Raw genomic sequence first — 55,778 nt, forward strand, 5'->3', positions numbered from 1 at the left:
TGGGGCCAGGCGGCGGGCGTCTGCGGCTGGTGCTGCTGCGCCGGGGCCTGGGAGTCGTACGGGTAGTCGTACGCCGGCTGTCCCGTCTGCTCCTGGTGGTCGGTACGAGGCTCGTATGGCCCGTAGGGCTCATAGGGCCGGTGCGGATCGTACGAATTGTGGTGATACTGATCGCTCATGCTGGCGGGGTCACCCTCCTGCGAAGGGCGGGAGCACCTCGACCGTGCCGCCCTCGGCCAGTTGGACCGTCGAGTGGTCGCGCGTGCCGACGGGGTCGCCGTCCACGAGGAAGGAGCAGCGCGAGAGCACCCGCGCGAACTCCGGCTCGTCCTCGTGCCGCCACCGTGCCGCGTCCAGCGCGTCCGCGAGCGTCCGTGCCGCGTACGGCTCTTCGGCCGTACCGGCGGCGGCCTTGGCCGCGGCCCAGTACCGGATCGTGCCGGCCGGTGGTTCCGGCGGCGCCGGCTGCGCCGGCAGCCGTGCCGGCCGTGCCGGGTGTGTCGTCGCCACGGCGACCCCTCTTTTTCGGTTCCGTTCATTCCGGCTTATTGCCGCCCTCCATGATGACGGGTGCCGGACGGGTCACGGTCCCCAGCCGGTAAAGGAGGGGCCGTGTGGAGGGCTGCTCGCATAGGCTGCCTTTGTGTTGGTACGACTTCTCCGGGTCCATTTGCGGCCCTACTCGGGGGCCATCGCGACAGTCGTGCTGCTGCAACTGGTGCAGACGCTCGCGACGCTCTACCTGCCCACGCTCAACGCGGACATCATCGACAAAGGCGTCGTCAAGGGCGACACCGGCTACATCCTCCAGACCGGCGGGCTGATGCTCGCCGTGACCCTCGCCCAGGTCGTGTGCGCCGTCGGCGCCGTGTACTACGGCGCCCGCACGGCCATGGCGGTCGGCCGCGACCTGAGGGGCGCGGTCTTCGACCGGGTGCAGTCCTTCTCGGCGCGCGAGATGGGGCACTTCGGCGCACCCTCGCTGATCACCCGCACCACCAACGACGTCCAGCAGGTCCAGATGCTGGCCCTGATGACCTTCACGCTCATGGTGTCCGCGCCCATCATGTGCGTCGGCGGCATCGTGATGGCGCTCAACCAGGACGTCCCGCTCTCCGCGCTGCTGCTGGTGATCGTCCCGGCGCTGGCACTCATCGTGTCGCTGATCATCTGGCGGATGCGGCCGCTGTTCCGGGGAGTGCAGGAGCGCATCGACACCGTCAACCGGGTGCTGCGCGAGCAGATCACCGGCATCCGCGTCATCCGCGCCTTCGTCCGCGACACCCACGAGCGGAAACGATTCACGGGCGCCAACGACGACTTGATGGACGTCTCGCTGCGGGCCGGGCGGCTGATGTCGCTGATGTTCCCGTCCGTGATGCTGGTCGTGAACCTCTCCTCGATCGCCGTCGTGTGGTTCGGCGCCCACCGCATCGACGACGGAGGCATGCAGATCGGCGCCCTGACGGCGTTCCTCAGCTACCTCATGCAGATCCTGATGGCCATCATGATGGCCACCTTCATGTTCATGATGGTGCCGCGCGCCGAGGTCTGCGCGGAGCGCATCCAGGAGGTCCTGACCACCGACTCCAGCGTGGTGCCGCCGGCCGCGCCGGTCACCGAGCTGCGCGGGCGCGGCCATCTGGAGCTGCGCGGTGTCGCCTTCGGCTACCCGGGCGCCGAGGAGCCCGTCCTCAAGGACGTCTCGCTCGTCGCCCGGCCCGGCGAGGTCACGGCCGTCATCGGCTCCACGGGCAGCGGCAAGTCGACCCTGCTGGGCCTGATCCCGCGCCTGTTCGACGCCACCGCCGGCGCGGTCCTCGTCGACGGCGTGGACGTAAGGGACCTGGACCCGGTCGTCATGGCCGAGGCCGTGGGGCTCGTACCGCAGAAGCCGTACCTCTTCAGCGGCACCGTGGCCTCCAACCTGCGCTACGGGCGCCCCGACGCGAGTGACGAGGAGCTGTGGCAGGCGCTGGAGACCGCGCAGGCCCGCGACTTCGTCGAGGCGATGGACGGGCGGCTCGAGGCACCGGTGGCCCAGGGCGGGTCCAACGTCTCGGGCGGTCAGCGCCAGCGCCTGGCGATCGCCCGCGCTCTGGTCCGCAAGCCGGAGATCTATCTCTTCGACGACTCCTTCTCCGCGCTCGACTACGCCACCGACGCCCGACTGCGGGCCGCCCTCGCCCGGGAGACCGGCGACGCGACGGTCCTGATCGTCGCGCAGCGGGTGTCGACCATCCGCGACGCCGACCGCATCGTGGTCCTGGACGAGGGCCGGGTCGTCGGTACGGGTACCCACACCGAATTGATGGGGGCGAACGAGACGTACCGGGAGATCGTCCTCTCCCAGCTCACCGAGGAGGAGGCGGCGTGACGTCCCCCGACAAACCCGGCAGCCCCGCTGCCGGCACCGCAGCGGCCGAGGGCGCCGGTCCCGGCGAAGGCCGGGGCGCCACGCGCAGAGGCCCGGCGCCGGCGGCCGGCATCGGACGCTTCATGGGCGGACAGCCCACCGAGAAGTCCATGGACTTCGGCCGCTCCAGCCGCAGGCTGCTGGCCCAGCTGCGCCCGGAGCGGGCCGTCATCACCGTGGCGCTGGCCCTCGGCGTCGTCAGCGTCGCGCTGACCGTCATCGGCCCGAAGATCCTCGGCCACGCCACCGACCTGATCTTCGCCGGCGTCGTGGGCCACCGGATGCGGCCCGGCACGTCGAAGGCCGAGGCCCTCGAACACCTGCGGGCGCAGGGCGACGGCCGCATCGCCGACGTGCTGAGCGGCGTCGACTTCACCCCCGGGCAGGGGATCGACTTCGACGCGGTCGGCACGGTGCTGCTGTGGGTGCTGCTGATCTACGTCGGCGCCTCGCTGTTCGCGTTCATCCAGGCCCGCATCGCCACGAACGTCGTCCAGCGGGCCGTCTTCCGGCTGCGCGAGGAGGTCGAGGAGAAGCTCGGGCGGCTGCCGCTGAGCTACTTCGACAAGCAGCAGCGCGGCGAGGTCCTCTCCCGCGCCACCAACGACATCGACAACATCGCGCAGACGCTGCAGCAGACGCTGAGTCAGATCATGGCCTCGGTCCTGACGATCGTCGGCGTGCTGGCCGTGATGTTCTGGATCTCCTGGCTGCTGGCGCTGGTCGCGCTGATCACCGTGCCGGTGTCGATCATGGTCGCCGCCAAGGTCGGCAAGCGCGCACAGCCGCAGTTCGTCGCCCAGTGGAAGTCCACCGGAAAGCTCAACGGCCACATCGAGGAGATGTACACCGGCCACTCCCTGGTGAAGGTCTTCGGCCGGCAGAAGGAGTCCGCCGAGACCTTCCGCAAGGAGAACGAGGAGCTGTACACCGCGGGCTTCAAGGCCCAGTTCATATCCGGTCTGATCCAGCCCGCGATGATGTTCATCGGCAACCTCAACTACGTGCTCGTCGCCGTCGTCGGCGGTCTGCGCGTGGCGAGCGGCTCGCTGTCGATCGGTGACGTGCAGGCCTTCGTGCAGTACTCGCGCCAGTTCAGCCAGCCGCTCACCCAGGTGGCCTCCATGGCCAACCTGGTCCAGTCCGGCGTCGCCTCCGCCGAGCGCGTCTTCGAGCTGCTGGACGCCGAGGAGCAGTCCCCGGACGCCGAGGAGGCACCGCGGCCCGGCCATGTGAGCGGCCAGGTGTCCTTCGAGAAGGTCTCCTTCCGCTACGAACCGGACAAGCCCCTCATCGAGGACCTGTCCCTGACCGTGCGGCCGGGACAGACCGTCGCCATCGTCGGCCCCACCGGCGCGGGCAAGACCACGCTGGTCAATCTGCTGATGCGGTTCTACGAGGTGGCCGGCGGCCGCATCACGCTCGACGGCGTCGACATCGCGGCCATGCGCCGCGAGGACCTGCGCTCCCACATCGGCATGGTGCTCCAGGACACCTGGCTCTTCGGCGGCACCATCGCGGACAACATCGCCTACGGGGCGCCCGAGGGCACCTCGATGGACAAGATCGTCCAAGCGGCGAAGGCCACCCACGTGGACCGCTTCGTGCGCACCCTCCCCGACGGCTACGACACCGTCATCGACGAGGAGGGCTCCAACGTCAGCGTCGGCGAGAAGCAGCTGATCACCATCGCCCGGGCGTTCCTGGCCGAGCCGGAGATCCTGGTGCTCGACGAGGCCACGAGCTCCGTCGACACCCGCACCGAGGTGCTCATACAGCAGGCGATGGCCCAGCTGCGCACGGGCCGCACGAGCTTCGTCATCGCGCACCGGCTCTCCACGATCCGCGACGCGGACGTGATCCTGGTGATGGAATCCGGCCGCATCGTGGAGCAGGGCACCCACGAGTCGCTGCTGGCCGCGGACGGCGCGTACGCCCGGCTGTACGCGGCGCAGTTCGCCCAGCCGGTGGCGGTGGAAGAGGTCTAGCGGAACGGTACGGGCGCCCGGGGGCGTACCGGCGCGTGCTCCGGCGCGTGCCCCGGTGCGCCCCTCGTGCTGCACCGTATGGCCCATGCGCGTGCGGGGCCGGGGCCGTGTGCGGCGCGGCAGACTGGACCCGAAGGGGTGCTCACGCCGCATCCGCCCGCACGCGGTCCCGTGTCAAGAGCACAGTGCGATGACCACTCGAAGTGATCGACGAAACACAAGCTCGTGCAAAATCGTCCGTCCCTCCGAAAGTCATCTGGGTTATTCTGCTGGGCAGAGAGGATCCGGGCAGAGTAGCCCCCGGGTCCTTTTGTGCATTCGGACGACGAGCAGTGCCCCACCGTCCTCGCAGGGACCGAGGAGGAACCGACGCAATGGGCGAGCGAAGCGCACGAGACAAGAGCAAGAGCCGGACACGGCGCACGACGACCGAGGCGGGAGGCGGCCGATGAGCTCCTTGCTGCTCCTGACCAATGCCCTCCAGCCGTCGACCGAGGTGCTGCCCGCGCTCGGCCTGCTGCTGCACAGCGTCCGGGTGGCCCCCGCGGAGGGCCCGGCCCTCGTGGACACCCCCGGCGCCGACGTCATACTGATCGACGGCCGCCGTGACCTGCCCCACGTACGCAGCCTGTGCCAGCTCCTGCGCTCCACCGGCCCCGGCTGTCCGCTGATCCTCGTCGTCACCGAGGGCGGCCTGGCCGCCGTCACCGCCGACTGGGGCGTCGACGACGTGCTCCTGGACACCGCGGGCCCGGCCGAGGTCGAGGCCCGGCTGCGGCTGGCCATGGGCCGCCAGCAGATCTCCATGGACGACAGCCCCATGGAGATCCGCACCGGCGACCTCTCCGTGGACGAGGCGACCTACAGCGCCAAGCTCAAGGGCCGGGTCCTCGACCTGACCTTCAAGGAATTCGAGCTCCTGAAGTACCTCGCCCAGCACCCCGGCCGCGTCTTCACCCGGGCGCAGCTGCTGCAGGAGGTCTGGGGCTACGACTACTTCGGCGGTACGCGCACCGTGGACGTCCACGTACGACGGCTGCGCGCCAAGCTCGGCCCCGAGCACGAGTCCCTCATCGGCACGGTCCGCAATGTCGGGTACCGCTTCGTGCTGCCGGAGAAGACCGAGCGCCCCGCGGAGGAGGCCAAGCCCAAGGAGACGGCCGAGCCGAGCGCGAAGCAGGGCCGCCCGGCGCGGAAGGAGCAGCCGCGGACTGTCGAAACCGAGACCGTTCGCCCGGTGAAACGGTAGGTGGACCCGCGTAGACTGCCGCGCGTGGCCAAGGTGACGCGGGACGATGTGGCGAGGCTTGCGGGGACGTCGACCGCGGTCGTCAGCTACGTCATCAACAATGGACCGCGCCCGGTGGCACCGGCGACGCGGGAGCGAGTGCTGGCCGCGATCAAGGAGCTGGGGTACCGGCCGGACCGGGTCGCCCAGGCGATGGCGTCACGACGGACGGACCTCATAGGCCTGATCGTCCCGGACGCGCGCCAGCCCTTCTTCGCGGAGATGGCGCACGCGGTCGAGCAGGCGGCGGCCGAGCGCGGGAAGATGGTCCTCGTCGGGAACTCCGACTATCTCGACGAGCGCGAAGTGCACTACCTTCGGGCCTTCTTGGGCATGCGGGTCTCCGGCCTGATCCTGATCAGCCAGGGCCCCAGCGAGACCGCGGCCATGGAGATCGACGCCTGGGACGCCCGCATCGTCCTGATGCACCGCAGGCCCGACGCCATAGACGACGTGGCCGTCGTCACGGACGACATCGGCGGCGCCCAGCTCGCCACCCGCCACCTCCTGGAGCACGGCCACCCCTACGTGGCCTGCCTCGGCGGCACGGAGGTCACGCCCACCGTGGGCGACCCCGTCACCGACCACGTGGAGGGCTGGCGCCGCGCGATGCGCGAGGCCGGCAAGTCCCTCGAGGGCCGGCTCTTCCAGGCCCCGTACAACCGCTACGACGCGTACAAGGTCGCCCTCGAGCTGCTCGCCGGCCCCGACCGGCCGCCGGCCCTGATGTGCGCCACCGACGACCAGGCCATCGGCGTCCTGCGGGCCGCCCGCGAGCTGCGCATCGACGTGCCCGGCGAGCTGGCCGTGGCCGCCTTCGACGACGTGAAGGAGGCGGCCCTCACGGACCCGCCCCTGACGACCGTCGCCTCCGACCGCCAGGCCATGGCCCGCTCCGCGGTGGATCTCGTCCTGGACGACGGCCTGCGGGTCGCCGGCTCGCGGCGGGAGCGGCTGAAGCAGTTCCCGTCGAGACTGGTGGTCCGCCGCTCCTGCGGCTGCTGACTTACCGCTTTGTCCTCAATCGCCGGACGGGCTGATTTTCAGCCCGTCCGGCGTTTGAGGACAAGAAACGGTGAAAGGGCGGGGCCGGGGCACACTTCCCGCCTTTACGCGGACCGAACGAGGTTCTGCACCCCTTCTCAGTGCGTACTCAGACTGTTCTCATCTGCACGGAGCACAGTCATACCCATGACGGAAAACGAGCCCCAGTACCCGGCCCGCCCGGCCTACAGCCCCTACGCCCACTTCGAGGAGCAGGCGCAGGCGCCGGCCCCCGCGCCGGCCCCCGGGCACCGGGCCGAGGGCCGGCCCCGGGCCAAGCGCCCGGTGGCGCTGCTCGCCGCCGTCGCCCTCGTGGCGGCCGTCGCCGGCGGCGGCGCCGCGGCGGTCGTCGGCGAGCTGGCCGGCGGATCGCACGGCACCAGCCAGTCCACCCCCGTCCAGAACGCCTCCGCCAAGGGCACCGGCGTCGCGGCGGTGGCGAGCGCGGTCAGCCCCAGCATCGTGGAGATCAAGGCAGGCACCTCCTCCGGCCAGTCCACCGGTTCCGGCGTGATCGTCACCGGCGACGGCGAAGTGATCACCAACAACCACGTCGTCGCCGGCGCCGACACCGTCCGCGTCATCCTCAGCAACGGCACCACCAAGACCGCCAAGGTCATCGGCACGGACCCCGACAAGGACCTCGCCCTCATCAAGATCCAGGACGCCAAGGGCCTGAAGGCCGCCACCCTCGGCGACTCCGGCAAGGTGCGGGTCGGCGACCAGGTCGTCGCCATCGGCTCGCCCGAGGGCCTGACCGGCACCGTCACCAGCGGCATCGTCTCCGCCCTCAACCGCGACGTCACCGTCTCCAAGGAGCAGGGCCGCGCCCAGCAGGAGCGCGGCGTACCGCAGTGGCCGTTCGAGTTCGGCGGCAACCAGTACAACGGCGACACGGGCTCGTCCAAGACCACGTACAAGGCCATCCAGACCGACGCCTCCCTCAACCCCGGCAACTCCGGCGGCGCGCTCATCAACATGAGCGGCGAGATCATCGGCATCAACTCGGCCATGAAGCCGGCCGGTTCGGCGGGCGCGGCCGACTCGGCGGGCAGCATCGGCCTCGGCTTCGCCATCCCGGTCAACACGGTCAAGGCCGACCTGGCCAAGCTGCGCGCGGGCGGCGGCAGTGGCAGCTGAGCCCGGCGCACGGGAGGGCGTGCGAGGCTGAGAACGTCCGCCGTCACCGATGTACACCCGTGAGGTAAGCAGATGAGCCCCGCCGAGCACGGCGACCAGCCCGCCCGCATCCTGATCGTGGACGACGAGCCCGCCGTCCGCGAGGCGCTGCGCCGCAGCCTCGTCTTCGAGGGCTACGGCACGGAGCTGGCCGTCGACGGCCTGGACGCCGTGGAGAAGGTCGCGGCGTACGACCCGGAGCTGATCGTGCTCGACGTACTGATGCCGCGCATGGACGGCCTCACCGCCGCCCGGCGGCTGCGCGCCTCCGGCGTGACCGTACCGATCCTGATGCTGACCGCCCGCGACACCGTGGGGGACCGGGTGACCGGCCTCGACGCCGGTGCCGACGACTATCTGGTCAAGCCCTTCGAGCTGGACGAGCTGCTGGCCCGCATCCGCGCACTGCTGCGACGCAGCTCCTACGCGACGGCGGCCACCGAGGCCCCCTCCGACACCCAGGCCCTGTCCTACGCCGACCTGCGCATGGACCTCGCGACGCGCGAGGTGACGCGCGGCGGCCGCCGGGTGGAGCTGACGCGCACGGAGTTCACGCTGCTGGAGCTGTTCATGGCGCACCCGAGGCAGGTGCTGACGAGGGAACAGATCCTGAAGTCCGTATGGGGGTTTGAATTCGAGCCTTCGTCCAACTCGCTGGACGTCTACGTGATGTACCTGCGCCGCAAGACCGAGGCGGGCGGCGAGCCCAGGCTGGTGCACACGGTGCGCGGCGTGGGGTACGTCCTACGGGCCGAGGGCGGCGCCGAGTGATCACCAGATTCCGCCGGCTGCCGCTGCGCTCGCGGCTGGCGCTGCTGACGGCGGCGGCCGTCGCGGTGGCCGTGGCGCTCGCGGCGGGGGCGTGCTGGCTGGTCACCAAGCAGCAGCTGAGCCACCAGCGGGACACGACCCTCACCAGTCAGCGCGTCGACGACAGGTCCGTCCAGGGGCTCGTCCAGACCTGCGGCACCAACCCCTCCGGGCTGCCGCCGGCCCCCGGCTCGTACACCATCCAGGTCGTCACGGCCGGCGGCCTGGTCTGCACGACGCCGGGCAAGGCCGCGATCCGGGTGACCGAGGACGACCTGGCGGTCGCGACGGGGCGCGTGGACGACGTGGTGCTGCACGACAGCCGGGCCACGGACGGGCAGGAGATGCGCGTCGCGACCTACCGCAGCGAGCGGCTGCCGAACACGGCCGTCTCCATCGCCCAGCCGGTGAGCGAGATCGACAAACCGCTCAACGCCCTGGCGCTGGTGCTCGTGATCACCGCCGGGGTGGGAGTGCTGGGCGCGGCGACGGCCGGCCTGTGGATCGCACGGGCGGCGCTGCGGCCGGTGGACCGGCTCACGGGCGCGGTGGAGCACATCGCCCGGACCGAGGACCTGGCGGTGCGCATCCCCGTGGAGGGCGACGACGAGATCGCCCGCCTCTCGAGCTCGTTCAACTCCATGACGGCCGCCCTCGCCTCGTCCCGCGACCGTCAGCAGCAGCTCATCGCGGACGCGGGACACGAGCTGCGCACCCCGCTGACGTCGTTGCGCACCAACATCGACCTGCTGGTGCGCAGCGAGGAAACGGGCCGGGCGATCCCGCCGGAGGACCGCAAGGAGCTGCTGGCGAGCGTCCGGGCGCAGATGGCGGAGCTGGCCGCGCTGATCGGCGATCTGCAGGAGCTCTCGCGCCCCGACGGTCCGGGCGCGGGCGGCCCGCTGCAGGTGGTCGCGCTGCACGAGGCGGTCGAACGGGCGGTGGGCCGGGCACGGCTGAGGGCCGCCGGGGCCGGTCTGTCGATCGATGCGGAGATCGACAAGTGGTACGTACGGGCCGAGCCTGCCGCGCTGGAACGGGCCGTGGTGAACCTGCTCGACAATGCCGTGAAATTCAGCCCGCCGGGTGGTGTGATCGAGGTCCGTCTGGTGAAGGGCGAGCTGACCGTACGCGATCACGGACCGGGCATCCCGGCCGATGAACTTCCGCATGTGTTCGACCGTTTCTGGCGCTCGCCGACCGCCCGCAGCCTGCCCGGGAGCGGCCTGGGCCTGTCGATCGTCGCCCAGACCGTCCAGCAGGCGGGCGGCGAGGTGGCCGTGCACGCGGCCGAGGGCGGCGGCGCGGTGGCGTGCGTCCGGTTGCCGGGCGCGGCGACGGAACCTCCGGCTCTTGCCTGACGCCGGGCGCCTGACGTCTATCGCTTCACGCCGTCCCGGCCGACCGCGAGATCGGTGGCCGACAGCTCCACCCGGATGCCGTCCCGCTGGACCGTGACCTCGCTCAGGTGCAGGTCGCGGGCCTGTGGGGGGAGGCGGAAGGAGAGGGAGAGGCGGTCGGCGAGGGCGGGCGGCTGGAGCTGGGTGAGGGCGGTGAGCAGCTTGGGGTCGATCCCGAGCTTCTCCAGCAGCCAGGGGTGCTCCAGGACGACGTCGACGAGATTGATCCTCGTCAGCTCCTCCACGAAGCGCGGCGCCCCGGTGATCTCCCGCAGCCGCTCCTCGCTGCGCAGGGCCGTGGCCAGGTCCTCCTCGCTCACCCCGAGCCGGGCGGCGACGGCCGGCACGGACAGCAGCTCCTTCACCCGGGCAGCGTCGCGGGCGATCCGCTCGGCCGTCTCGCGGTGCAGGGTCAGGCTCCGGCCGGTACCGGACCCGGCATCGGACCCGGAGCCCGGTCCGGGGCGGTACGTCGCGACGCGGGGGATGTCCAGGCTCACGCCGTCGATCTCCGTGGACACCGCCCGGTCGCCGTCGCGGCGCAGCTGGGCCTGGCCCCGCAGCCGCAGCTCCTGCCCGGCGAGCGAGAGCCGGCCGTCGGCGCCGATGGCGTTGCCGCCGCGATCGCTGAAGCGCACCTGGGAGGCGCCCAGTTCGCGGTTCAGGTCCTCGAACGAGAGCAGCACGCTGCCGCCGAGGTCGCCGACGACGGCACCCTTGATGCCCATCGGCAGACTGCCGGTGAGCCGCACGTCGCGGGCGCTCGCCCGCACCTTCGCGAGCGACACCCGGTCGGCGGCCACGTCGGGCACCGTGATGTCCACTTCCTTCAGGCGCTTGGCCAGCACCTGGGTGAGGAACGGGAAGCCGTGGATGTCCACTTGGGGCTCGGCGGCCAGGTGCATGCTCCGCTGCAGCTGCTGCTGCGCCTTCTTCTCCGCGTACATCACGGCGCAGCGGTCCGCCAGCACGAGGAACGCCACACCGGCGACCAGGACGAACAGCCACTTCGCGGCACGGCGGTACGTGCGCAGGGGGCTGGGCGGCCGCCGCCGGCCTCTGCCGCGCTGCCTGCGACGACGACCGCGGCGCCGGTGGTCGGGCGGCGACCAGGGTTCGTCGTCGCCCGCGGCTAAGAGCGGCGGCTCCGCCGGTTCGTCGTAGGCCTGGCCGGGCCCGAGGGGATCGGGGTCGGCGAGCGCGGCCAGTTCCTCGTAGGGGTTGGGGGGACGGGGTATGCGCGTGGGGGTTCGCATCGCCACATCCCACCATGCGTGCCGCCCCCGTACGCAAGGGCTACCGCGAGTACCCGACAAATTCCTGACGCGTGGTTCGAACGGGAGTCTTAGCATCGATACGCGCAAGAGGCGGGACGGTTTTCGGCCGTTGTGCCGGGGATTTTCATGTCGGCCGAGGCCGCGCTCTAGCGTGGTGCCCATGAAACGCGCTCGGGGGAGTCGCGACGATCACGCGACGTGTGCGGTACGGATGTGGCGAGTGGTGAGACGGGGACGCGCCCCGCTACCAGCGGATGGCGGTGAAGTCGACGGGCCGGGGCTGTAGCCGCCGGGTGCGTTCGGCCAACTGCCGCAGCCGCTCGCTCATCTCCTGAGCGGGCAGCCGCTTGCGGTCGCCGTGGCCCGGCAGGACCCACTCGAAGCGCAACCCGCCGGCGGCGGTACGGGCCAGGGAGGCGCCGAGCTCCACGATGGAGTACCAGGTGACGCTGTCCGCCACCTCGAGGTCGCCGGTCGTGCGCGACCAGTAGAAGCTGTCACCGGCGAAGCAGTACCGCTCGTCGGCGACGTACAGCACGCTGCCGCGCGTATGCCCCGGCAGCGGGTAGGCGATCACCCCTTCGCCGATCTCGGCCGGATCCGTCCCGCGCAGCACGCGGTCGGCGTCCGGGGCGGCGTCGAGATCGCCCTCGTGAATCCACAGCCGCGCGCCGAAGCGGTCCGCGTACCGGCGCCCGTGGGCGACGTGGTCCCGGTGCGTGAGCAGGACGTCGGTGACGGCGCCCAGTGCCTCGTACCGTGCGGCGAGTGCGGTGCTCCACCGGGGGGTGTCGATCATCATGAGGGTGCCGGAGGGGCGGCGGAGGAGGTAGGAGTTCGCGGCGGCGGTGTGCGGTGAATTGTGCCCGCACAGCCAGAGGTCGGTGTCCAGGGGGAGGGGGAAGGGGTCGAGGTCGGGGTCGAGCCGGTGGTGGGTGTGGCGGATGGAACGGGTGTGGCAGGCGTAGGCGGCGGCGTGCAACTGCCGCACCTCGGCCTCGTCGCGGGGCTGCCGGACCACTTCGGCGCGTCCGTCGACCTCGCGGATGAGGTCGGGGGCGAGTTGGCGGGCGACGTCGCAGTTGGTGCAGCGGGAATCGACGTACCAGTGGGCTAACTGGGGGGTTTCCATAGGGCAGTGGTACCCCGGGCGGTTCGGAAAGGGGAAGGGGTGGCGGACCTTGTGATTTCGCCGCGAATCGTATCGAAGGGGGGTGGGGGCGGGGTCCGGAATACCCCGAATGGTGCGGTAATGCGTCCCGCGCGGGCGGCGCAGGACGCGGGTGGGTGGCTCGCTTCGACGTCGGGCGTCACGCCGCCATGCCGAGTGAGCCGGACCTGGGGCTCACCTCGCACCACAACAGCTTTCCGGCCACGCCCGGCAGCGACTGCCGCAACGCCCAGCTGCCCCAGCTTTCCGCGCACAGCCGCACGATCGACAACCCGCCGCCACTGTCCCCGATGTTCGCGGTTCCGGGTGTGAAGTGCTTACCCCTGCGGCCAGGGCGCGCGAACTCGGCCGGGATCTCGGGGCTCGTGTCCCACACGCTGATACGGATCCGGCCGTCGCCGGCTTCCTTCAGTCGGACCTCGGCCGGTCCCTCGGTGGACAGGTAGGAGTTCGTGACGAACTCGCTGACTACGAGCTCGGCGACGTCGGCCAGTTCGCCCATGTCGTGGCTTTCGAGCACGCCGCGCAAGGTCAGCCGGGCGATCCGGGCGGATCGGGGGTCATGCGGAAGGATGAGCGAGTAGGACCAGCGGTTCTCCGGCGATACGGTTGCCATGGGTGGCTCCTTGCGGGGAGGTTGTCGCGTTGCCGCGCACCGACGGTGTCAATGCCACGCCCTTGCCGGGTGGGCAGGGCGGGGTGCGCTTCCGTGGTGCGGCGGGCCGCGTGGGGAGTGGCTTGCCTCGACGGTAGGCCCATCGGCCGTATACCTAACAGCGGTTCGCGCGTAGGGCTATGAAATCCCGCTCGTGTGGGTGACGGAGCCGTGCCCTGCGGCGGCCCTACAGTGGGGCCCATGCCACCCAGCCTTCCCCCAACACTCAGGCAGCGCCGCCTGGGCGCGGAGCTGCGCAAGCTCCGCGAGCGAGCGGGCCTGTCGTCAACTGCCGCCGCTGCGCGTTTCGGCTTCCAGCAGGCGCGAATGAGCATGATCGAGGCCGGCCGTCACGCGGTGAGCGCCGACCGGGTGCGGGCTATGGCCCGCAGCTACGCCTGCGCGGACGACGCGTTCACCGATGCCTTGGCCGACATGACGGGCGGGCGCACGCGCGGTTGGTGGGACGAGTACCGCGAGTACTTGCCCGCGAGCTTCGCCGACTTGGCTGAGTTGGAGCACCATGCGCATGGCGTGCGGGTTGGGCTGGTCATTCACATTCCAGGTCTGCTCCAAACACTCGACCACGCCCGTGCGGTGATCAGAGAGGCGCCCCTTCAGCTGCGCGCTTACGAGGTGGAACACCGGCTGTCTCACCGGATGAAGCGGCAAGCAGTCCTGCATGGCAGCAGTCCGTTGCCCTATACAGCGATCATCCACGAAGCCGCGCTGCGTATGCAGTTCGGCGGTTCAGCCACCGTGCGGGGGCAGCTGGAACATCTCATCGCCATGAGCGAGTTGGCTAATGTGGCGATCCGCGTGATTCCGTTCGGGCGGGGGGCGTTCCCTGGGACGGGTCAGTCGATCGATTATGTCTGTGGGCCCGTGCCGCAGCTCGACACCGTTCAGCTCGATGTCGCTTGGGGCTGCCAATTTATCGATGCCGAGGCCGAGCTAGCCAGGTACGGAGCCGTCGTGGAACAGATGGAGGCAAGCGCGCTCGATTTGACCGAGTCGCGGGACTTCATCCACGGCCTGCTTCGGAGTATGTGAAGGTGAGACCGGTGACCTCGTACCAGTGGTGGAAGTCCTCCTACAGCGCCAATTCGTCAAACTGCGTGAACGTAGCTGCCGCCGACGACGGAACGGTGCGCCTGCGCGAAAGCGACGACCCGGACACGATCTTGACGCTTACGCCTGCGGCGCTGCACGGCCTGATACGCGCTGCCAAAGCGGGGAGGCTCTCGTGATCGTCTGGCAGAAGTCGAGCTACTGCAGCGAAGGCAACGCCTGCTTAGGGATGGGCGCGCTGGTGCAGGAGTGGCAAAAGTCGTCGCACAGCGCAAGCTCGTCGAACTGCGTTAACGTCGCTGCGCTGGGCGACGGAACCGTCCGCTTACGCGAAAGCGACGACCCCGACACCATCCTGGCCGTCCCTCCCACCGCCCTGCGCGCGTTCCTGCGCACCGTCAAGGCGGGCCTGGGCGGGGGTCGGCGCACCGCCTAATGGCAGATGAACCGCTTCACGTTGTTCCGTACCTCCGTGATGGGGCTGCTGCATCCCATGGGGCACGGGGCCGGCATGGCGGCGGCATTGATCTTCCGCTCAGGCGGGTGATCGCACGCTGAGCAGTACCAGCAGGGCGGTTGGCCCGGTGTCGTGTCCCACCACATCGGGTTGTGGCAGCGGTTGCAGCGAACGAGGGGCGCGGACTGGCCGCTGTGCGGGGCTACCGGCATACCGCCATCGTCCCCGGACAGCCGGCGCGCCCTCGGCAATTCGGCCCCGTTTCCACCCGTACAGGTGTGGTGGCGCACCGCCCCCGGAGCCGCGTAGCGGCGTAGCGGTAGTCCGGGGGCGGAGCGCGGTGCCGTCAGACGACGGGTTCGAGGGCGTTCGGCAGCTCGACGAGGGTGACGCCGCCGGGGCCGGTCAGGTCGATGACCCCGTTCGAGTCCGCGCCGATCAACCCCAGAACGTTGGCGTGGACATCGGCGTGCGCCGGGGCCGCCAGTGCGGCGGCACCTGCGGTGAGGAGGACGGCGGTGGCGACGGTGACCAGGGCGCGCTGCACAGTCTTCATGGGGCTCTCCTGTCGATCACGCGTGGTGGGCGTGCCAGTCCTTTCCGGCAGGCCATCCGCCAAACGGCGGTCGCTCGCCGCACCGTGGTGCGCGCCCCGCGTGCGCGCCGGGGCTCAGCCGCCGCTCGTGGCGGACTCGGCCTGCTCCAGCCAGGTCAGGTACCAGCGCGCGAACCTCATCGGCTCGCCCTTGTCGTCCAGGAGCGGGGCCATGTCCACGCCGTCGGCACGGCCGTCCGACCAGATCCGCCCGCGCTCCGGGCCGCTCACGATGAGCCACTCGCGCAGAGCGCAACCGAGGTGTGCGATCACCACCGCGCCCGGCGTCCGGTCCTCCGACCACAGCAGGGGCTCCCACTCCTCGGCCCAGGCGTCGTAGGCGGTCTCGTACGCGCTCGGGTCGTCGAAGTCGTCCTCCTCCGGCCAGGCCGCCTCCAGCTCCGCCAGACGGCCGGCGTGCGGACCCTTCACCGGGAACGGCTCGGCGAGCCGCGACAGCTCGGTGAGGCAGGCCCCGTCACCCTCCCAGCGCCAACGGCCGTCGACCCGGCGTACGCCGAAGATCGCGTAACCGCCCGCCCCGACGTGCCGCAGGAACCCGCGGTACTCGTCGGGCAGCGCCACGCCGATCTGGGCCTCCAGTTCGGACAGTTCGTCCTCCGACAGCGGGTCGCCCAGGAAGTGCCCACCGGCGAGCGCGAGCACGCGCTCGCGCACTCCGGCCCATATCTGATCGTTCATGGGCCGAACCCTAGGCGGGGGGTGTGACAGGCGCCCGATCCCCCCGAATTGCCGCGCCGCGAATTCGTAGAAGACTGGAAGTGACGGCCCGAGCGGTTGGAGGCTCGGCATGTCCTCACGGCCGGAGCGGCACTGCACGACTGGGCATTCTTTGCTCCCGGTGCCGCACGTCAAGCTCACGGGGGCCTTGGCGCTGGTCGCGCTCGTGCTGTTGCTCGCCGCGGTGCGGGCGGTGGGGCGGCCGCATTGGCGGTGGCAGGCCGGCGAGGACATTCCGGTGTTGCCCGACCGGCTCGTCGAGTGGGTGATGCAGTGCGTCGCCGGAGCCGGGCAGCTGCTGACGGTCGGCGGGGGCGGTGCGTCGGCCGGTGCGCGGGTGGGGTGCCTGTTGCTTCTGCTCGCCTTCTTCGCGTTCCTGCGCCGGTGGATGCTGGCCCGGAACGCCTACCATCCCGGCCCCGTGGACGTACGGCGGCTCGTCGCGTCCGACCCGGAGGTGGAGCAGCAAGTCGAGGGGCTGACCGCGCAGTTGCGCAAGCATCTGTCGGAGACCAACCTCTACCCCCCGACCGCGCTGCCCGCGGAGGAGCCCGCGGACAATTTCCTCGACCTGCTGGGCGACGTCGATCTGGAGCCGAACAGGCTGGGTACGAGTCTGCTGAGGTTCTTCAGCCGACTGCGGCCCAAGATCGCCTACCGGGTCTCCGGCGTGCTGCGCGATCGACCGGTCGAGCCGCGATTCGGGGTGACGATCACGGTCACGTCGTATGCCATCAGAGGCAGTCGTACGGAGACGATCTGGGCCACGACCTGGGAAGAGGTGGTCCAGGCCGCCGGTAACTGGGTGATGGCCGCGCTCGTGCCGGTGACGAGGGCCAGCCGGCTCCCGCCCTGGCGGGGATGGCGCGGCCGGGACCTGCACCCCGATCTGTTCGCCGCGTATCAAGAGGGCAGACGGCTCGGCCAGGAGCGGAAGTTCGACGACGCGCTCGACTGCTATTACGCGGCGCTGCGACTCGATCCGATGAATCTCTACCTGCGGACGCAGATAGCCGGTATCCAGGAGAAGCTCTGGCTGCATCTGGACGCCCTCGAGACCTATTACGGCGCCATGCTGCTGGACGGGCACACCTGCCTGCAGCGGGAGAAGCACCTCAAGAGGCGGTTCTTCCGGCGCAGGTACCGGTGGTGGCACAACGGGCTCTTCGAGGCCCGGTACCGCTACGCCGTCGTGCTCGGCATCGGGGAGCAGACGGCCGACGAATGGTGCGAGAAGTTCTTCGAGACGAGCGCGCACCAGCGGCGGCAGAGCGACCGCAAGGAGATCCGCGAAGCGCTGACGCCCGCCTTCGTCGACCGGTACTGGCGGGCCTTCATCGGCTGCCACCCTTCCGACGTGCAGGACGGCGGCCCCTTCGGGAAGGGGGATGAAGCCAGGATCAGGGCCTGGCTCCGGAAGCAGCTGGCGGACGAACCCGACAGGGAGATCGTCCGGGTCATACTCCAGCGCGCCTGCCTGGAGGAGATGGAGCAGCTCGCGAGGGACTACCCCCGGCTGAGCCATCTCCTGCCGAGCACCCGGCTGAGCGGGCCTCTCACCTGGCCTTCCCTGCGGCTCAATCGCGACGTATGGGCCCCCATCCGGCTGGCCTGGGCCCAGCGGGACCTGGCCGAGGCGAAGAAGGGGAAGTACTCGATCAGCGGGCTGCCCTCACCCGGGCCCTGGCTGGAACAGTCACCGGAAGAGCTGGACGAGCGGGTGCGGAGGGTGATGGACCGGCCCTTGCTCTACCCCCTGAAGCGCTGGGCCAGGGACTGCCGGCTGTGGAGGCGCCGCCCCTGGCAGGAGAGCTACAACGCGGCGTGCGTCTATGCGGTGGCGATGAACTGCCGGGACGGACAGAAGGACCGCGAGCGGAAGGACCGCGAAGCGTTGGCGGCGTACGCCGTGATGGAGCTGGAGGACGCGGCGAGGACCGACCGGAGCGGCTATCAGCCGCTCATGCGGTCCTGGCTGCTCATCGAGGACCCCGACCTGGAGGCGCTGCGCAGGCAGGAGCGGTTCATCCGCTTCGAGCGGGAGATCTATCCGCACGCGTTGCCGGATCACCACCGTCCGAAACGGCCGTTGCGTGCCGAGGTGATGGCCTATGACCAGCGGCTTCTGACCGGTGCCGCCAAGGTGATGGAGCACACCTGGCGTGCGAGGCAGCTGCAGCTGCCCGCCGACGCCCATGTGCTGGCCCACTGGTTCGCCAGCGACAAGGAATTGTGGGAGTGCGTCTATCGCGTCGCCAAGGACCAGGGGTACGTATGGCGCGACCGCGCCAAGCTGCTGAAGACCGTCAGAGCGGTCGCCGACCCCACCCTGTTGGCCGAGTGCGGGCTGCCGTCCAGCCTGCCCGACCTCGACGAACTCCTCGACGACGCGGCGTGGTTCGTCCTCGGGGGCGCCGAGAAGCGGGTGAAGACCTTGGACGAGGTCATCGTGCGACGTCTGTAGACGGTGAGCGGGAACCTGAGGCGGACGCCCACGAGCGTCCCCATGGAGACCTCGCCCATCCACCGCAGCGACCAGTGGCTCGCCGGCGTCCGGCAGCGGGGCGCTTCGGCCCACTCCGGTGCGCAAGGAGCCATCCGGCAGGCGTGCGCGGACTACGAGGCCGTTTGGCGGGCGCTGGGCGAGGAGCTCGACCTGGACGGGGACCGCAAGGCCTTCCCGAAGGCGCTGGCCCGGCTCCGGGAGCCCAGGCCCACCCCGCTGGGCCTCGTCGCCGCCTGACGCCGAAGCGGCGCCGCCGAAACCGGCGGCGCCGCCCCGTGCCCGTACGGCGACCGTTACTTCACGATCGTGATCCGGTCACCCTTCGGCGGCGCCAGCGGCGCCTCCTTCGTCGAGTGCGCCTGCAGGTACGCCACGAAGACGTCCAGGTCGGAGGAGCCCACGCGCTTGTTGGTGCCGTCCTTGAAGGCGGGGAAGCCGTCGCCGCCGCCCATGAGGAACTCGTTGCCCGCGACGCGGTAGGTCTTGCCCGCCTCGATCGGCGTGCCGTTGAGCTTGACCGAGGACGCGACGATGCGGTCGGCGCCCTTCTTCGTCAGGTCCAGGGTGTAGGTCAGGCCCTTGCTGACCTGCAGGATCTTCGGCTGGGCCTCGTTCGGGCCGCTGACCTGCTGCTGCAGGGCCGCCAGGAGCTGGGCGCCGGTGAGGTCCTTGGTCTGCATCATGTTGGTGAAGGGCTGGACGGTGAACGCCTCGCCGTAGGTCACCACGCCGTCGCCCTCGGCGCCGGAGGCCTTGAAGGCCAGGTCCGAGCGGACGCCGCCGGGGTTCATGAAGGCGATCTGGGCGCCGCCCTTGTCAGGGGCCGAGGTGCCCTCGAGCTGGGCGTCCGTGATGACGTCGCCGAGCGGCTGCTCGTACGCCTCCGAGCCGCGGCCGTTGATGTCGGCGGAGATGTAGCCGACCGGCTTGTTGGCGACCGGGGCCGCCAGGGTCTTCCAGCGGTCGATGAGCTTGGTCATGTCCGCGGCCTTGGGCTGCTCGCGGTCCACGACGTGGTTCTTCGCGCGCGGGCTCTTGACCGTCGTCCGGACGATGTCCTTGGTGCGGCGGTCGTACGTCAGCGTCGTGTCGGTGTACAGGCGGCCGAAGGAGGCGGCCGAGGTCACCGTGCGCGGGGTGCCCGACGGGTCGGGGATGGTGCAGGCGTAGGCCTGGTGGGTGTGGCCGGTGACGAAGGCGTCGACCTTCGGGGTGACCTTCTTGGCGATGTCGACGATCGCGCCGGAGATGCCCGCGCCCGCGCCGGGGGTGTCGCAGTCGTAGTTGTACGAACCGGACGCCGGCAGGCCGCCCTCGTGGATGAGGGTGACGATCGACTTCACGCCCTGGCGGTCGAGTTCCTTGGCGTACTTGTCGATGGTCTCGACCTCGTCGCGGAACTTCAGGCCCTTGACGCCCTCGGCCGTGACGACGTCCGGGGTGCCCTCGAGCGTGAGACCGATGATGCCGATCTTGACGCCCTTGTGCTTCCAGATCGTGTACGGCTTGAGGATCGGCCGGCCGGTCTTCTCGTCGGTGACGTTCGCCGCGAGGTAGGGGAAGTCGGCGCCCTGGAAGGTCTTGCCCTTCTCGAAGCAGCCCTCCTTCGGGTGGCAGCCGCCGCGCTGCATGCGCAGCAGCTCGGCGCGGCCCTCGTCGAACTCGTGGTTGCCGACCGAGGTGGCGTCCAGCTTGATCTTGTTGAGCGCCTCGATGGTCGGCTCGTCGTGGAAGAGGCCGGTCATCAGCGGGCTGGCGCCGATCATGTCGCCGGCGGCCGCGGTGATGGAGTACTCGTGGCCCTTGCGGGCCGTGCGCAGCGAGTTGGCGAGGTACTCCACGCCGCCGGCCGGTATGACCTTCTTCGTGCCGTCGGCCTGGGTCTCCGTCACGGTGCCGGAGGAGCCCTGCGGCGGCTCGAGGTTGCCGTGCAGGTCGTTGAACGAGAGCAGCTGGACGTCCACGGTGCGGCCCTGGTCGCGGGCGCCGGCCGGGGTCGCGGAGACGGCGAGGGTCCCGGCGGTGGCGGCGAGCACGGCGGCGGTGGCGGTCAGCCGCGTGAGGGCGAGGCGCTTGCGTCGAGGCAGCGTCTTCGCGGGCATGCGTTCCCCTTATTGAGAAGGTGCTTGGGGGTTTATCGGTCGGGCGCAGCATACGGTCGACGCGCGTAGCCCGGCAGGTGGGCCGAGGTGACGAATTGGTACCGCTCGGCCGTACGGCATGCGTCGTCGGCAACGAAAGGATCACGCCACTTGACGGGAAAGTGGCGGCTGTGGCCTATTGAGGGCGAACTTACTAAGGCAAGGCTTTCCTTCCTCCCTGGAGGATGGGGCTTTGCCTGTGGCGTTCGGCCTGTGGGGGGCCGGCCTTGCTCGACCACGCCCCGCCCGCACAGCAGCCCGTAACGCCGCGCAGAAGGAACCCCCGCACGTGACCGTCCCCGCCGCCCCCACCTCCCCCGCCCCCGTGGTCAGCAGATCCGTGCTGGTCGCCGTCGCGGCGGCGGGCGTGTGCGCGGTCTGGGCGGCGGCCGTCTGGACGGCCGTCCACCTGCGGGCGGACCCCCTCCTCCACGACGTCGCGCTCTTCGTGCACCTGGCCTGCCTGCTCGTCGGCTTCGGCGCCGTGCTGACCGTCGACTGGCTGGGCCTGCTGTGGCTGCTCGGCAAGCGCCCCCTGCCGGAGGTCCTCCGGACGGCCGACGCCGTTCACCTGCCCATCTGGCTGGGCCTGGCCGGGCTCGTGGGCAGCGGCGCCCTGCTCCACCCCGCCCCCGGCTCCCCGCTCACGCAGGTCAAGCTCGGCCTCGTCCTCCTGGTCGCCCTCAACGGCATCCACGCCTGGACCCTCCAACCCCGCCTGACCGGCGCCGGCACCGTTTCCCGGGGCGTGCTCGTCCGCTCGGCCGTCACCGTCCTCGTCTCCCAGGTGGGTTGGTGGGGCGCCACGGCCATCGGCTTCCTGAACAGCAGGCGCTGAACAGCAGACGCTGAACGTCGGATGCCGACCGGTAGGCGCCCGACCCCGACGAGGCCACCCCCGGGTCGTAGGCTCGCACCATGAGCGACGTGGTGAGTGACGTGAGCGGACAGCGGCGGATCGCGGTGCTGGAGGAACTGGCGCCGGAACAGGTGCGCGACGTGCTGCGGCTGATCGGGGAGGCCGCGGCCGTGGACGGTCAGCCGGCCGTCTCGGAGCAGGGGCGTCTGCAGCTCAAGGGCCGGCGCGAGGGCGTGCGGCACGTCCTGCTGAGCGACGCGGACAAGGTGCTGGTGGGCTATGGCCAACTGGAGGACAGCGACCCGGTGGAGGCCCCGGCGGGGGAACTCGTGGTCCACCCCGACCACCGGGGGCGCGGGCACGGGCGGGCGCTGGGTGTCGCCCTGTTGACCGAATCCGGCAAGCGGCTGCGCGTGTGGGCGCACGGCGGCCACCCCGCCGCCCGGCACCTGGCCCAGGTCCTGGGGCTGAGCCTGTTCCGCGAACTGCGGCAGATGCGGCGCACGCTGCACGACCTGGACCTGCCCGAGCCCGTACTGCCCGAGGGCGTGACTGTCCGCACGTTCCGTTCCGGCGAGGACGACGCGGCCTGGCTCGCGGTGAACGCGGCGGCCTTCGCGCACCACCCCGAGCAGGGCTCGCTGACCCAGCGCGACCTGGACGACCGCAAGGCCGAGGCCTGGTTCGACCCGAAGGGCTTCTTCCTGGCCGAGCGGGCGGGGGAGATCATCGGCTTCCACTGGACGAAGATCCACGCCGACGAGGGCCTCGGCGAGGTGTACGTGCTGGGCGTACGGCCCGGGGCGCAGGGCGGCGGCCTGGGCAAGGCGCTGACCGCGGTGGGGCTGCGGCACCTCGCGGCGCAGGCGCTGCCGACGGCGATGCTCTACGTGGACGCGGACAACCTGCCGGCCGTGGCGGTGTACGAGCGGCTCGGGTTCGCCACGCACGAGACGGACCTGATGTACCGGACCGAGAGCTGACGCCTATTCGGTGGATCTACTGGAGATCTCCAGTGGATCTCCAGTAGATCTCCTCGTCCTGCCCCTCGTCGGTTGACAGCGCCAAGATCGCCTCATCACCCTTTCACTAGTCAATTAGTGGAAGGGGGAGGTGCGTGGTCGAGTTCCGCATCGACCGGCGCAGTGGTGTCGCCACCTATCTGCAGATCGTCCGGCAGGTCGAACAGGCCCTGCGGCTCGGTCTGCTCGGGCCCGGCGACAAGCTGCCCACGGCCAAAGAGGTCGTCGCGGCCACCGCCATCAATCCCAACACCGTCCTGAAGGCCTACCGCGAGCTCGACCGCGCGGGCCTGGTCGAGGCGCGCCCCGGACTGGGGACGTTCGTACGGCGCTCGCTGGCGCGGCCCGGAGCCGCCGCCGGTTCGCCGCTGCGCGCCGAACTGGCCGACTGGATGGACCGGGCCCGCGCCGCCGGACTCGGCCGGGAGGACGTGGCCGCGCTGGTCGCCTCCCTCCTCGACGAGATCCGCTTCGACGACCGCGATGACGACCGCGATGACGACCGCGATGACCGCCGCGATGGGGATCCTGCGGCCCGGGAACGGCACCGCACGAGCGAGGGGACCGCATGACCGACCTGACCTATCTCCCCGACCGGACCGCCCTGGAGGCCGTCGGCCTGGGGGTGAAGCACCGGCGCGGCTGGGCGCTGCGCGACTGTTCGTTCCGGCTCCCCGCCGGGCGGGTGTGCGCGCTCGTGGGGCCCAACGGCGCGGGCAAGTCCACCCTGCTGGCGCTGGCCGCCGGGCTGCGCCGGCCCACCCGGGGCCGGCTGGGCGTCCTCGGCGGCGGGCCGGGCGACCCGGGCGTGCGCCCCCGCGTCGCCTACCTCGCCCAGGACAAGCCGCTGTACCCGAACCTCACCGTGGCCGACACCCTGCGGATGGGCCGCGAGCTCAACCCCGGCCGCTGGGACCAGGCCGCCGCGGAGCGGCTCGTACGGAGCGGAAACCTTTCGGCAGACGCACGCGTCGGCTCCCTCTCCGGCGGTCAGCGCACCCGCGTGGCGCTCGCCCTCGCCTTCGGCAAGCGGCCCGAACTGCTGCTGCTGGACGAGCCGATGGGCGACCTCGACCCCCTCGTGCGCCACGAGATGGCGGCCGCCCTGATGACGGAGGCGGCCGAGCACTCCACGACCGTCGTCATGGCCTCCCACGTCCTGGCCGAGCTCGACGGCGTCTGCGACTACATGCTGCTGATAGCCGACGGCCGGGTGCGCCTGGCGGGCGAGGTCGAGGACCTCCTCTCCGCGCACCGCCTGGTCATGGGCCGGTACGAGGAGGCCGGCACGCCACGGGAGTTCGCGCCCCACACCATCGTCGAGGCGCGCACCACCGGACGCCAGCTCACCGCCCTCATACGGCCCGACGGCCCGGTACGGGGCCACTGGGAGACCGCCGAGCCGTCCCTGGAGGAACTGGTCCTCGCCCACCTCCGCGCGTCCGGCGCCCCCGCGCTCGTCGCGCCCAGCGCCGAGCCGCGCGAGGGCTCCCCGAAGGCGGCGGCATGACGACCACGATGAGCACGACGGTGACCGAAGCGCGGGAGGCACGACGCGGCTTCAGGCCGCGCGGCATGGTCTGGCTGGTGCTGCGCCAGCACCGCGTCACGGCGTGGGCCGCGCTGGGGCTGCTGACCGCCTTCCTCGCGGCGCTGGTGGTGCTGCGCTCCGAGATGACCGACTACGTCCGCGCGCACGACCTGAAGGACGCGTGCACGCTGACTGCGGACTGCAGGCCCTCGGAGAAGACCCTCGACTTCTTCCGCGCCAACCTCGCCGATCCGCTGCACTACGGCGGCATCGTCATCGAGTTCCTGCCGATGGTCGTCGCGGCGTTCGTCGCGGGGCCCCTGATCGCGCGCGAGCTGGAGAGCGGGACGTACAAGCTGGCGTGGACGCAGTCCGTCTCGCCGGTGCGCTGGCTCGCGGTGAAGCTCGCCGTACCAGGCGCGGCGGTCCTGGCCGGCGTCTCGCTGCTGGCGGCCGTCTACACCTGGACGTGGCGGCGGCTGCCCGCGCAGATGGCGCCGGGACAGTGGTGGTTCCGGTCGTACGAGATGATCGGGCCCGTTCCCGTCGCGCAGTGCCTGCTCGGGGTGGCCGTCGGAGCCGTCGCCGGCCTGCTGCTGCGGCGCACGGTGGCCGCCATGGGCGCGGCCGCCCTCGCCACGTCCCTGGTAACGGGGATGGTGCTCGAACCCCTGCGGCAGAAGCTGACCGGCCCGGCCACGGAGTTGTCCAGGGAGATGCCGGGGCTGATCAGCGGCGCCGACGACTGGATCGTCGAGCGCGGCATGATCGGTGAGGGCGGCGGGCGCATCCCCGAGCCGGACTGCGGCGTGGGCGTCAGCCCCGAGGACTGCGTCACCCAGCACCACGCCACCGGCTGGTACCTGGACTACCACCCCGCCTCCCACCTGTGGCCGATGCAGTGGGTGGAGACCGGGATCGCCGTGGCGCTGGCCGCGCTGGTGGGCGCCCTCGCCTTCCGGCTGGTGCGGCGGCAGTGCCCGTGAGCGGGCCCCGGCGGTCTTGGGGGCGACCCCCGAGCGTCACGTGCCCGTTACCCGTGATTCAACCTCGGTTGCGAGCCTTGCCCAATGCAGCCCGCCGCGCCCCGAGCAACCGATCGAAGGCTACGCGCCGCCCCCGCGTCCCGTTCCGACGCGCCTGTATCGCGCCCGGCGCGGAACAATGGAGGCATGAGCCAGTCGTCCGGCGCCGGTGCCCAGGCACGCGACACCTCCGATTCGGTGGGGTTCATCGCAGCCCACCGGCCGAAGGCGGCTGTCGTGGCGGGCGTGCCTGACCTCACCGAGGGCCTGGGCGCCTACGACGGCGAGATCGCCGTGGACGGGGAGGCGCTGCCGGAGGGGCGCTTCCTGGACCGCGAGCGCAGCTGGCTGGCGTTCAACGAGCGGGTGCTGGAGCTGGCCGAGGACCCGGCCACACCCCTGCTCGAACGAGCGAACTTCCTGGCGATCTTCGCCAGCAACCTCGACGAGTTCTTCATGGTCCGCGTCGCCGGCCTCAAGCGCCGCATCGCCACCGGCGTCGCCACCCGCTCCGCCTCCGGGCTCCAGCCCCGCGAGGTCCTGGAGCTGATCTGGACCCGCTCCCGCGAGCTCATGGCCCGGCACGCGGCCTGCTACCAGCAGGACGTCGCCCCCGAGCTCGCCGAGGAGGGCATCCACCTGATCCGCTGGCCGGAGCTCACGGAGAAGGAGCAGGGGCGGCTCTTCACCCTCTTCCGGCAGCAGATCTTCCCCGTGCTGACGCCGCTGGCCGTCGACCCCGCGCACCCCTTCCCGTACATCTCCGGGCTCTCCCTCAACCTCGCCGTCGTCGTGCGCAACCCCGTCAGCGGCCACGACCACTTCGCGCGCGTGAAGGTGCCGCCGCTGCTGCCGCGCTTCCTGGAGGCGTCCCCGCAGCGCTACGTCCCGCTGGAGGACGTCATCGCGGCCCACCTGGAGGAGCTGTTCCCCGGCATGGAGGTGCTCGCGCACCACATGTTCCGGGTGACGCGCAACGAGGACTTGGAGGTCGAGGAGGACGACGCGGAGAACCTGCTCCAGGCGCTGGAGAAGGAGCTCATGCGCCGCCGCTTCGGCCCGCCGGTGCGGCTGGAGGTCGAGGAGACCATCGACCCGTACGTCCTGGACCTGCTCGTGCGCGAGCTGAAGATCTCCGACGCCGAGGTCTATCCGCTGCCCGGCCCGCTCGACCTCACCGCCCTCTTCGCCATCGGGGCGCTGGACCGGCCGGAGCTGAAGTACCCAAAATTCGTGGCGGGGACCCATCGTGATCTCGCCGAGGTCGAGTCGGCCTCCGCCCCCGACGTCTTCGCGGCGCTGCGGGAGCGGGACGTCCTGCTGCACCACCCGTACGACTCGTTCTCCACCTCCGTGCAGGCCTTCCTGGAGCAGGCCGCCGCCGACCCGGACGTCCTGGCGATCAAACAGACGCTGTACCGCACCTCCGGCGACTCCCCGATCGTGGACGCGCTCATCGACGCGGCCGAGTCCGGCAAGCAGGTGCTCGTCCTCGTCGAGATCAAGGCGCGCTTCGACGAACAGGCCAACATCAAGTGGGCCCGCAAGCTCGAGGAGGCCGGCTGCCACGTCGTCTACGGGCTGGTGGGCCTCAAGACGCACTGCAAGCTGTCGCTGGTGGTGCGGCAGGAGGGCGAGACGCTGCGCCGCTACGCGCACGTGGGCACCGGCAACTACCACCCCAAGACGGCGCGCCTGTACGAGGACTTCGGGCTGCTGACCGCCGACCCGCAGGTGGGCGCCGACCTCTCCGACCTGTTCAACCGGCTCTCCGGCTACTCGCGGCGCGAGAGCTACCGGCGGCTGCTGGTCGCCCCCAGATCGCTGCGCGACGGGCTGATCTCGCGCATCGCCAAGGAGGCCGCGCACCACCGGGCGGGCCGTCCCGCCTCCATCCGCATCAAGGTCAACTCGATGGTCGACGAGGCCGTCATCGACGCCCTGTACCGCGCGGCGCAGGCCGGGGTGCCGGTGGACATATGGGTGCGCGGCATCTGTGCGCTGCGCCCCGGCGTGGTGGGCCTGTCGGAGAACATCCGCGTGCGCAGCGTCCTCGGGCGGTTCCTGGAGCACTCGCGGGTCTTCGCGTTCGGCAACGGCGGCGAGCCCGAAGTGTGGCTCGGCAGCGCCGACATGATGCACCGCAACCTCGACCGGCGCATAGAGGCGCTGGTGCGCGTCACCGATCCCGGGCACCGGGCCTCGCTCAGCAGGCTGCTGGAGCTCGGGGTGTCCGACCGCACCGCGTCCTGGCACCTCGGCCCGGACGGCAATTGGACGCGGCAGGCCACGGACGCCGAGGGGCAGCCGCTGCGGAACGTGCAGGAGATGCTCATAGACGCCCGGAGGCGCCGGCGTGGCTCAGCGACCCCATGACCCTCCGGTTACGGTCACCGCGCCCGGGGGGCAGGAAACGATGACGACGAAACGGTCCGGGGCGCCCGCGGTGGCGGGCCCGCACGCCCCGGAGGGCGGCGCCATGACGGCGGCGAACGTCCTCGCCGGCTATCTGCAGGCCCATGCCACGGAGTTCCTGCGGAGCCTGCGGCTGCACGCGGAGAGCGGCTCCGACGCCGAGGACGCGGGCGAGGCGGTCCGGCTGCTGCGGCGCTCGGCGCGCCGGATCGCCGGGGCGCTGCACGTGTACCGGCCGCTGACGGATGTCGCGTGGACGGATCCGTTGCGCGGCGAACTGGTGTGGCTGACCGATGTGCTGGGGCGCGAGTATGCGTACGCCGCCCGCCTGGCGCGGTTGCGGGGGGCGCTGCACCGGCTGTCGGGGGCGGACGGCGTGGACGTCACGGGGGGTGTGCCGGGTGCGGCCGCCGGGGGAGGGCTGACGGTCGGTGCGGCGCGGGCCGGTGCGCTGCTGGACCGGCAGCTGACCCTGGCCCGTACCCGCGCGCACTCGGCGGCGCTGCAGGCCCTGGGCACCTCGCGCTTCCACGCGGTGGCGGACGCGGTCGCCGTGCTGGCCTCCGAGGTGCCGCTGGACCCCGCCGCGCACGACCTGCCGGCCCGGGAGGCGCTGCCCTGCCTGGCGGAGCAGACGCACCGGCGGCTGATGGACGCGGTGGACGCCCTGCCGCTGGCGGTGGCGGGGCTGCCGTACAACGCCGAGGCGCTGGCCTGCGGCCTCGCCGCGACGCCGGCCGCCGACGCCCCGCCCGCGGAGGGGCGGCAGGACGCGCCCTGGCACCACGTGCGCCGGCTGGTGCGGCTGCGGCGGTACGCGCAGGAGGTGCTCGACGAGCAGCACCAGGACGAGGTGGAGCCCTCGCTGTCGGTGCGGCTGCTGGGCGCGGGCCAGGCCCTGGACCGGCACCGCGAGGCCGCCGAGGCGGCGGCCGCCGCCGCTGCCGCCGCCCGTACGCCCCGCATCGCCCCGGCCACGGCCTACGCGCTCGGGGTGCTGCACGCCGACCAGCGGCACGAGGTGGAGGCGGCGCGCTACGCCTTCGGGCGGATCTGGCAGCGGCTGACGGTGGCGACGCCGTGAACGGCGCCGGGACGGGGACCGTGCTGGCGGCGGGGTGCGTGCTGTGGCGCAGGTGCGGGCGGGTCGAGATAGCGCTCGTCCACCGACCGAAATACGACGACTGGTCGCTGCCGAAGGGCAAGCTCAAGCGCGGCGAGAGCCCGAGGGCGGGGGCGGTGCGCGAGGTGCTGGAGGAGACGGGCATGCGCTGCGAGCTGGGCGAGGCGCTGCCGACCGCGCGCTATGTGGTGGAGGGGCGCCCCAAGGAGGTCCACTACTGGGCGGCGGAGGCGCTCGGGGGCTCCTTCGAGCCCAGCCGCGAGGTGGACCGGCTCCTGTGGCTGCCGCCTGCGGAGGCGCGGGTGTGGCTCACGCATGACCGGGACCGGCCGCTGGTGGACGCGTTTGTGGCGGCGCTGGGCTGAGGCGGATCTTTCCCCTACCCGCCCTTTCACCGTTTCTTGTCCTCAATCGCCGGACGGGCTGAATTTCAGCCCGTCTGGGGGCACCTCCCAGCGGTAGCTGGGGGAGATTGAGGACCGGGGTCCGGGGCGGAGCCCCGTGGGCTTAGCCGGTCGGGGCCAGTGCGTCCCAGCGGAGCGTCAGTTCGCCCTGCCGCCAGCGGCGCGGCCCGTCCGTCACGGGCCAGGCCTCAGACAGCGAAGCCGCCGTCCGGATCCACCGCTGCCGCGCACTGAGCGCACCGTAGGGCGCGAACGCCGCCCACGCCCGGTCGAAGTCCCGCAGGAACGCGTGCACAGGCTCCCCCGGCACGTTCCGGTGGATGAGCGCCTTCGGAAGGCGCTCGGCGAGGTCGGACGGCGTGCCCAGCGAGCCCAGCCGGGCCGCGAACGTGATCGTGCGCGGCCCCTCCGGGCCGAGCGCGACCCAGACGTGGCGGCGGCCGATCTCGTCGCACGTGCCCTCGACGAGCAGCCCGTCCGGGGCGAGCCGGCCGCACAGCCGGTCCCAGACCTCCTCGACCTGGCCCTCGTCGTACTGCCGCAGGACGTTCGCGGCCCGGATCAGCAGCGGGCGGCGGCCCCCCGGCAGCGGCACCTCGAAGCCGCCGTGCGCGAAGGACAGGCCCTGGCGTTCGTACGGCCGGGCCGCCGCGACCCGTGCCGGGTCGATCTCGATGCCCACGACCTGCGCGTCGGCCCGTACCGTCCGCAGCCGCTCCAGCAGCTCGACGGCCGTCCACGGCGCCGCGCCGTAGCCGAGGTCCACGGCGACCGGGTCCGCGCTGCGCCGCAGGGCGCCCGCGTGGGCGGCGGCGATCCAGCGGTCCATGCGGCGCAACCGGTTCGGGTTGGTGGTGCCGCGCGTCGCCGAACCGATCGGGCGGTGGGGCGGGGTGGTACGGGCGGCCATGGGCATAGAGCCTAAGCCCGCCCGCGGGCGTCCCACTCCCGCGTGTCGGCGACGTTGGCCCCCGCCTGCCGGCCGGCCTCCGCCGGGTCGCGCTCGCGCAGGGCGGCCAGCAGCGTCTCGTGGCCCACCGGGTCCGCGCCCTGGAAGCCGGGCGTCGACCAGGTGTCGGCCATGGCCGAGCGCAGGGGGCCGGCGAGGTCGCGGTAGAGCTCGGCCAGCAGGGGGTTGCCGGAGGCGTCGGCGACGCCGGCGTGGAAGTCCCAGTCGGCGGCGACCCACGCCTCGAAGTCCCCCGCCCGCCAGGCCGCCGCCCGCCGCTCCAGGCACGCCGCGAGCGCGTCGAGCGCCGCGTCGTCGGCCCGCACCGCGGCCAGGCGCGCGGCCTGCGCGTCCAGCGCCTCGCGCACCTCGAGCAGCTGGCCGAGGCCGCTGCCGCCGTAGAGGCGGCTCACCGCGCCGGACAGCTCGCTGGTCGCGTGGACGTAGGTGCCGTCGCCGCGCCGCACCTCCAGGAGGCCGGTGTGGGCGAGCGCGCGCACCGCCTCGCGCAGCGTGCCGCGCGCCACGCCCAGCTGGCGCATCAGCTCCGGCTCGGGCGGGATGCGGGTGCCCACGGGCCACTCGCCGGAGGCGATACGGGCCCGGATCCGGTCGATGACCTCGTCGGACAGCGCGGGACGGCGCACCGGTTCCAGAGTCATGCCGACACCGTACCCGCCCGGCCGGCATGGACATCAAACGTCAGACGTCTTACGTTTGATGTCATGACCGCCGACACTGCCACGACGACGCACGCGACCGCCGCGGTGAGCAGGCCCGCCCGCACCCGGGCGGGCCTGCTCACCGTGTTCGCCGTAGTCCTCGTCGCCCTCAACCTGCGCCTGGGCATCAGCAGCGCCTCGGCCCTGCTCGACGCCCTGCGCCTCTCGCCCGGCCTCCCGGCCACCGGCGCCGCGCTGCTGACCGCCCTGCCCACCCTCTGCTTCGCCGCCGCCGGCGCCGGCACGGGAGCCCTCGCGCGGCGGTTCGGCGCCGAACGGACCGTCCTGCTGGCGCTCCTCGCGCTGACCGCCGGGCTCGCCGTGCGGGCCGTGCCGCACACGGGGGCGCTGCTCGCCGGCACGGTGCTCGGCATGTCCGGGCTCGCCCTGTGCAACGTCCTGCTGCCCACGCTCGTACGGACCCACTTCCCCCACCGCACCGGCCTGCTCACCGGCCTCTACACCACCGCCCTGGCCCTGGGGGCGGCCCTGACCTCCGCCGTGGCCGTTCCGGTGGCCGACGCGGTGGGCTCGCCCTCGCTCGGGCTCGCCGTCTGGGCCCTGCCCGCGCTCGTGGCGACGGCGGTGTGGGCGGGCGTACGCGCCCCCTCGCGCCCCGGCGCCCCCGGGCCCGCCGAGCGGATCCCGCTGCGGTCCGTGGCCCGCACCCGGACGGGCGTCCTGGTCACCGCCTACTTCGGGCTCCAGGCCCTCAACGCCTACGCCGTCGTCGGCTGGCTGCCCTCGCTCCTGTCCGGCCAGGGCATGTCGGAGTCCGGCGCGGGCGCCGTGCTGGCGCTCACCCAGGCCGTGGGCATCCCCATGTCGTTCGTCATGCTGGCCTCGACCAAGGGGGCGGGGAGCCCGGACCGGTTGCGCGGCGCGTTCGTCGCCGTGTCGCTGGCGATGCTCGCGGGGTTCGGCGGACTGCTGGTGGCACCCGTGGCGCTGGCCTGGGTGTGGGCGGTGCTGGTGGGGCTGGGGCTGTGCTCGTTCCCCCTGGTGCTCGCCGTGATCGCGCAGAGCGGCGGCAGTCCGGCGGAGACCACCGCCCTGTCCACGCTGGCGCAGTCGGCCGGCTACCTCCTGGCCGCGCTCGGCCCCCTGGCCGTCGGGCTCCTGCACGGCGCCACCGGCGGTTGGGCCGCCCCCATGACCGCGCTCCTGGTCACGGCCGGCGCGCAGCTCGCCGTCGGAGCCGCGCTGACCAGGCGGTAAGGCCGGAGAAGAGGGCTGGGTCACTGTTTGGCAAAGTGGGAAGGGGAGCCCGCCTCCGCGTTGTTCACACTGGTTGACAGGTGGTGAGCGCCCCCAGGGACGGACCCTCGGCAGACGGAGGACATACGGTGAGCCAGTACGCATCCAGGCTCGGCGCCCGCCGCGGCCGGACGCTCGGCACGTTCCCCAAGCCCCAGCTGCGCCGCCTCGGCACCGCCCGCCGCCCCCGCCGGGTGGCGATGCTGAGCGTGCACACCTCCCCCCTGCACCAGCCCGGCACGGGCGACGCGGGCGGCATGAACGTCTACATCGTCGAGCTCGCCAAGCGACTGGCCGACATCAACATCGAGGTCGAGATCTTCACCCGCGCCACCACCGGCGCCCTCCCGCCCACCGTCGAGCTGGCCCCCGGCGTGCTCGTCCGGCACATCGACGCCGGCCCCTACGAGGGCCTGGCCAAGGAGGAGCTGCCCGCGCAGCTGTGCGCCTTCACGCACGGCGTGATGCAGGCGTGGGCCGGCCACCGGCCCGGCCACTACGACCTCGTCCACTCCCACTACTGGCTCTCCGGCCACGTCGGCTGGCTCGCCGCCGAACGCTGGGGGGTGCCGCTGGTCCACGCCATGCACACCATGGCCAAGGTCAAGAACGCCGCCCTCGCCGCGGGCGACACGCCCGAGCCCGCCGCCCGCGTGATCGGCGAGACGCAGATCGTCCGGGCCGCCGACCGGCTCATCGCCAACACCGACGGCGAGGCACAGGAACTGGTCCACCACTACGAGGCCGACCCCGCCAAGGTCGCCGTCGTCCACCCGGGCGTCAACCTCGACCGCTTCCGGCCCGCCGACGGCCGGGCCGCGGCCCGCGAACGCCTGGGCCTGCCGGCCGACGCCCTGGTCCCGCTGTTCGCCGGCCGCATCCAGCCCCTCAAGGCCCCCGACATCCTCCTGCGCGCCGTCGCCGAGCTCCTGGACCAGCAGCCCGCCCTGCGCTCGCGCATCGTGGTGCCCGTCGTCGGCGGCCCCAGCGGCAGCGGCATGGCCAAGCCCGAGGGCTTGCAGAAGCTGGCCGCCCGCCTGGGCATCGCCGACGTCGTCCGCTTCCGCCCGCCGGTCGGCCAGGACCAGCTCGCCGACTGGTACCGGGCCGCGTCGGTGCTGGTCATGCCGTCCTACAGCGAGTCCTTCGGCCTGGTGGCCATCGAGGCGCAGGCCTGCGGCACGCCCGTCGTCGCGGCGTCCGTCGGCGGCCTGCCCGTGGCCGTGCGCGACGAGGTCAGCGGCTTCCTGATAGACGGTCACGACCCGGCCGGCTACGCCGCGGCGCTGCGCCGCTTCGCGCAGGAGCCGCAGCTCGCGGACCGCATGGGCGCGGCCGCCGCCCGGCACGCCCAGTCCTTCGGCTGGGGCGCGGCCGCCGCCGCGACCGCCGAGGTGTACACCGCGGCGATCGGCGAGCGCCGTCGTCGCCTACGCTCGGCACATGTCTGACGCGAAGACCACCGTCGAGCGGACGCTCGACGAGGCGGGCCTCGAATGGGAGAGCCCGTCCGACGGCACGTACGTCGTGAAGCTCCCCGGCACGCGCAAGCTGTCGACCACCGTCTCCCTGGTCGTCGGCAACCACTCCCTGTCGGTCAACGCCTTCGTCGTACGGTGCCCCGACGAGAACCACGAGGCGGTGCACCGCTGGCTGCTGGAGCGCAACACCAAGCTCTACGGCCTGGCCTACGCCGTCGACCGGCTCGGTGACGTCTACCTCGTGGGCCGGCTGCCGCTGGCCGCCGTGACGCCGCAGGAGGTGGACCGGATCCTCGGCACGGTGCTGGAGCACGCGGACGGCAGCTTCAACACGCTGCTGGAGATGGGCTTCGCGAGCGCCATCCGCAAGGAGTACGCGTGGCGCACCTCGCGCGGCGAATCGACGCGCAACCTCGACGCGTTCACGCGTCTGACGCGCGAGGAGTGACCAGGGCCCGGCCCCTCACGCCGCCGCCGGCTCCGTCTCCTTGGGGGCCGGCCCCGGGGCCACCGCCCCCTCGGCGGCCTCCGTCGGAAGCCCCCGCATCAGCAGCCAGTACCCCGCCGCCGCCACGGTCCCCACCACCGCGCAGATCCCCCACAGCACGTCCGCCCCGAAGCGGTCGATCACCGCTCCGCCCACCAGCGGGGCCACCAGCGCGGCCACGGACCACGACATGGTGTACATCCCCTGGTACCGGCCACGGCCGTGCGACGGCGACAGGCGCACCACGAGTCCCATCTGGGTGGGGGAGTTGACGACCTCGGCCAGGGTCCAGACGACGACGGTCAGCATGTAGACGCCGATCGACCCGGCGAACGCGGTGAGCCCGAAGCCGTAGCCCGCGAGCAGCGCGGAGATCGTCAGCAGCGCCCGCGGGTCGCGGCGCTCGAGGAGACGGGTGACGGGGATCTGCACGGCCACGATCAGCACGCCGTTGACCGCGATGACGGTGCCGTAGTCGCCCGGCGAGAAGCCGTCGGCTCCCATGGCCACCGGCAGGGCCACCGAGTGCTGCATGAAGATGAAGGCCATCAGGAACGACAGTCCGACGACGGCCATGAAGCGCCGGTCGTGCAGCACGGTCCACAGGCTGACGGCGGGCTCGCCCCCGGCCCCGGCACCCGCCGCGTCCGTCGGCTCCGGCCGGGACTCGGGCAGCTTCCAGAAGACCAGCAGGGCGCAGACGAGGGTCAGTACGCCCTCGCCGAGGAAGCCGATCAGGTAGCTGTGCTCGGCGATCAGGCCGGCCGCGAGCGAGGAGAAGGCGAAGCCGACGTTGATCGCCCAGTAGTTGAGGGCGAAGGCGCGGACGCGGTCCTCGGCGGGCACGATGTCGGCCATCATCGCCTGCACGGCCGGCCGCGAGGCGTTGGCGGCCATGCCCGCGACGAACGCGACGGCGGCGATGGTCGCGGGCTGCTGCATGAAGCCCAGGAGCGCCACCGAGAGGGCGGTCGAGACCTGGGCGATCAGCAGCGTGGGCCGCCGCCCGAGCCGGTCGGCCATGACGCCGGCACCGAGGGAGGAGATCACTCCGCCGAGCCCGTGCAGGGCCGCGACCAGACCCGCGTAGGAGGCCGAGTAGCCGCGGTCGAGGGTGAGGTAGAGGGCCAGGAACGTGGCGACGAAGGAACCCAGCCGGTTGATCAGCGTCGAGGTCCACAGCCACCAGAACTCCCGTGGCAGCCCCGAGACGCTCTGCCTCGCGGCTGTGCGGATGCTGGCGATCGACATGCTGTGTCCCCCGTGTGTAAGTACCCAATCCGTGATGCGCAACTTACTTGGCTGATCTTGTGCATGCCAATCAATTGACGGTCGCCGTCAAACGTCCCGGGCGCGAGCCGCTCGGGCGGTCGATTACGCTCATGGGCATGGCCGACGCACCGTACAAGCTGATCCTCCTCCGCCACGGCGAGAGCGAATGGAACGCGAAGAACCTGTTCACCGGCTGGGTGGACGTCAACCTCAACGAGAAGGGCGAGAAGGAGGCAGTCCGCGGCGGTGAGCTGCTCAAGGACGCCGGCCTGCTCCCCGACGTGGTCCACACCTCCCTGCAGAAGCGCGCGATCCGCACCGCGCAGCTCGCACTGGAGGCCGCCGACCGCCACTGGATCCCGGTCCACCGCTCCTGGCGGCTGAACGAGCGCCACTACGGCGCCCTCCAGGGCAAGGACAAGGCCCAGACCCTGGCCGAGTTCGGCGAGGAGCAGTTCATGCTCTGGCGCCGCTCGTACGACACCCCGCCGCCGGCGCTCGAGGACGGCACCGAGTTCTCGCAGAGCGACGACCCGCGCTACGCCTCGATCCCGAGCGAGCTGCGCCCGCGCACCGAGTGCCTCAAGGACGTCGTCGTCCGCATGCTGCCGTACTGGTACGACGGCATCGTCCCTGACCTGCTGGCCGGCCGCACGGTCCTGGTCGCCGCGCACGGCAACTCCCTGCGCGCCCTGGTCAAGCACCTCGACGGCATCTCCGACGCCGACATCGCGGGCCTGAACATCCCCACCGGCATCCCGCTCGCCTACGAGCTCGACGCCGACTTCCGCCCGGTCAAGCCGGGTGGCACCTACCTCGACCCGGAGGCCGCGAAGGCCGCCATCGAGGCCGTGAAGAACCAGGGCAAGAAGAAGTAGCCCCCCTCACGTGCGCAGAAAGTCGGCCCCCGTCCGGTAACTACCGGACGGGGGCCGACTTTCTGCGTGTGAGTGACATGCGGGACGTGTCAGCTGCAACTGCCGCCGCATTGGCAGGAGCCGCCGCTCTGGCAGCCGCACGAGCACCCGGGACCACACTGACAGCCGCTCATTCGGTTTCCTCCTAGAGGGGTGTCTGCCTTCCCACCCAGTCAAGGACCGCCCGGGCCGACCGTCAATGCCCCTCGCGTACGTATGTACGGGCGCACGGAGGCGCACGGAAGCACTCGGGACGCGGGTTCGCTGGGGGCGCCGGCGCTACGGAGCCTCCGGCGTGCCCTGCCGCCCCTCCGACTGGGTCAGCTCGTCCGCGTGCTCGCCCGTCACCAGATAGACCACGCGCTTGGCCACCGAGACCGCGTGGTCGGCGAAGCGCTCGTAGTAGCGGCCCAGCAGCGTCACGTCGACGGCCGTCTCGATGCCGTGCTGCCAGCGGTCGTCCATCAGGTGCTGGAACAGCGCCCGGTGCAGCAGGTCCATCGCGTCGTCGTCCTGCTCCAGCTGCAGCGCGAGGTCCACGTCCTTGGTGATGATCACCTCGGCGGCCTTCGCCATCAGCCGCTGCGCCAGCTGGCCCATCTCCAGGATCGTGGCGTGCAGGTCGCCCGGCACCGCCGTCTCCGGGTAGCGCAGCCGGGCCAGCTTGGCCACGTGCTGGGCGAGGTCGCCGGAGCGCTCCAGGTCGGCGCTCATGCGCAGCGACGTGACGACGATCCGCAGGTCGGTGGCCACCGGCTGCTGCCGGGCCAGCAGGGCGATCGCCCGCGCCTCCAGGTCCCGCTGCAGATCGTCGACCTTGGTGTCCGCCGCGATCACGGACTCCGCCAGCTTGAGGTCCGCGTCCAGGATCGCCGTGGTGGCGCGCCCGATCGCGGAGCCCACGAGCCGGGCCATCTCGACGAGGCCCTCGCCGATCGAATCCAGCTCCTCGTGGTACGCGTCCCGCATTGCCTGACCTTCTCTCGCCTTGAGTACTACCGGTGGCCGGGGGGTCTCCGCCCGTTCACACTGCCACGTTCCGGCCGGAACGCGACGGCCGCCGACCGCCGGAGTGAACCACCACCGACGTCAAGGTGAACTCTCGGCAACGTATGTTCGAGACGGCCCCCATTTGGCTGTGGCCGTGTCGGCGCCCCCGCATAACCTGGACTCATGAACGTGGACGCGGCCGTCGCCGCAGCGGCAGCGATCGCCGGAGTGTGCACCGGCGTGATCGCCATGCTGGCGTTCCGCTGGAGCGAGCGCGACCAGGCCCGGCCCACCCGCAGCTCCCTGCACACCGACGCCGTGCTGCCGCCCGGCGTGGACACCGTCCTGTCGGTGCTGCGCTCCTCCGCCGTCGTCCTCGACGAGGCCGACGCCGTCGTCAAGGCCAGCTCGGCCGCGTACGCCCTCGGGCTCGTGCGCGGCGGCAAGCTCGCCGTCGAGCCCATGCTGCAGATGGCCCGCGACACCCGCCGCGACGGCGAGATACGCCAGGTCGAGCTCGACCTGCCCCGGCGCGGCACCGGCCGCGGCGACGCGCTCGCGGTCTCGGCCCGGGTCGCCCCGCTCGGCTCCCGGCTCGTGCTGCTGCTGGTGGAGGACCTCACCGAGGCCCGCCGCATCGAGGCCGTCCGCCGTGACTTCGTCGCCAACGTCAGCCATGAGCTCAAGACGCCGGTCGGCGCCCTGTCCCTGCTCTCCGAGGCCGTCATGGACGCCTCCCAGGACCCCGAGGCGGTCACCCGCTTCGCGGGCCGGATGCAGATCGAGGCGACCCGGCTGACCAATCTGGTGCAGGAGCTCATCGACCTGTCCCGGGTGCAGAACGACGACCCGCTGGAGGACGCAGAGCCGGTGCCCGTCGGCGAGCTCGTCGCCGAGGCCATCGACCGCTGCCGCCATCAGGCCGGCACCAAACAGATCACCATGGCCGCCGGCGGCACCGCCGACCTGCACGTCTGGGGCAACCGCGGCCAGCTCGCGGCCGCCCTCGGCAACCTCGTCGAGAACGCCGTCAACTACAGCCCCGCCCGTACGCGCGTCGGCATCGCGGCCCGCCGCGTCTCCGCACCCGGCGGCGACCTCATCGAGCTGGCCGTCACCGACCAGGGCATCGGCATCTCCGAGAAGGACCGCGAGCGCGTCTTCGAGCGCTTCTACCGCGTCGACCCCGCGCGCTCCCGCGCCACCGGCGGTACGGGCCTGGGCCTGTCCATCGTCAAACACGTGGTCGCCTCGCACGGCGGCGAGGTCAGCGTCTGGAGCGCCGAAGGCCAGGGCTCCACCTTCACCCTGCGGCTGCCGGAGGCCGGTGCCGTCCGCGACCGCGAGCGCGACCTTCGCGAACGCAACCGCCCGCTGCTCGGACCCGGCGACCCCGGGGCCGACGAGGGCGAGGGCGAACTCGACGACGAGGTGTACGCCGCCCCCGCACTCCCCGACAACCCCGCTCCCGCCGGGCCCTCCCGGCGGGCCCTCCCGTGACCCTCGTCGCCGTGGACGAGACCGCCGCCCGTATCCCCACCGCGCTGTGTACCCCAAAGACCCGACCGGAGGTCATCCCGTGACCCGAGTGCTCGTCGTCGAGGACGAAGAATCCTTCAGCGACGCGTTGTCCTACATGCTCCGCAAGGAAGGCTTCGAGGTCGCCATCGCGACCACCGGGCCCGACGGGCTGGACGAGTTCGAACGCAACGGCGCCGACCTGGTCCTGCTCGACCTCATGCTGCCGGGCCTGCCCGGCACCGAGGTCTGCCGGCAGCTGCGCGGCCGCTCCAACGTGCCCGTGATCATGGTGACGGCCAAGGACAGCGAGATCGACAAGGTCGTCGGGCTCGAAATAGGAGCCGACGACTACGTCACCAAGCCCTTCTCGTCCCGGGAGCTGGTGGCCCGCATCCGCGCCGTCCTGCGCCGCCGCGGCGAGCCGGAGGAGGTCACCCCGGCCGCGCTGGAGGCCGGCCCCGTCCGCATGGACGTCGACCGGCACGTCGTCACCGTCTCCGGCGGCAAGGTCGACCTGCCCCTGAAGGAGTTCGACCTCCTGGAGATGCTGCTGCGCAACGCCGGGCGCGTGCTGACCCGCATGCAGCTGATCGACCGCGTCTGGGGCGCCGACTACGTGGGCGACACCAAGACGCTGGACGTCCACGTCAAGCGCCTGCGCGCCAAGATCGAGCCGGACCCGGGCGCGCCGCGCTACCTGGTCACGGTCCGCGGCCTCGGGTACAAGTTCGAGCCGTAGACCGCGGCACGTACGCGGAGGGGCCCGGAAGCCGAAGCTTCCGGGCCCCTCGCCCGTTCTCAGTGACCGGCGGTGTGCTGGCCGCCGGCCGGCTGCGTCGACGGCTGGCCCGCGGCGGGCGTGGCCGGGTTGGCGGCGCCGTTCTGGCCGTTCTGCTGGCCGTTCGGGGCCGGCTGGCCGGTCTGGCCGCTCTGCTGGCCCCCGTCCACGCCGGACGGGCTCGTGGCGGTGCCGTTGCCGGGCTTGGCGGGCTTGCCGCCCGGCTTGCTCTGGGCCGGCATCTCCTCCGGGCCCCACTCCTTGAAGTAGCTCGTCGCGGGCACGACGAACGCGGAGATCTTCACGTCGCCCGTGGAGCTGAGGTTGAAGACCAGCGGCTGCGACTCGCCGTCCTTGAGCCCCTCACGGCCCTTGGGCAGCACGGCGGACGCGTTGTCCTTGCCGCCCAGCAGCACCGAGCCGCCCGCCGGCACCACGATCTCGCCGGACTTGCCCTTGGCGGCCGTGAGCTTCACGTCCACGTTCTTGCCGGGCAGCTTGATCGAGCGGAGCGTCTGGTCCTTGCGGCCGTTGTTGAAGATCTGGCCGGTGATCACCGCGGGACCGGTGGCGTCCTGCTTCGGCTGGGTGATCACGTTGATGTTCTGGAGCTTCACGTCGCCGACCGAGGTGGCGGCGTTGTCCGGCTTGACCTCCAGCGTCTGCGCGCTGTTGCCCGCCGCGCAGGCGGTGAGCGAGGCGATCGAGAGCACGAGGGCGGAAGCGGCGAGAGCGCCGCGTCGAAGGCTGCTGCTCACGGCGGCGGCATCTCCTTGACGAAGTACGAGTACGAGGTACGCACGAGATAAGGGTCTGTGTCAGCGGGCTTAGGTTACCGAGCCGTCGTGCGGCCGCCGCACCCGACCCGCCCCCATGGTCAACTCGCTCCTCCGGCGGCGGCGCGGCCGAATATGAACCACCGGTCGATCACGCTCCCCGGGGAAGGCCCCGGAAGCCGCCGCGTCGGATTATCGGCACGGAATGCGGAGACGGATGAGGAACGGGACCGGAAGAGGAAGGGAAGGGGCGGGGAAGGAGTTCCGGAATTGATCAAGTCGGGCTTGATCAATTCGGGATTACCCATGGGGAAGACGGGCGGGCCCCGAACGGAGTACCGGAAGTCCGCCGACCGGACCCCGGCAAAACGGGACGTTCAGCCGCTCGCGGGGCCTGTCCGACACGTGTAACGTGTGGCTTTCGCCTTGCCCGGACAACCGCTCCGACCTGCGAATACCCGCTTCCGGAAGGCTCCCGCAGCACGTTCCGGTTGCTGTTGTCAAGCCCCGAGATATGCCCTGACCTGCGGAAACGCCATTCAGAACATGCTCTGCCCGTGTTAGACTGGATAGCCACGGAAGGGGTACCTGTCACATGACGTTCAAGGTTGGCGACACCGTGGTCTATCCCCATCACGGGGCCGCGCTGATCGAGGCCATCGAAACTCGCCAGATCAAAGGCGTGGACAAGACCTACTTGGTGCTGAAGGTCGCCCAGGGTGACCTGACGGTTCGGGTGCCGGCGGACAATGCAGAGTTCGTCGGTGTTCGCGATGTGGTCGGCCAGGACGGGCTTGACCGGGTCTTCGAGGTGCTGCGCGCACCGTATGCGGAAGAGCCGACGAACTGGTCCCGTCGCTACAAGGCAAATCTCGAGAAGCTCGCGTCGGGCGACGTGATCAAGGTCGCCGAGGTCGTCCGCGACCTGTGGCGCCGCGAGCGTGAGCGCGGTCTTTCCGCAGGTGAGAAGCGCATGCTCGCCAAGGCGCGGCAGATCCTGGTGAGCGAGCTGGCCCTCGCGGAGAACACCAACGAGGACAAGGCCGAGGCCCTGCTCGACGAGGTTCTCGCGTCCTGACGCACCCAGGTGTCGGTTGTCCGGCCGGGACGGGGACGTCTTCGGCCGCCGGAGGCCGGACACAACCGGACGTATAGACCGGACGTATAGAAGTGCCGCGGTGCCCGCGCGATGACGTCAGTCATCCGCCGGGCGCTGCGGCATCTCTGCTCCGGGCATCTCTGCTCTGTGCGAACCTGTCGTCCGTATCGCCGTACTTGGCGTGCCGGGCCCGGGCAGCCGTCCCGGCCAGTCGTCACGGAAGGGGCTGGTCGGGGCATCGTGCCCGGCACGCTGAGGCCATACCCAATTCGGCCGAGGAAGCAAACCTGAACGCGAACGCAATGTCTGATCGAGCCGCCGCACCGGTCACCCACGTCACGTCGGGGCCCCCTGCGCGCACCGCCGCCGTCATTCCGGCCGCCGGCCGGGGCGTACGGCTCGGGCCGGGCGCCCCCAAGGCGCTGCGTGCCCTCAGCGGCACCCCCATGCTCGTCCACGCGGTCCGGGCCATGACGGCCTCCCGCGCCGTCTCGCTCGTGGTCGTGGTGGCCCCGTCCGACGGCGCCGCCGAGGTCCGCAACCTCCTCGACGAGTACCCGCTCGCCGACCGCGACAGCACCCGCACCGAGGTCGTCGTCGTCCCCGGCGGGCAGACCCGTCAGGAGTCCGTCCGGCTGGGCCTCGCGGCCCTCCCCGACGACATCACCGCCGTCCTCGTCCACGACGCCGCACGCCCGCTGGTGCCCGTCGACACGGTCGACGCCGTCGCCGCGGCCGTACGGGCCGGCGCGCCCGCGGTCGTACCGGCGCTGCCGCTCGCGGACACCGTCAAGCAGGTCGAGCCCCGCACCGGCGAGCGCGCCGGTGAGCCGGAGCCCGTGGTGGGCACGCCGGAGCGCTCGCTGCTGCGCGCCGTCCAGACCCCGCAGGGCTTCGACCGCGCCACGCTCGCCGAGGCGCACGAGAAGGTCGCCCTGGAGGGCGAGGGCGCCACGGACGACGCCGGCATGGTCGAGCGCCTCGGCGTCCAGGTCGTGGTCGTCCCCGGCCACGAAGAGGCCTTCAAGGTCACCCGGCCGCTGGACCTGGTGCTGGCCGAGGCCGTACTCGCCCGCAGGAGGGCCAACGATGGCTTCTGAGACCAACCGCCCGGTGCTGCCCCTGGTGGGCGTCGGCACGGACGTCCACGCCTTCGAGGAGGGCCGCGAGCTGTGGTGCGCGGGCCTGCTCTGGGAGGGCGCGAGCCACGGCCTCGCCGGGCACTCCGACGGCGACGTCGCCGCGCACGCCGCCTGTGACGCGCTGTTCTCGGCGGCCGGCGTCGGCGACCTCGGCGCCCACTTCGGCACGGACCGGCCCGAGTGGTCGGGCGCGGCCGGCGTCACCCTTCTGGCGGAGGCCGCCCGCATCGTGCGCGCCGCCGGCTTCGAGATCGGCAACGTCGCCATTCAGGTGATCGGCGTCCGGCCCAAGATCGGCAAGCGTCGCGAGGAGGCCCAGAAGGCCCTCTCCGCGGCCGTCGGCGCCCCGGTCTCCGTCTCGGGCACCACGACCGACGGACTGGGCCTCACGGGCCGCGCGGAGGGCCTCGCGGCCATCGCCACCGCCCTGGTCTACCCCTCCGCCGCTTAAGGCACCGCGCGTCCGCGCACCGTATCCCCGCCGCCGGGAATACGGTGCGCTTGGACGCGATGTCAGCGACGGAAGGACCCGACCGTGCCAGCCGAGCTCTCCGAGGATCTGAAGAAGTACATCGACGACAACCCCGTCTTCGCCACCGTGGCGACCATCCAGCCCGACGGCAGCCCCCAGCTGTCCGTCACATGGATCAAGCGCGACGGCGACGACCTGCTCGTCTCCACGACGCTGGGGCGGCGCAAGGAGAAGAACCTCCGCCACGACCCGCGCGTGACGGTCCTGATCAACCCGCCGAACGCGCCCTACACCTACGCCGAGGTGCGCGGCACCGCCGACATCACCTTCGAGGGCGGCGACGCGCTCATCAACGAGCTCGCACGCAAGTACACGGGCAAGGACTACGCCGACTTCAACCCCGCCGCGGCCCAGGACGCCGAGCGCGTCGTCGTCCGCATCACGGCGCGCAAGGTCGTCGGCTCCCTGTAGGGGTCCGCCTCAGGCGCCGTCGGAGGACTTGGCGGCGCCGACGCGGTCCGGCTCGGGCTGGTCGTACCGGCGGGGCTCCTTCAGCAGCGGCAGGCTGTCGCGCAGCGCGGCGGGCCCCCGGTCGCGGCCGGCACCGGGCGCGACGGACTCGCGGCGCATCTCCTCCATGCCCTTGAGCAGCGCCGTGCGCAGCCGCTTGCCGAGCGGCTGCTCGACACAGCGGTGCATCAGATAGGCGGCCCCCAGCATCACGGCCGTCAGCGCGCCGACGAGCAGCGTGGCCGGCACATGGCTGCGCAGCCCGTAGATGATCGTCATGCCGATGTACTGGTGCAGCAGGTACAGCGGGTAGGTGAGCGCGCCCGCCGTGGCCAGCCAGCGCCACTGCACCCGGTCCAGGGCGCCGTTCGCGATCAGGGCCATCAGCACGAAGGCGAGCACGATGATCAGCGTGGCCGGCCAGGTCGGGACCACCCCGTCGGCGTTGTCCGCGACCCGCTTCGGCACCCCGTGCAGGGCGAGCAGCAGGGACAGGCCCACGATGCCCCACAGCAGCGCCGTGGGTTTGAAACGGTGCATCAGGAAGAAGGCGATGCCGGCGACGAAGTACGGCGAGAACAGCGGCATCGCCCAGATGTCGAGCAACTTGATGTGGGCGGAGGGCGCGATGACGGCCGCCACCGTCCACAGGCCGCAGAACAGCACGCACTTGCGGTAGGTCACGCCGGTGGCCACGACGATCGCGAAGAGCACGTAGAACTTGAGCTCGGCGAACAGCGTCCAGTAGACGCCGTCGACGTCCCAGACGCCCATGCCCTGTTGGAGCATCGTGAGATTGGTGAGGACGACGTCCCAGTTCTTCACGCTGCGCACCTGTGGCCACAGCGCGACGACACCGGCGGTCAGCAGGACCGCGACCCAGTACGCCGGGTAGATCCGGCAGGCCCGCGACACCACGAAGTCGCCCAGCGAGCGTCCCCACGTGCTCATGCAGATGACGAAGCCACTGATGAGGAAGAAGACCTCCACGCCCGTCCACCCGTAGCGGGTGACGATCTCCAGGTGGGGGAAGACTTCGTGTGCGGGCCGGCCCCAGCCGCCGCGCAGGGCGGTGTAGTGGAAGGCGACGACCATGAGGGCCGCCAGAAGGCGGAGCCCGTCCAGGACGTACAACCTCGGTCTGGGGGTGGACTGCTGCTGTCGGACGGCTGTCCGGCCGCCATCGAGTTGGCCTCGGCTGGCGAAACGCATGTCGTCCTCTCCGGTTGCCTTGTCGGCTCATCCTATGCGGGGCCGTCGCGCTGGCATGCTGACACAGAATGCGCTCGCGCGGGCCGTGACGGTTGTCTCCTCCGGGTTTTCCCTTCCCTGCCCGCTACCCGGTCCGTACCTCCCTGTCGGCCGTCCGGGCCTGTGCCGTCGCCCGTTGGAGGCCGCGCGACAGCAGCCGGGCCAGCGGGCGCTCCACGTGCCGGTGCACCAGCCAGGCGACCAGCAGCATGGCCGCCACCAGGGCGGGCAGCAGGACGTAGCGCGGCAGATGGCCGTCGGCCCGGTGGATGACGGCCCAGCCGATGCGCTCGTGGATCAGATAGAGGGGATAGGTCAGCACCCCGGCCGTGGACAGCCAGCGCCCCCTCACGCGGTGCGTCCAGCCCAGCGCGATCGCCGCGAGGGCCAGGAAGAACAGGGTGAGCAGCAGCGTCGTCGGCCAGCGCGGGACGTGGTGGCCCATGTAGCCCTCCGCCCGCGCGTGGGCGCCCAGCAGGTCGTGCTGGGCGATGAGCAGACAGCCGGCGACGATCAGCCAGAGCACCGGGTCGGGCCGGAAGCGGTACATCAGGTAGAAGGCGATGCCCGCGATGAAGTACCAGCAGTCGTGCGGCATCAGGACCAGGGCGAGCGCGCGGTCGCCGGACGCCTTCGCGACGACCGCCGCGAAGGCCCAGACCGCGCAGAAGCCCACGGCCCGCCGGTACGTCAGCCCCTTGTGGAGGACGAGCGCGAACAGGAGGTAGAAGCGCAGCTCGATCCAGAGGGTCCAGTAGACCCCGTCGACCGGCTCCACTCCCAGGGGGTCCTGCAGCATCGTCAGGTTGACGGCGACGTTCCGCAGGGACGGCACCGCGTTCACCGGCGACCGCCAGAGGGAGACCACGAGCGTGACGGCCAGCACGGCGAACCAGTAGGCGGGGTAGAGCCGGGTGACGCGCGAGACGGCGAAGTCGCCGACGCTCTTGTCCCAGCAGCTCATGCAGATCACGAAGCCGCTGATCAGAAAGAACAGCTGGACGCCGAGCCAGCCGTAGGCGGCGGGCAGGTGTGCCACGGGGAAGATCGTCCGTGCGGGCCGCGGCCAGGCGCCGCTGTCGAAGGCGACGTAGTGGTAGGTCACGACCATCAGCGCCGCGCACAGCCGCAGCCCGTCCAGCGCCGGCAGCCTGCCGCCCTGCCCGCAGCCCCCGGCCGGACGCGTTCCGGGGGCCGGCGGCGGGCGTCGGTCCGGATGCTCCTGCTGTACCGGCAGAGTGGAGTGCAACGCCCCTCCTGGGTCCGCGGCGGCTGCCGGGAGGTCGGGAAAGCCGAAGTCGAGGTGTGCCCGGGAAGCTACCAGAAGTGATCGTATTTACGGCGCATAAAGCAGATAAGGGGCAAAGCGCGCCGCTTCATGGATGCGGAGCGCATACGGAGGGCGTCGGTAGGGTTCGCTCCGTTTATTGCAGGCCGGGCTTTGCCCTGGGCACCCCTCGCGGCCCACTACCCTGGTGCCGTGACCATTCGCCTGTACGACACCAGCGCCCGGCAGATCCGCGACTTCTCCCCGCTCGTTCCGGGCTGTGTCTCGATCTACCTGTGTGGCGCGACCGTGCAGGCCGCGCCGCATATCGGGCATATTCGCTCGGGTCTGAACTTCGACATCATGCGTCGCTGGTTCACCTACCGCGGGTTCGATGTGACGTTCGTGCGCAATGTGACCGACATCGACGACAAGATCATCGCGAAGGCCGTCGACCAGGGCCGTCCGTGGTGGTCGATCGGCTATGAGAACGAGTGCGCGTTCAACGCCGCCTACGACGCCCTGGGCTGCCTGCGGCCGACCGTGGAGCCGCGTGCGACCGGCCATGTGCCGGAGATGATCGAGATGATGCGGGGCCTGATCGAGCGCGGCCACGCTTATGCGGCGGACGGCAACGTCTACTTCGACGTGCGCTCCTTCCCCGGTTATCTGGAGCTGTCCAACCAGGAGCTGGACAATCTCCTCCAGCCCTCCGGTGAGGGTGAGACCGGCAAGCGCGACCCGCGTGATTTCGCGATGTGGAAGGCCGCCAAGCCGGGTGAGCCCTCCTGGGAGACGCCGTGGGGCCGTGGGCGGCCGGGCTGGCACCTGGAGTGCTCGGCGATGGCCCACAAGTACCTCGGTGAGGACTTCGACATCCATGGCGGCGGCCTGGATCTGATCTTCCCGCACCATGAGAACGAGATCGCCCAGGCGAAGGCTTTCGGGGATGGTTTCGCCCGGTACTGGGCCCACAACGCGTGGGTGACCATGAGCGGCGAGAAGATGTCGAAGTCGCTGGGCAACTCCGTGCTGGTCTCGGAGATGGTCAAGCACTGGCGGCCGATCGTGCTGCGCTATTACCTGGGTACTCCGCATTACCGGTCGATGATCGAGTACAGCGAGGAAGCGCTGCGGGAGGCGGAGTCGGCGTTCGCGCGGATCGAGGGTTTCATTCAGCGGGTGGTGGAGAAGGCCGGACCGGTGGAGCCGGCGGGCGAGGTGCCGCCGGCGTTCGCGGAGGCGATGGATGATGATCTGGGTGTTCCGCAGGCGCTCGCGGTCATTCACACCACGGTCCGGCAGGGTAATTCGGCGTTGACCGCGGATGACAAGGATGCGGCTGTCGCCCGGCTGGCGGAGGTCCGTGCGATGCTGGGTGTGCTGGGTCTGGATCCGCTGGATGTGCGGTGGGCCGATGCCGCCGGTCGTGGTGATGATCTGCACGGTGTGGTGGACTCGCTGGTCAGGCTGGTCCTCGAGCAGCGTGAAGCCGCCCGGGGGCGTAAGGACTACGCGACCGCAGACGCGATCCGTGATCAGCTCCAGCACTCCGGACTCGCGATCGAGGACACCCCCGCCGGACCGCGCTGGTCCCTGTCCTGAGGGACACTTTTCGTACGTACGTTTACTGAGCCTCTGTCCCAGAGGCTCTGAGCAGTAAAGAAACAGGTGACCCCATGGCCGGCAACAGCCAGCGCAGGAACCGCCGCACGTCCAACAAGAAGGGCGCGACGGTCGGCAGCGGCGGCAAGCGGCGCCGAGGCCTGGAGGGCAAGGGCCCGACCCCGCCCGCGTCGGAGCGCAAGGGGCACAAGAAGAACCGCCTCGCCAACGCCGCTGCCAAGCGGACCGCCGCCGCCCGCCGCCCCGCGCCGCGTCGCGGCGGCCCCAAGGGCACCAACGAGCTCGTCGTCGGCCGTAACTCGGTCGTCGAGGCGCTGCGCGAGGGCGTCCCCGCGAACACGCTCTACGTCCAGCAGTTCCTGGACAACGACGAGCGCGTCCGCGAGGCGCTCCAGCTCGCCACGGAAAAGGGCCTCAACCTCATGGAGGCCCCCCGTCCCGAGCTCGACCGCATGACCAACGGCCTCAACCACCAGGGCCTCGTGCTCTCGGTGCCGCCGTACGACTACGCGCACCCCGAGGACCTCACCGCCGCCGCCTACGACGACGGCGAGGACCCGCTGATCGTCGCGCTCGACGGCATCACGGACCCGCGCAACCTCGGTGCCGTCGTCCGCTCCGTCTCCGCCTTCGGCGGTCACGGCGTCGTCGTCCCCGAGCGCCGTGCGGCCGGCATGACCGCCAGCGCCTGGAAGACCTCGGCCGGCACGGCCGCCCGTACGCCCGTGGCGCGCGCCACCAACATGACGCGCATGCTCGAGGCGTACCAGAAGGAAGGCCTGATGGTCGTCGGCCTCGCCGCGGACGGCGACGTCGAGCTGCACGAGCTGGAGGCCCTGGAGGGCCCGGTCGTCATCGTCGTCGGCAGCGAGGGCAAGGGCCTGTCCCGCCTGGTCGGCGAGACCTGCGACTTCCGGGTGCGGATCCCGATGCCGGGCGGCGCCGAGTCGCTCAACGCCGGTGTCGCCGCGGGCGTCGTGCTCTACGAGGCGGCGCGCCGCCGCGCCTGACGCGAACCGTTTCGCCCGGCGGCCAGGGATGATCTTCCCTGGCCGCCGGGCGTTTTCTTGATGATCTTGACGGGTCTCGGACACATCGAACCGGTCAAGGCAGTGTCCTAATCTCCGGTCACTCGGTTAGATGAGTGTGGACACCAGAACACCCCGCACACCTACGGGGGGAAGCTCTTCGGGTTACGACGACCAGCCCGTGCTGAGTACGGTGAAGGTCCCGTCCGACCCCGCGCAGGTCATCGTCAACAACCTGAGCTTCCGGGTGCAGCTAGCCCGGCCCCCACGCGCCGTACGGCAATTCGCCGGAGGAGTGGACACGGCGCGGCTGCCCACCGTCAAGAGCGGCGCGGCCAAGCGCCGCGCCCCCGTGGTGTGGAGCGGGCGGACCGGTCCGGGCGACTCGGCCTCCACCCAACTCCTGGAGGCCGTCCGGGACTCCGGCGCCGCCGGGCCCGGCCATCCGGCCGCCTCGGGGGACGCCGGAGCCACCCAGGTGCTGCCGCGCATCGGCGCGGACGACGGCCCCCCGACCACCGTCATCGGCCCCCGGGTGCCCGCCGAGGCGGCTCCGGGCGGCCCCGGCACCCAGCTGCTGCACGGCGTGCGCACCACCGAGAGCGCGTACGACGAAGAGCACTACGACTACCCCGAGTTCGACGAGCAGGATCCCGACGAGGACGACGAGCTCGACCAGGGCCGCGGCGACTCCGTCCGCCACGCCTACTACCCCGGGCGCCGGATGAACCTCGGCGTCGTCCTGCTGCCGCTGCGCATCTTCCTCGGCCTCATCTCGATCTACGCCGGCATGGGCAAGCTGTGCGACCCCGTCTACTTCGACGGCGGCAAGCGCGGCTCCATGGTCGGCTGGCTCACCCAGCTCCACCCCTGGGCCGTGGCCTCGCCCCTGCGGGACCTCGCCCTGAGCCACCCCGTCGGCGCCGGCCTCACCGTCGCCTTCCTCCAGGTCGTCGTCGGCATCCTGACCATCTTCGGCCTCTGGCAGCGGCTCGCCGCCTCCATCGGCGCCCTGCTGTCCGCGGTCCTCCTCGTCACGGTCAGCTGGCAGAACGCCCCCGCCTACGACGCGCCCGACATCATCTACCTTGCCGCGTGGAGCCCCCTGGTGATCGCCGGGGCGCCCTTCTACTCCATCGACGGGCGGCTGGCCGGCGAGGCCTGGCGGCGGCTCGGCCCGCGCGCCGAGCTGTGGGACCTGCGGCGGCGCGTACTGCGCCGGGGCACCGTCATGGCGACGGTCCTCATCGGGATCTCCCTGCTGGCCGGCTCGATGCTCGGCGGGGCCGTCCGCTCCTCCCGGGTCGCCCAGGCGCCCGGGACGCCCGCCCCGCCCGCCAACAGCCTCCCCGGCTCGCCGCTCCCGCAGCGGCCTTCCTCGTCCACCCCGCGCGGCTCCCACGGCCCCGCGGTCGCGGGCACCCCGAAGCCCAGCGCCTCCAACCGCAAGGCGCCGACGCCGGCCGCCACCCCGTCCGCGCCCGGCGCGGCACGGACGCCCGCGAGCTCGGCGGGCAGCGCCGGCCAGCCCGGCAGCACGGGCAGCGTCCGCCCGGCCCCGCAGACCCCGCGCCAGGCCCCGGCGCCGGCGGCCCCGCCGCACAGCTCCTCGGGCTCGTCGACGGGCACCTCCACCGGAGGGAGCACGGGCGGCTCGGGCGGCTCGTCCAGCGGCTCCGGTTCCGGCGGCTCACGCGGCGGAGGCGCCCTCGGCGGCCTCCTCGGCTGAACCGCCTCCCCACCCCCACGCGCCGGCCGGGCTGGACCTCCAGCCTGGCCGGCGCTCTGCTGTACGGGGGCGGAACCGGCTCCCTAGCGGGCCAGCTCCTTGGCGGCCTCGGTCAGGTCCTTGGCGGTGTCGATGGCGCGCCAGTACGCCCCGTGCGGCAGTGGGAAGCCGGCCAGCCGGCGCTCGCGGGCCAGCCGGGGGAACGTGGTCCGCTCGTGGTCGCCGCGCTCCGGCAGCAGGTCGGTGAAGCCGGGCGAGAACACGTACACGCCGGCGTTGATCTGGTACGGCGAGGGCGGCGACTCGATGAAGTCCAGGACGTGCCCGAACTCGTCGGTCTTCACCGCGCCCCAGGGGATGCGCGGCCGGGCCAGCGCCAGGGTGGCCGTGGCGTCGCGCTCATGGTGGAAGGCGGCCATCTCCCGCAGCGAGAAGCGCGTCCAGATGTCGCCGTTCGTGGCGTACCAGGGCTCGTCGGGGCGGGGCAGGGAGGCGGCCGCGTACTTGAGCCCGCCGCCCCGGCCGAGCGGCTCCTTCTCGACCACGGTGGTCACCCGGAGCGGCAGATCGGCCGACACGAGCCAGTCCTGGAGAACTTCGGCCAGATGGCCGCACGAGACCACGGCGTCCGTGACGCCTTCGGAGGCCAGCCAGGCAAGCTGATGGCCGATGATCGGGACTCCCGTGCCGGGAATCTCGACCATCGGCTTGGGACGGTCGTCGGTATACGGGCGAAGCCGTGAACCCTGGCCTCCGGCCAGGATCACGGCTTGCGCGGGGTACGGGTAGGGATGCGCGGCGGTCATGCTCCGCACGATATGCGGTGCCGCGAGCGGAGACGCCGCCGGTGGGCCCGCCCGTAGCCATGGGGGCGGCCGTGGGGCCGCCCGGATCCCGCTAGGGGGGCTCAGCCGGCCCCTGGGGCCTCAAGGGTCCGCCGGAGGCCGTCAGTGCCCCTGGACGACGCCGGAGGCGAAGGCCGTGTCACAGACGGGCCGTGAGTAGGACTGCGCCTGCTTGACCGAGTGGTACTTGGCGACCGCCGCACGCCCCAGCGCACGGGCGATGTCCGCGCAGTGCCGGGCCAGCGAGGGGCGGCCGTTGGTCGCCTCCTGCAGGTGCGTGAGGGCGACGCCGGGGTTCTTCTCCTGCAGCTCACGCATCAGCCGGTCGCGCAGCACCTCGTGCGGGGCGCGCACCTGCGCGACGGTCGAGGCGTTGCCGGAAGAGGCGGTGAGTACCTGCGACTCGGCGTTCGGTGCCGCCCAGGGGACACGCGTTACCGCGAGAGTCCCCGAGAGCACAAGAACGACCGGGAGGACGAGAGCGAGGGTTCTGCCGATGCGGCGGGCGGCCTGGTTCATGCCGGAGATGGTAGCGAGGGGTAACGACGAGGCGACATTTAGTCACCCGGTCGAGCGACACGGCTGCGCACAGGTGCGGTTATTCCTTTGACGCGTGGGGCTCGAAATGGGGGATGTGTCGGGGATTTTGCGGACACGACGGCGCCCCGGGTCCGTCGCGTACGGACCCGGGGCGCCGGGCGTGTTGCTGTCGGGCTCAGTCGCTGAGGCGCTCGCCCGAGGACGTGGAGAAGACGTGGAGCTCGCCGGCGCGGGGCACGACGTGCAGGACGGAGCCCTTCTCCGGTACGCGTCGGCCGTTGACGCGCACCACGAGGTCCTTCTGCTCGCCGCCGACCTCGGCGGTGCCGTACACATAGCCGTCGGCGCCGAGCTCCTCGACGACGTTGACGGTGACGGCGAGGCCGGCCGGGGCGTCCTTGCTGAGCGAGCCGACGGAGCCGGCGCCCTGCTCGACGACGTCGAAGTGCTCGGGGCGCACGCCCACGGTGACCGTGCGGTCGCCCTTGTCGGAGGCGGTGGTCAGCGCCTCGCGCGAGACGGGCACGATGCTGTTGCCGAACTTCACGCCGCCGTCGGTGATCGGCACCTCGACCAGGTTCATGGCGGGCGAGCCGATGAAGCCGGCGACGAAGAGGTTGGCGGGGCGGTCGTACATGTTGCGCGGGGAGTCGATCTGCTGCAGCAGCCCGTCCTTGAGCACCGCCACGCGGTCGCCCATGGTCATGGCCTCGACCTGGTCGTGGGTGACGTAGACGGTGGTGATCCCCAGGCGGCGCTGCAGCCCGGCGATCTGGGTGCGGGTCTGCACGCGCAGCTTCGCGTCGAGGTTGGACAGCGGCTCGTCCATGAGGAAGACCTGCGGCTCGCGGACGATGGCGCGGCCCATGGCCACGCGCTGGCGCTGGCCGCCGGAGAGGGCCTTGGGCTTGCGGCCCAGGTACTCGGTGAGGTCCAGGATGCGGGCCGCGTCCTCGACCTTCTGGCGGATCTCGGCCTTCGGCACCCCGGCGATCTTCAGGGCGAAGCCCATGTTGTCGGCCACGGTCATGTGCGGGTACAGCGCGTAGTTCTGGAACACCATCGCGATGTCCCGGTCCTTGGGGGGCAGGTGCGTGACGTCGCGGTCGCCGATGCGGATCGATCCGCCGTTGACGTCCTCCAACCCCGCCAGCATGCGCAGCGAGGTGGACTTGCCGCAGCCGGAGGGGCCCACGAGGACCAGGAATTCCCCGTCCTCGATGGCGATCTCGAGCTGGTCGACGGCCGGCTTCCGGGCGCCCGGGTAGATGCGGGTCGCCTTGTCGAACGTGACTGTGGCCATGGTGATGCGTCCCTTCACCGGCAGGAACGTGCCGGACGATCCGAGTAGAGGGAGTGGTCCAGTCCAATTGGACGGGATCGCCGGTGACGCTACCCGGACGGGGGACGGTTGTCAGCAGTCGGCGGGGTTACGAAATTGATGGCCTGTGCATGGTCGGAGTCCGGTTAGACTGCCTCTCGCAAGCCGACTTAGCTCAGCTGGTAGAGCACCGCTCTTGTAAAGCGAAGGTCGTCGGTTCGAACCCGACAGTCGGCTCTTCACGACAGAACCGCAGGCCCCCTCCAGGGGACCTGCGGTTCTGTGCGTTTCACGGGCCGTGGCGGCTAGCGCCGGACCTGCTCGCCCTCCCACTGCGGGGCGGCGCCCAGGGAGGCGTCCGCCGGGACGGCGGTGGCCTTGGGCGCGTCCTGGTGGCCGGGCCACCAGGCCTTGTGGCCCAGCAGGGACGTGACCGTGGGCACCAGCAGCATGGCCATGACGAAGGCCGTGAGCAGGATGCCGAAGGCCACCGCGAAGCCCATCTGCTGGAGCATGGAGTTGTCCGCGAGCATCAGGACGCCGAAGGTGCCGGCGAGGATGATCGCCGCGGCGCTGATGGTCGGCGCGGACTGGGCGACCGCGGTGCGGATGGCCTCCTTGGGCTCGACGCCGCGCTGCACTTCTTCGCGCAGGCGGGCGACCATGAGGATGTTGTAGTCGGTGCCGATGGCGACGACGAAGAGATAGACGATGACCGGCAGCATGAACAGCAGGCCGTTCTTGCCCTGCACGTCCTGGAAGAGCCAGACCGTCGCGCCGAGGGTGGCGCCGAAGCCGAGGGCCACCGCGATCATCAGGTAGACCGGGGCGACGATGCTGCGCAGCAGCAGGCCCAGGATGAGCATGATGGCGAGGCCGGCCACGGGGAAGACGAGCCGGTAGTCGTGCCCGACGGCGTCCTTGATGTCGTACAGGACGGCGGAGGTGCCGCCGACGAGCGCCTTGGTGCCCTCGGGCGCCGCCTTGTGGGCGCTGTCGCGCAGGGGGCCGCCGGCCAGCTCGATGGCCTTGTCGGCGCTGGGGGCGTACTTGAGGACGACGCTGTACTGGGCGACGGAGCCGTCGGGGTTGCTGACGGCGGGCGAGGCCTGGCCGACGCCCTCGACGGCGGCGAGCTTGCCGCGGAAGGTCTCCAGGGCGGCCTTGTCGAGGGGCGAGCCGTCCTTGGACTTGAGGTAGACCATGGCCGGGTCGGACTGGCCCGCGGAGAAGCCGCGCTGCAGGTCCTTCATGGCCTGGACGGACTCGAGCTTCTGCGACATCTGGCTGGAGGTGTCGAACTCCGCCTTGAAGTTGAACGCGCCCACGGCCAGGACGGCGAGCACGACGGTGGACAGCGCCGCCATGATGCCGGGGCGGTGGGAGACGAGGTTGCCCACGCCGTTCGCGAAACGATTCTTCGGCTGCTTCTTCCACGCCTTGGACGGCCAGAAGGCCTTGGCGCCCAGCAGCGAGAAGACGGCGGGCACGAGCGTGAGCGCGGCCACGAGGGTGACGGCCACGGCGATGGCCAGGGACGGGCCCATCGCGCGCATCATGCCCATCGTGGACAGCAGCAGCGCGAGGAAGGCCACGATGACGGCGCCGGCGGCCGAGGCGATCGTCTCGCCGACCTTGGCGACCGCGTCCTCGAGGGCCTGCTTGGGCGCCTGCCCGGCCCGCAGGTGCTCGCGGTAGCGGAAGAGCAGGAAGAGGATGTAGTCCGTGCCGACGCCGAAGAGAACGACGATGAGGATCGCGGATATCGAGCTGTCGGCCTTCAGGCCGCCCAGTTCGGCGGCGGTGCCGATCAGGCCGATGGCCACCATGAACACCAGCATGATGATGATGACCGGAAGAATCGCGATCAGCGGGCTGCGGAAGATGACCAGCAGCAGCACGATGATGAGCAGCAGCGTCGCCGACATGATCATCGCGTCGGTGTCACCCGAGGACTCCTGCGAGTCCAGCGTGGTCGCCGCCTGACCGGTGACGCCCAGCTTCAATTGCGTGCCGTCCAGCAGCGGTTTGGCGTCCTCGCGCAACTGCTTGACCGACTTGGGCAACTGCTCGTCGTAAGCGTTCTTCGTGGTCGCGATGATGTTCGCGAGGGCTATTTCCCCATTGGGAGAGACGGCCTGCGGTCCGGTGACGACCTTGGCGATCTTCTCCCGGTGCTTGCCTTCGAGCCCGCCGGCCACCTTGATGACGTCACGCCGGTCGGCGTCCGTGAGCTTGCCGCCGTCGGTCCGCTGGAAGACGGCTATGGCGGCTGGCTGTTCGGTCTTGGGGAAGGCCTTTTCCTGGAGGTTGCCTACCTGTACGGATTCGTAATGGGAAGGCAGGAACTCCGTTTCATCAGTGGTGGACTTGAGACCGGGGGCCAGTATGGCGAGGGCCACGGCTGCGATGATCCAACCCGCGATCGTGAGCCAGGGCCGGTGGACGGCGAACCGCCCGACTCGACGGAACATGGTGCTCCTTCAACATTCTTCACTTGACGTCGCTGCGTCGCTGCATCTGTGCGTGCCGACAGCGGATTCGACTGCGGGGGTGTTCGTACGGGCGTGCAGCACGGGCATGAACACGCTAGGCAATCGAGTTCCGCGGACACAATGATTTCCGGGGGGAATCAGGGGGAAATCGACCCTGGGGTAGGTGGTGTCTCCACCTTGGGGAG

At 71.4% G+C, this 55,778-nt stretch carries 52 protein-coding genes and 1 tRNA gene (1 of these 53 only partly in view); 34 read left to right on the forward strand and 19 right to left on the reverse strand.

Translation table 11 applies throughout. The features are described from left to right. Together ACIGXW_RS07450 and ACIGXW_RS07455 are read right to left on the reverse strand one after the other, a co-directional pair. Positions 1 to 179 carry the 5' end (the start) of a hypothetical protein gene (locus tag ACIGXW_RS07450; RefSeq protein WP_399570959.1) on the reverse strand. It extends 1,060 nt beyond the left edge of the window, so 179 of the gene's 1,239 nt are visible here — the first part of the coding sequence; it begins with the start codon at positions 177 to 179; its stop codon lies off the left edge, out of view. 10 nt (positions 180 to 189) lie between these two features. Then, the gene (locus ACIGXW_RS07455) at positions 190 to 477 is read right to left on the reverse strand and encodes a MoaD/ThiS family protein (protein WP_399572461.1); all 288 of its coding nucleotides are present in this window, start codon (positions 475 to 477) and stop codon (positions 190 to 192) included. A 166-nt stretch (positions 478 to 643) separates the two neighbouring features. Between ACIGXW_RS07455 and ACIGXW_RS07460 the strand changes: the two genes are divergently transcribed. The 7 genes from ACIGXW_RS07460 to ACIGXW_RS07490 all read left to right on the forward strand — a co-directional run bounded on the left by ACIGXW_RS07460 (position 644) and on the right by ACIGXW_RS07490 (position 10,086). Next, on the forward strand, positions 644 to 2,377 hold the full coding sequence (locus ACIGXW_RS07460; RefSeq protein WP_399570961.1) for an ABC transporter ATP-binding protein: 1,734 nt from the start codon (positions 644 to 646) through the stop codon (positions 2,375 to 2,377). 122 nt (positions 2,378 to 2,499) lie between these two features. Further along, positions 2,500 to 4,404: an ABC transporter ATP-binding protein gene (locus ACIGXW_RS07465; protein ID WP_399572463.1), complete on the forward strand. Its 1,905-nt coding sequence runs from the start codon at positions 2,500 to 2,502 to the stop codon at positions 4,402 to 4,404. A gap of 448 nt (positions 4,405 to 4,852) precedes the next feature. After that, positions 4,853 to 5,653: a response regulator transcription factor gene (locus ACIGXW_RS07470; protein WP_399570964.1), complete on the forward strand. Its 801-nt coding sequence runs from the start codon at positions 4,853 to 4,855 to the stop codon at positions 5,651 to 5,653. Positions 5,654 to 5,677: 24 nt separating this feature from the next. After that, complete coding sequence (locus tag ACIGXW_RS07475) at positions 5,678 to 6,697, forward strand: LacI family DNA-binding transcriptional regulator (RefSeq protein ID WP_399570967.1); 1,020 nt, start codon at positions 5,678 to 5,680, stop codon at positions 6,695 to 6,697. Positions 6,698 to 6,883: 186 nt separating this feature from the next. Continuing rightward, a complete protein-coding gene (locus ACIGXW_RS07480) occupies positions 6,884 to 7,876 on the forward strand; it encodes a S1C family serine protease (protein WP_399570971.1) in 993 nt (330 codons plus the stop codon). A gap of 72 nt (positions 7,877 to 7,948) precedes the next feature. Then, a complete protein-coding gene (locus ACIGXW_RS07485; RefSeq protein ID WP_399570973.1) occupies positions 7,949 to 8,686 on the forward strand; it encodes a response regulator transcription factor in 738 nt (245 codons plus the stop codon). After that, entirely contained in the window at positions 8,683 to 10,086 is a 1,404-nt protein-coding gene (locus ACIGXW_RS07490) for an ATP-binding protein (protein ID WP_399570975.1), read from the forward strand. The genes ACIGXW_RS07485 and ACIGXW_RS07490 overlap by 4 nt, the downstream gene beginning before the upstream one ends. 17 nt (positions 10,087 to 10,103) lie before the next feature. On the opposite strand, the gene ACIGXW_RS07495 is transcribed toward ACIGXW_RS07490, so the two are convergent. The 3 genes from ACIGXW_RS07495 to ACIGXW_RS07505 all read right to left on the reverse strand — a co-directional run bounded on the left by ACIGXW_RS07495 (position 10,104) and on the right by ACIGXW_RS07505 (position 13,189). Continuing rightward, entirely contained in the window at positions 10,104 to 11,381 is a 1,278-nt protein-coding gene (locus ACIGXW_RS07495; RefSeq protein WP_399570977.1) for a DUF2993 domain-containing protein, read from the reverse strand. Positions 11,382 to 11,646: 265 nt separating this feature from the next. Next, positions 11,647 to 12,534, reverse strand: coding sequence for an MBL fold metallo-hydrolase (locus ACIGXW_RS07500; RefSeq protein WP_399570980.1), 888 nt, complete (start codon positions 12,532 to 12,534; stop codon positions 11,647 to 11,649). Between the two features lie 178 nt (positions 12,535 to 12,712). Then, positions 12,713 to 13,189, reverse strand: coding sequence for an ATP-binding protein (locus ACIGXW_RS07505; RefSeq protein WP_399570983.1), 477 nt, complete (start codon positions 13,187 to 13,189; stop codon positions 12,713 to 12,715). Between the two features lie 240 nt (positions 13,190 to 13,429). Between ACIGXW_RS07505 and ACIGXW_RS07510 the strand changes: the two genes are divergently transcribed. The 3 genes from ACIGXW_RS07510 to ACIGXW_RS07520 are packed head-to-tail and all read left to right on the forward strand — an operon-like array spanning position 13,430 to position 14,735. Then, positions 13,430 to 14,281 carry a helix-turn-helix domain-containing protein gene (locus ACIGXW_RS07510; RefSeq protein ID WP_399570985.1) on the forward strand — a complete coding sequence of 284 codons (852 nt, stop codon included), beginning with the start codon at positions 13,430 to 13,432 and terminating at the stop codon, positions 14,279 to 14,281. A gap of 11 nt (positions 14,282 to 14,292) precedes the next feature. Then, on the forward strand, positions 14,293 to 14,478 hold the full coding sequence (locus tag ACIGXW_RS07515) for a DUF397 domain-containing protein (protein WP_399570987.1): 186 nt from the start codon (positions 14,293 to 14,295) through the stop codon (positions 14,476 to 14,478). Then, positions 14,475 to 14,735 (forward strand): DUF397 domain-containing protein, encoded by a 261-nt coding sequence (locus ACIGXW_RS07520; RefSeq protein WP_399570989.1) that lies wholly within the window; start codon positions 14,475 to 14,477, stop codon positions 14,733 to 14,735. Before ACIGXW_RS07515 ends, ACIGXW_RS07520 begins: the two co-directional genes overlap by 4 nt. A gap of 367 nt (positions 14,736 to 15,102) precedes the next feature. Here ACIGXW_RS07520 and ACIGXW_RS07525 read toward each other — a convergent pair whose 3' ends face one another. Then, positions 15,103 to 15,312 (reverse strand): hypothetical protein, encoded by a 210-nt coding sequence (locus tag ACIGXW_RS07525; RefSeq protein WP_399570991.1) that lies wholly within the window; start codon positions 15,310 to 15,312, stop codon positions 15,103 to 15,105. Between the two features lie 114 nt (positions 15,313 to 15,426). Beyond that, entirely contained in the window at positions 15,427 to 16,053 is a 627-nt protein-coding gene (locus tag ACIGXW_RS07530) for an SMI1/KNR4 family protein (protein ID WP_399570993.1), read from the reverse strand. A gap of 160 nt (positions 16,054 to 16,213) precedes the next feature. Between ACIGXW_RS07530 and ACIGXW_RS07535 the strand changes: the two genes are divergently transcribed. Both ACIGXW_RS07535 and ACIGXW_RS07540 read left to right on the forward strand, forming a co-directional pair. After that, positions 16,214 to 18,556, forward strand: a complete 2,343-nt coding sequence (locus ACIGXW_RS07535) for a hypothetical protein (RefSeq protein WP_399570995.1) — start codon at positions 16,214 to 16,216, stop codon at positions 18,554 to 18,556. 42 nt (positions 18,557 to 18,598) lie between these two features. After that, on the forward strand, positions 18,599 to 18,835 hold the full coding sequence (locus tag ACIGXW_RS07540) for a hypothetical protein (protein ID WP_399570997.1): 237 nt from the start codon (positions 18,599 to 18,601) through the stop codon (positions 18,833 to 18,835). A gap of 56 nt (positions 18,836 to 18,891) precedes the next feature. Here the strand turns inward: ACIGXW_RS07540 and ACIGXW_RS07545 are convergent, their stop codons facing one another. After that, on the reverse strand, positions 18,892 to 20,700 hold the full coding sequence (locus ACIGXW_RS07545; protein ID WP_399570999.1) for a bifunctional metallophosphatase/5'-nucleotidase: 1,809 nt from the start codon (positions 20,698 to 20,700) through the stop codon (positions 18,892 to 18,894). A gap of 328 nt (positions 20,701 to 21,028) precedes the next feature. Between ACIGXW_RS07545 and ACIGXW_RS07550 the strand changes: the two genes are divergently transcribed. The 8 genes from ACIGXW_RS07550 (at position 21,029) to ACIGXW_RS07585 (ending at position 29,079) form a co-directional block, all read left to right on the forward strand. After that, positions 21,029 to 21,577, forward strand: a complete 549-nt coding sequence (locus ACIGXW_RS07550; RefSeq protein ID WP_399571001.1) for a hypothetical protein — start codon at positions 21,029 to 21,031, stop codon at positions 21,575 to 21,577. Between the two features lie 80 nt (positions 21,578 to 21,657). After that, positions 21,658 to 22,581 (forward strand): mycothiol synthase, encoded by a 924-nt coding sequence (gene mshD, locus ACIGXW_RS07555; protein WP_399571003.1) that lies wholly within the window; start codon positions 21,658 to 21,660, stop codon positions 22,579 to 22,581. 134 nt (positions 22,582 to 22,715) lie between these two features. Beyond that, the gene (locus ACIGXW_RS07560; RefSeq protein ID WP_399571005.1) at positions 22,716 to 23,192 is read left to right on the forward strand and encodes a GntR family transcriptional regulator; all 477 of its coding nucleotides are present in this window, start codon (positions 22,716 to 22,718) and stop codon (positions 23,190 to 23,192) included. After that, entirely contained in the window at positions 23,189 to 24,130 is a 942-nt protein-coding gene (locus tag ACIGXW_RS07565; protein ID WP_399571007.1) for an ATP-binding cassette domain-containing protein, read from the forward strand. The genes ACIGXW_RS07560 and ACIGXW_RS07565 overlap by 4 nt, the downstream gene beginning before the upstream one ends. Continuing rightward, the gene (locus ACIGXW_RS07570) at positions 24,127 to 25,137 is read left to right on the forward strand and encodes a hypothetical protein (protein ID WP_399571009.1); all 1,011 of its coding nucleotides are present in this window, start codon (positions 24,127 to 24,129) and stop codon (positions 25,135 to 25,137) included. Before ACIGXW_RS07565 ends, ACIGXW_RS07570 begins: the two co-directional genes overlap by 4 nt. A gap of 186 nt (positions 25,138 to 25,323) precedes the next feature. Next, entirely contained in the window at positions 25,324 to 27,552 is a 2,229-nt protein-coding gene (locus ACIGXW_RS07575) for an RNA degradosome polyphosphate kinase (protein ID WP_399571011.1), read from the forward strand. Positions 27,553 to 27,592: 40 nt separating this feature from the next. Then, positions 27,593 to 28,675 carry a CHAD domain-containing protein gene (locus tag ACIGXW_RS07580; protein ID WP_399571013.1) on the forward strand — a complete coding sequence of 361 codons (1,083 nt, stop codon included), beginning with the start codon at positions 27,593 to 27,595 and terminating at the stop codon, positions 28,673 to 28,675. Beyond that, the gene (locus tag ACIGXW_RS07585) at positions 28,672 to 29,079 is read left to right on the forward strand and encodes an NUDIX hydrolase (protein ID WP_399571016.1); all 408 of its coding nucleotides are present in this window, start codon (positions 28,672 to 28,674) and stop codon (positions 29,077 to 29,079) included. Before ACIGXW_RS07580 ends, ACIGXW_RS07585 begins: the two co-directional genes overlap by 4 nt. Positions 29,080 to 29,221: 142 nt before the next feature. On the opposite strand, the gene ACIGXW_RS07590 is transcribed toward ACIGXW_RS07585, so the two are convergent. Next, the gene (locus ACIGXW_RS07590; protein WP_399571019.1) at positions 29,222 to 30,028 is read right to left on the reverse strand and encodes a class I SAM-dependent methyltransferase; all 807 of its coding nucleotides are present in this window, start codon (positions 30,026 to 30,028) and stop codon (positions 29,222 to 29,224) included. Between the two features lie 11 nt (positions 30,029 to 30,039). Then, positions 30,040 to 30,729: a FadR/GntR family transcriptional regulator gene (locus tag ACIGXW_RS07595; protein ID WP_399571021.1), complete on the reverse strand. Its 690-nt coding sequence runs from the start codon at positions 30,727 to 30,729 to the stop codon at positions 30,040 to 30,042. 63 nt (positions 30,730 to 30,792) lie between these two features. On the opposite strand from ACIGXW_RS07595, the gene ACIGXW_RS07600 reads away from it, so the two are divergent. From ACIGXW_RS07600 to ACIGXW_RS07610, 3 genes are all read left to right on the forward strand, one after another. Next, entirely contained in the window at positions 30,793 to 32,007 is a 1,215-nt protein-coding gene (locus ACIGXW_RS07600; RefSeq protein ID WP_399571024.1) for an MFS transporter, read from the forward strand. Positions 32,008 to 32,135: 128 nt separating this feature from the next. Continuing rightward, positions 32,136 to 33,497, forward strand: coding sequence for a D-inositol-3-phosphate glycosyltransferase (gene mshA, locus ACIGXW_RS07605; protein ID WP_071965815.1), 1,362 nt, complete (start codon positions 32,136 to 32,138; stop codon positions 33,495 to 33,497). Continuing rightward, on the forward strand, positions 33,490 to 33,975 hold the full coding sequence (locus ACIGXW_RS07610) for a YbjN domain-containing protein (RefSeq protein ID WP_071965814.1): 486 nt from the start codon (positions 33,490 to 33,492) through the stop codon (positions 33,973 to 33,975). Before mshA ends, ACIGXW_RS07610 begins: the two co-directional genes overlap by 8 nt. Before the next feature lie 15 nt (positions 33,976 to 33,990). Here the strand turns inward: ACIGXW_RS07610 and ACIGXW_RS07615 are convergent, their stop codons facing one another. Then, on the reverse strand, positions 33,991 to 35,265 hold the full coding sequence (locus tag ACIGXW_RS07615) for an MDR family MFS transporter (protein ID WP_399571027.1): 1,275 nt from the start codon (positions 35,263 to 35,265) through the stop codon (positions 33,991 to 33,993). A gap of 137 nt (positions 35,266 to 35,402) precedes the next feature. Between ACIGXW_RS07615 and ACIGXW_RS07620 the strand changes: the two genes are divergently transcribed. Next, complete coding sequence (locus ACIGXW_RS07620; protein WP_071965595.1) at positions 35,403 to 36,164, forward strand: phosphoglyceromutase; 762 nt, start codon at positions 35,403 to 35,405, stop codon at positions 36,162 to 36,164. Between the two features lie 318 nt (positions 36,165 to 36,482). On the opposite strand, the gene phoU is transcribed toward ACIGXW_RS07620, so the two are convergent. Next, a complete protein-coding gene (phoU, locus tag ACIGXW_RS07625) occupies positions 36,483 to 37,172 on the reverse strand; it encodes a phosphate signaling complex protein PhoU (RefSeq protein WP_399571029.1) in 690 nt (229 codons plus the stop codon). A 204-nt stretch (positions 37,173 to 37,376) separates the two neighbouring features. Between phoU and ACIGXW_RS07630 the strand changes: the two genes are divergently transcribed. Further along, the gene (locus tag ACIGXW_RS07630; protein WP_071965811.1) at positions 37,377 to 38,693 is read left to right on the forward strand and encodes an ATP-binding protein; all 1,317 of its coding nucleotides are present in this window, start codon (positions 37,377 to 37,379) and stop codon (positions 38,691 to 38,693) included. 79 nt (positions 38,694 to 38,772) lie between these two features. Beyond that, positions 38,773 to 39,453 carry a response regulator transcription factor gene (locus ACIGXW_RS07635; protein ID WP_071965810.1) on the forward strand — a complete coding sequence of 227 codons (681 nt, stop codon included), beginning with the start codon at positions 38,773 to 38,775 and terminating at the stop codon, positions 39,451 to 39,453. Between the two features lie 59 nt (positions 39,454 to 39,512). Here the strand turns inward: ACIGXW_RS07635 and ACIGXW_RS07640 are convergent, their stop codons facing one another. Beyond that, entirely contained in the window at positions 39,513 to 40,250 is a 738-nt protein-coding gene (locus tag ACIGXW_RS07640; protein WP_399571032.1) for a DUF461 domain-containing protein, read from the reverse strand. A gap of 613 nt (positions 40,251 to 40,863) precedes the next feature. Between ACIGXW_RS07640 and ACIGXW_RS07645 the strand changes: the two genes are divergently transcribed. From ACIGXW_RS07645 to ACIGXW_RS07660, 4 genes are all read left to right on the forward strand, one after another. Continuing rightward, positions 40,864 to 41,346 carry a CarD family transcriptional regulator gene (locus tag ACIGXW_RS07645; RefSeq protein ID WP_003953493.1) on the forward strand — a complete coding sequence of 161 codons (483 nt, stop codon included), beginning with the start codon at positions 40,864 to 40,866 and terminating at the stop codon, positions 41,344 to 41,346. 323 nt (positions 41,347 to 41,669) lie between these two features. Beyond that, entirely contained in the window at positions 41,670 to 42,467 is a 798-nt protein-coding gene (gene ispD / locus ACIGXW_RS07650) for a 2-C-methyl-D-erythritol 4-phosphate cytidylyltransferase (protein ID WP_399571034.1), read from the forward strand. Further along, on the forward strand, positions 42,457 to 42,960 hold the full coding sequence (gene ispF / locus ACIGXW_RS07655) for a 2-C-methyl-D-erythritol 2,4-cyclodiphosphate synthase (RefSeq protein ID WP_071964887.1): 504 nt from the start codon (positions 42,457 to 42,459) through the stop codon (positions 42,958 to 42,960). The genes ispD and ispF overlap by 11 nt, the downstream gene beginning before the upstream one ends. A gap of 84 nt (positions 42,961 to 43,044) precedes the next feature. Next, positions 43,045 to 43,452 carry a PPOX class F420-dependent oxidoreductase gene (locus tag ACIGXW_RS07660; RefSeq protein ID WP_071964888.1) on the forward strand — a complete coding sequence of 136 codons (408 nt, stop codon included), beginning with the start codon at positions 43,045 to 43,047 and terminating at the stop codon, positions 43,450 to 43,452. Between the two features lie 9 nt (positions 43,453 to 43,461). Here ACIGXW_RS07660 and ACIGXW_RS07665 read toward each other — a convergent pair whose 3' ends face one another. Further along, positions 43,462 to 44,703 carry an acyltransferase gene (locus tag ACIGXW_RS07665; RefSeq protein ID WP_071964889.1) on the reverse strand — a complete coding sequence of 414 codons (1,242 nt, stop codon included), beginning with the start codon at positions 44,701 to 44,703 and terminating at the stop codon, positions 43,462 to 43,464. Between the two features lie 124 nt (positions 44,704 to 44,827). Continuing rightward, the gene (locus ACIGXW_RS07670; RefSeq protein WP_399571036.1) at positions 44,828 to 45,991 is read right to left on the reverse strand and encodes an acyltransferase family protein; all 1,164 of its coding nucleotides are present in this window, start codon (positions 45,989 to 45,991) and stop codon (positions 44,828 to 44,830) included. A gap of 231 nt (positions 45,992 to 46,222) precedes the next feature. Between ACIGXW_RS07670 and cysS the strand changes: the two genes are divergently transcribed. The 3 genes from cysS (at position 46,223) to ACIGXW_RS07685 (ending at position 50,392) form a co-directional block, all read left to right on the forward strand. Beyond that, positions 46,223 to 47,614: a cysteine--tRNA ligase gene (gene cysS, locus ACIGXW_RS07675; RefSeq protein ID WP_399571039.1), complete on the forward strand. Its 1,392-nt coding sequence runs from the start codon at positions 46,223 to 46,225 to the stop codon at positions 47,612 to 47,614. Positions 47,615 to 47,688: 74 nt separating this feature from the next. Beyond that, positions 47,689 to 48,645, forward strand: coding sequence for a 23S rRNA (guanosine(2251)-2'-O)-methyltransferase RlmB (gene rlmB / locus ACIGXW_RS07680; RefSeq protein ID WP_071964892.1), 957 nt, complete (start codon positions 47,689 to 47,691; stop codon positions 48,643 to 48,645). 130 nt (positions 48,646 to 48,775) lie between these two features. Next, positions 48,776 to 50,392, forward strand: coding sequence for a DoxX family membrane protein (locus ACIGXW_RS07685; protein ID WP_399571042.1), 1,617 nt, complete (start codon positions 48,776 to 48,778; stop codon positions 50,390 to 50,392). An 83-nt stretch (positions 50,393 to 50,475) separates the two neighbouring features. On the opposite strand, the gene ACIGXW_RS07690 is transcribed toward ACIGXW_RS07685, so the two are convergent. The 3 genes from ACIGXW_RS07690 to ACIGXW_RS07700 form a co-directional block, all read right to left on the reverse strand. Next, positions 50,476 to 51,198 (reverse strand): nucleotidyltransferase family protein, encoded by a 723-nt coding sequence (locus ACIGXW_RS07690; RefSeq protein WP_071964894.1) that lies wholly within the window; start codon positions 51,196 to 51,198, stop codon positions 50,476 to 50,478. Between the two features lie 141 nt (positions 51,199 to 51,339). Then, on the reverse strand, positions 51,340 to 51,756 hold the full coding sequence (locus ACIGXW_RS07695) for a hypothetical protein (RefSeq protein ID WP_071964895.1): 417 nt from the start codon (positions 51,754 to 51,756) through the stop codon (positions 51,340 to 51,342). Between the two features lie 196 nt (positions 51,757 to 51,952). Then, on the reverse strand, positions 51,953 to 53,080 hold the full coding sequence (locus tag ACIGXW_RS07700) for an ABC transporter ATP-binding protein (protein WP_399571045.1): 1,128 nt from the start codon (positions 53,078 to 53,080) through the stop codon (positions 51,953 to 51,955). A gap of 182 nt (positions 53,081 to 53,262) precedes the next feature. On the opposite strand from ACIGXW_RS07700, the gene ACIGXW_RS07705 reads away from it, so the two are divergent. Continuing rightward, positions 53,263 to 53,335: transfer RNA gene (locus ACIGXW_RS07705), tRNA-Thr, on the forward strand. 68 nt (positions 53,336 to 53,403) lie between these two features. Here the strand turns inward: ACIGXW_RS07705 and ACIGXW_RS07710 are convergent. Continuing rightward, positions 53,404 to 55,572 carry an MMPL family transporter gene (locus ACIGXW_RS07710; protein ID WP_399571047.1) on the reverse strand — a complete coding sequence of 723 codons (2,169 nt, stop codon included), beginning with the start codon at positions 55,570 to 55,572 and terminating at the stop codon, positions 53,404 to 53,406. Positions 55,573 to 55,778 lie beyond the last annotated feature (206 nt).

The organism is Streptomyces sp. NPDC053079 (assembly GCF_044546695.1).
In the GTDB taxonomy this organism is placed as follows: Bacteria; Actinomycetota; Actinomycetes; order Streptomycetales; family Streptomycetaceae; genus Streptomyces.

Coding starts and splice junctions, on each gene's coding strand:
- ACIGXW_RS07465 (WP_399572463.1), top strand. CDS start 2,500: ATGGGCGGACAGCCCACCGAGAAGTCCATGGACTTCGGCCGCTCCAGC.
- ACIGXW_RS07470 (WP_399570964.1), top strand. CDS start 4,853: ATGAGCTCCTTGCTGCTCCTGACCAATGCCCTCCAGCCGTCGACCGAG.
- ACIGXW_RS07480 (WP_399570971.1), top strand. CDS start 6,884: ATGACGGAAAACGAGCCCCAGTACCCGGCCCGCCCGGCCTACAGCCCC.
- ACIGXW_RS07485 (WP_399570973.1), top strand. CDS start 7,949: ATGAGCCCCGCCGAGCACGGCGACCAGCCCGCCCGCATCCTGATCGTG.
- ACIGXW_RS07495 (WP_399570977.1), bottom strand. CDS start 11,381: ATGCGAACCCCCACGCGCATACCCCGTCCCCCCAACCCCTACGAGGAA.
- ACIGXW_RS07500 (WP_399570980.1), bottom strand. CDS start 12,534: ATGGAAACCCCCCAGTTAGCCCACTGGTACGTCGATTCCCGCTGCACC.
- ACIGXW_RS07505 (WP_399570983.1), bottom strand. CDS start 13,189: ATGGCAACCGTATCGCCGGAGAACCGCTGGTCCTACTCGCTCATCCTT.
- ACIGXW_RS07510 (WP_399570985.1), top strand. CDS start 13,430: ATGCCACCCAGCCTTCCCCCAACACTCAGGCAGCGCCGCCTGGGCGCG.
- ACIGXW_RS07525 (WP_399570991.1), bottom strand. CDS start 15,312: ATGAAGACTGTGCAGCGCGCCCTGGTCACCGTCGCCACCGCCGTCCTC.
- ACIGXW_RS07530 (WP_399570993.1), bottom strand. CDS start 16,053: ATGAACGATCAGATATGGGCCGGAGTGCGCGAGCGCGTGCTCGCGCTC.
- ACIGXW_RS07540 (WP_399570997.1), top strand. CDS start 18,599: ATGGAGACCTCGCCCATCCACCGCAGCGACCAGTGGCTCGCCGGCGTC.
- ACIGXW_RS07545 (WP_399570999.1), bottom strand. CDS start 20,700: ATGCCCGCGAAGACGCTGCCTCGACGCAAGCGCCTCGCCCTCACGCGG.
- mshD (WP_399571003.1), top strand. CDS start 21,658: ATGAGCGACGTGGTGAGTGACGTGAGCGGACAGCGGCGGATCGCGGTG.
- ACIGXW_RS07565 (WP_399571007.1), top strand. CDS start 23,189: ATGACCGACCTGACCTATCTCCCCGACCGGACCGCCCTGGAGGCCGTC.
- ACIGXW_RS07570 (WP_399571009.1), top strand. CDS start 24,127: ATGACGACCACGATGAGCACGACGGTGACCGAAGCGCGGGAGGCACGA.
- ACIGXW_RS07575 (WP_399571011.1), top strand. CDS start 25,324: ATGAGCCAGTCGTCCGGCGCCGGTGCCCAGGCACGCGACACCTCCGAT.
- ACIGXW_RS07580 (WP_399571013.1), top strand. CDS start 27,593: ATGACGACGAAACGGTCCGGGGCGCCCGCGGTGGCGGGCCCGCACGCC.
- ACIGXW_RS07590 (WP_399571019.1), bottom strand. CDS start 30,028: ATGGCCGCCCGTACCACCCCGCCCCACCGCCCGATCGGTTCGGCGACG.
- ACIGXW_RS07595 (WP_399571021.1), bottom strand. CDS start 30,729: ATGACTCTGGAACCGGTGCGCCGTCCCGCGCTGTCCGACGAGGTCATC.
- ACIGXW_RS07600 (WP_399571024.1), top strand. CDS start 30,793: ATGACCGCCGACACTGCCACGACGACGCACGCGACCGCCGCGGTGAGC.
- ACIGXW_RS07610 (WP_071965814.1), top strand. CDS start 33,490: ATGTCTGACGCGAAGACCACCGTCGAGCGGACGCTCGACGAGGCGGGC.
- ACIGXW_RS07615 (WP_399571027.1), bottom strand. CDS start 35,265: ATGTCGATCGCCAGCATCCGCACAGCCGCGAGGCAGAGCGTCTCGGGG.
- ACIGXW_RS07620 (WP_071965595.1), top strand. CDS start 35,403: ATGGCCGACGCACCGTACAAGCTGATCCTCCTCCGCCACGGCGAGAGC.
- phoU (WP_399571029.1), bottom strand. CDS start 37,172: ATGCGGGACGCGTACCACGAGGAGCTGGATTCGATCGGCGAGGGCCTC.
- ACIGXW_RS07630 (WP_071965811.1), top strand. CDS start 37,377: ATGAACGTGGACGCGGCCGTCGCCGCAGCGGCAGCGATCGCCGGAGTG.
- ACIGXW_RS07645 (WP_003953493.1), top strand. CDS start 40,864: ATGACGTTCAAGGTTGGCGACACCGTGGTCTATCCCCATCACGGGGCC.
- ispD (WP_399571034.1), top strand. CDS start 41,670: ATGTCTGATCGAGCCGCCGCACCGGTCACCCACGTCACGTCGGGGCCC.
- ispF (WP_071964887.1), top strand. CDS start 42,457: ATGGCTTCTGAGACCAACCGCCCGGTGCTGCCCCTGGTGGGCGTCGGC.
- ACIGXW_RS07665 (WP_071964889.1), bottom strand. CDS start 44,703: ATGCGTTTCGCCAGCCGAGGCCAACTCGATGGCGGCCGGACAGCCGTC.
- rlmB (WP_071964892.1), top strand. CDS start 47,689: ATGGCCGGCAACAGCCAGCGCAGGAACCGCCGCACGTCCAACAAGAAG.
- ACIGXW_RS07685 (WP_399571042.1), top strand. CDS start 48,776: ATGAGTGTGGACACCAGAACACCCCGCACACCTACGGGGGGAAGCTCT.
- ACIGXW_RS07690 (WP_071964894.1), bottom strand. CDS start 51,198: ATGACCGCCGCGCATCCCTACCCGTACCCCGCGCAAGCCGTGATCCTG.
- ACIGXW_RS07695 (WP_071964895.1), bottom strand. CDS start 51,756: ATGAACCAGGCCGCCCGCCGCATCGGCAGAACCCTCGCTCTCGTCCTC.
- ACIGXW_RS07700 (WP_399571045.1), bottom strand. CDS start 53,080: ATGGCCACAGTCACGTTCGACAAGGCGACCCGCATCTACCCGGGCGCC.
- ACIGXW_RS07710 (WP_399571047.1), bottom strand. CDS start 55,572: ATGTTCCGTCGAGTCGGGCGGTTCGCCGTCCACCGGCCCTGGCTCACG.